The following is a 55,464-nucleotide window of genomic DNA, read 5'->3' as shown; positions in this document are numbered from 1 at the left end:
GACGCTAAATCCTCTTTCAGGTCTCTGAAATAACATCGCGATCTGAGATGGATATCCCCAGGCAGTGTGGTAATGAGTCTCCCGTAACTACACGCGTGCAAGCTGATCACAGAGTGAATCTAAACGCTGTGCGATCTCCCTCCGAGTAAGCCTCGGCAGCAATGTATACATAAGGCGACTATTTAAGAGCATTGTGGCTGCCTATTTTCGGCTATCCAGAATCAGCCCCTGTGGCCCTCTGGCGACCTAAGACGCACCCAAGCCCATCCTTACCCCCAGAAACGCCCTGAGAACGCCGTAGGATGCCTAGAATCGAGTCCAATCAGCACGGCCACTGATCCCTTTTCTGCATAATGCATCTCTTCTCAGCTACAGCACAGGATATGTGCACATAAAGGCACCACCCAATTCATGTAGTCTGAAATCCGACAGGGCTCTGGAAATCACGCTCAACGCCTATCAATTCCCCGTGTCTGATAGATAAAAAATGCCCAGGTGATTGAGAGTATGCACATCTCAATATGCCCTGCCTGCCCTCACTTGGATCAAACCATAATGAGGACAGCACAGGGCTGCACGCGTTAACGCTTGGGGCGATGGTCTGGTATCCGGATCTCACCGGTCAATAGCGATGAACCGACCAGCAAAATACTCATCACGAGGAACACCACCCAGCTTCCGGTCAGCAGACCTAACAGTGTGGAAACACCCACGCTGCCTGTTAAGTGGAACGCGTTCAATTTGTCTTTACTATTGTAGGTCATGAAATCTCCCACGGGGTTTTATTAACCAGCCTGTCCCTGACAGGGACGTCGTTTCTCAGAAGCTCCCTTAATGCAAATTTCAGGTGCTGACGCTCTGATCGGAAGTCAGACCGCGGCTCCAGCCTTGGCTCTGTTCGCTGAGCTGGGACATCAGGTCCCGGATATGCGACACGGTTTCAGTCAGGCCACCACACAGAGACTTCATTTGCGTCAGAACCTGCTCTGCTTCGACAGATGGCTTCTGTTTTGACTGAACCTGCTCAGCCACACGTTTCCGCTTCATCCGAGACTGGGCAGCTTCAGGAGAAACTGAAGTAGACTCAATCCGGACGGCATCAGGCTGGGACTGCAAGGTTTCTGCCTGAGTCAGCAGTGCCCAAACGTAGATTCTGTGCTCATCTTTGCAGGAAGCCGGCGTATCCGATCCGCTCAGACTGATCTCCCGAAATCCCAACTGCAAAGCGCGCCTGAAATAATCCCGACTCGTATTGGCACGCAGACTTTCTCCGAATCGCTCCGAGCGACACAGGACATAATCCCGCTGCAGTCCCTGTCCTGCTTCACGGGTACGCACCGTAACCTCCCCGTTCAAGTCCAAGGTCACCTTTCCGGCATCATCCTGGTGAAACGGCTTAGGCTTCATAGCCGCACAGATAAACTCGGCATCTTCATCCGGGATTTGCAGCAACGCGACTGCTTCGGGACGATTATCGACCAGTTCCAGCACATTGGGAAACCGTGCCTTCTCGTTGATCCGCAGCCAAATTGTCCACGGTCCCGATCGGAGTGCCATCCATTCCGACGTCCTGCCGACTTCGACTGACTTCCCACGTCTCATTTCCCGACTGCACAGCAGGCGATTAGCGGGTACCAGGATCTCACCCTCCCAGGGGAACTGGAACCCATCCTGAACCAACAGCTGCCTGCCGTCAGTACTGATTACCTGACCTAATTGGCCTCGCAGCTGCAGATGATCCAAAGCGTAACGCGCGGAATCATCTGTTGCCGTTTCGCAGGCATCACTTAAGGCATCCATCAGCCGGGATTCGTTGCGGTCCAGCTTGTCAGGCAGTGCCGGGAATTCTTCGCATTCCGCTGCCGGGTATTCCATCGACTGGGGAATACCGGCTTCCTGCCACTCTACTTGAATGGCTTTCTCCTGCTGCTGAATCTGGACCAGATCGGCCCTGGGACCATGGCAACAACGCAGCAGCCCGAAGGGAGCGACCAGGTGCTGGGACTCCAGCCCCTCTGCTGGAATTCGGTATTCCAGTGCCACCTGCTGATTGCGGGTCCGAATCCGCAAGTGATGCTGGTCGACCAGAAACTCGACTGGCGGACCTGTCTGGCGGCTGGTAATTCCCAGTCCGCGACTGAAGACATTTTTCAACTCACGTATTAAAGAGCGAGATACTTGTATCATTGTTTCTCCTGTGCGATCAGAAAAAGCCCACCCGGTAACAGGCACCAGGCAGGCAAGTAAAAACTGCTATGCGAACACGTTCACAGAACAGGCTGTTTGATCAGAGCGACATTCCGCTCCAGATCCACCTGGTCCCAATCCAGGATCTGTGGCGGCAGGTCACAGGGCTCGGGATCAAAACGGACGGTCAGCGGGTCTGCCAGACTGAAACCGCGAAACCGGACTTCCCGTAAATCTTCACCCGTTGCCTGAGCGACCTGCTGGTCGAGTTGAGCTTGTATCATTTGCGTTGACTCCTGCTAGAAATGAGAAAACGCTGCCCCCTCGGAGCAGCGTGAATACACACTGCCCCGCAGGGCACATTGAGGATGTTGCTACCGCGAATCGGTCAGCCAGTTCGTTTCCAGCCACTCCCGTTCCGCGTGCAGAGCATCACTTCGGTTCCGGTAGGGTCCCAGTAACGGTCCCCCTACAGGTGACAAATCCGCCGTCCAGTTTCCCTGCTGATCCGGCTCGACATGAGAACCACGTTCAATCTGCAGCTGTCCTATGTCATGTAGATCCAGCGTTTCGTCATACAGGCACCGCACGGCACCATCGGTTTGAATGAGTATTTGCATGGGGCCTCCCGCTTATTTGGGTCGACGCTGGATATTGCGGCGAGGCCGATCCACCAGCAGCTGGTCCAGGTTGTGCTGCACTGTCGACATTTGAGACGCCACTCGTTCGCGCACATCCTGACTGTCACGCAGCTGCTGGGGGTTCACGCCGGTAATGATCTGCTGGGCATTCGCCACCAGTTCATCCAGTTGCTCATTCGAGCGGATGTTGAGCTGACGAAACCGGTCAAAGAAATCGGTCAGGTTGGTGACCGCGGTATCCCGAAAGACCTTGGGCTTCCCATCCTGTCGGCCCGTCAGCCGTTCTGTCAGATGATCCACCATCTGTGTCAGCTCACTTAAAAACGCCTGCTCTGCCAGCTGCACGGCTTCGTCAAACCGGGACTGCACCCGCTGACATTCCTGCTCATACAGCTCCGGGTTGAGCTGCCGGAGGTAATTCGGAGGCTCTACGGACGGATAATCATGCTCGATTTCGAACATGCCGATCAGCGACGGTGGATAGTCATCCGGATTGAATAAGTCCCCCAGACGATCCCGGGCCGCATTGCGCAGTTCTTCATAGTGCCGATCCAGTTCCGCAACCGCCTCATCCAGTTCCCGACGGAAATCCGCGATCGACTGATCGAAGGCCGTAATCTCATCCTGGCGGATCAGCCGAATCCCCGGTTCCGGAAAGGGGAGCGACACGCCTTTCCAGTAGGCGATCGCACGCCCCCGGATCGCCGTGACGGCTTTGAAGGCGGCATGACGCGTATCCAGCAGCTTCTTGCCGGCAGAAAGGTATTTTCCTTCGGCACCGAAGGAATCGGCGGCCTGGTTCTTCTGCTGGGCCGTGAGCGACTTTCTCACTCCCAGCCAGGTAAAGCTCAGCCGGGCTGCCGCCATGGAAGATCGTAGCCGCTCACTGGGGGTAACGTTCGTCTCAGGGGGAGCCTCTTCGAGTAATGTTGACATATCAGTATCTCCAGAAACAAAACAAGCCCGTGAATGACGCTACTTCGTCACACACCGGCTTTCGTGGATTTGAATTTAAAAAGTGGTTTTTAATTCTTGGATGCATCGCGATTCACGCTGCGACGCGAGCGGGCTCGTTGCTGTGGCTTACGGTAAATGCCAGGCAGATTCGCTGAAAGACAGCGACCACCGGCCCAGGTCCGCAACTGACTGACCGATTCCGCTGCAGTCACCGCGACGGGAACCACGTTTTGAGCGGCCTGACGCAGAGGCAGATCAAGCAGGGCTGCCAGACGGCAACAGGACTTAATCTCTGCACCGGTCCAGTCTGTGTCATCGGGAGCGGCCTGGTCCGCGTCGATCTCGAACAGATCCCGGTAGAGTGCCCAGATCGCGTCTTTCTCCTCACGATCAGGGAGATCCAGGAAAAACACGCCGTCAAAACGTTCACTCCGACTGAACTCCGGAGGCAATCTGGAAACGTCATTCGCGGTACACACCACGAATACGTCGGACTGGTGATCGTTGAGCCACGACAAAAACACGCCAAACATTCTCGATGCGACTCCGGAGTCTCCACTACCGTTCATCCCGGCAAAAGCCTTCTCGACTTCATCGATCATGGCAATGCAGGGAGCCATCGCATCAATGACTTTCAGGGCCTCCCGCGTGCGCTCCTCCGACTGCCCTACCAGCGAAGCCATCAGGCTGCCAATGTCGAGATTGAGGACAGGGCGACCGACCTCCCTGCCGAGTGCTTTACAGAACTGGGATTTGCCACAGCCAGGCGGAGACAACAGCAGGACCCCACGCGGGCGTTTCAACGGATTCCCACGCTGTGGATGCAACATGGCCCGTTTACAGAACGCCTTGAGTGCTGCCAGGCCTCCCAGGCTGCTGAAGTCATCGTCGCTGCGGTACAGTGAGAGCAGACCGCTTTTTTTTAGCGTCTGGGTCTTTAATTCCCAGACAGCATCTGCTGTGATTCTCCCGTCCCGAACCAGTGACAGGCTGAACGCATTCTCCGCCTCCATCCGGGTGAGTCCGGCTGCCGCATCGAGAATCACCTGCAACTCAGCTTCTGCAGGCAATTCCCCGTCCTCCGTGGCAATCCCGCGAGCAATTTCTTCCAGTTCCTGCCGGTGGGGCAGATCGTGCTCCATCACGACAAACATGCGTTCCAGCTCGGTGGGGATTTGAACGACGGGCGACAGAATGATCACGATCGCCCGGTTCTGCTTGCCCGTGTTGATCTGCTGTGACAACGCCTGGACAACTTCTGCCGACTGCAGGAACCGGTGAAAGTTCTGCAGCACGAGAATGGCCGTTCCTTCAGGCGTGGCCAGGGCATTGATGGCCTTGATGGCGGTCAGGGGATCATTGCTGCTTCCGCCCTGCTCTGTCTGACCGGGGACGCTGAGCCCCGTGTCAATATCCCAGGTTGCCAGCTGCCACTCAGAATCATGGCAGAGCTGAGCAATCTCCATCAGAGCATCCTGGTGCTCATGGGACTGAATCCACAGTCCTGGGAAACAGGCCGCGACATGTTCGGCCAGTTTTTGAGTCAATGAAGTGGTGGTCGACATTGCGACTCCTTATTAAGTGATTAAATGCAAAAGCCCCAGCCGAAGCCGGGGCATTGACGAAACAATTCGATGGGGGACGTGCGCAGCTAAGCTGTCAGGTAGGATCTTCAAGGTCTGCCAACTGGCGTTCCATACGGGCGATCCGCTCCTGAAGTTTCTCCACCTTGTGGAAGGCACGTTTCAGGCGAGTCATCCAGCGACTGAGGGCCTCCTGCTCTTTGATCAGGTCTGCATGCTTCTTACGAATACGGGCAATGCGACGTGCTTCGACAGCCGGATCTTCGCGTTGCTGCCGTTGGATCTGTCGACGGACCCTGGTCATCAACCACCTCCTTCCTGAAGACGTTGCCGTTCATCAGCGACCTGAAAGAACTCCGGTGTGGTCCGTTCGCTGGTCCGTTTCCCCAGGGCTTCCTCAATAAACCGGCTGGCTTCGCGGCACCCTGCACCGGAAAAGCCTTTGGTCTCCACGCGTGTCTGTCCGTCCGGGGTGACTGTGATCTCGATCGTCTGGTTCATACAGCACCTCCCACCTGGACCGTCAACTTGATCGAGCCGTCAGCCTGAGCCTGCTCGGTCACCGTGTGCCCCTTACGACGTGCCTCGATACGTGTTTTCTCAACGGCATATCCCTGCAGGAAGCGATCAAGCTGATGCTGCTCCCCCCAGCGGCCTTCGAAGTTGTCGTATCGGGCCTGGCCGGACTCTGTATCGAACACAGCCGGATATCGCCAGCCAGGCAGCTTGACGATCGTACCGGTGGCAGAGTCGCTGAAAAGCTTTACAGTCCCCTGCGTTGGTGCCTCCAGCTTGAGACGCTGACAGGCAGCACTGATGGCTGCCTCGTCCCGGACTTCGGTTTTGATTTCCACAATATGACTCATGAATTGGTTCTCTTTCACGTTAAATGACTGGTTAGAATCTAGAAAGTACTTTTTAGATCTGGGTTACCTCAGGACCGCCGCTGGCTGGTTTGCTGCTGGCCTTCCTGTTGATGGTGTTCTGCGGTCAGCTGTTCCCCGGTTCGCTTACCAACAGTCTGAAAACAAAAACGCCCTGAAACAGTCGTCGGGGAGACTATTTCAGGGCGTACGAAACTGTCTGATGTGACTATGTAGTATTCAGGACTAATCCTGAGACTTTTAGGCTGCTCCTGCTCGCGGTGGCTACGCGATCGGCCGAAACATTTGCCCAACTCTCAGGTGTACTCTCACCTCAGATTATGCGAAGCTGTCAAAACAAGGTTCCGAAGGTTCCCACTGAAAAGTGTTATCAGCAACTACAGGCATCAAAGAAGGTCTTTAGTTCCTGCAACCAGGAATAAAATGCCCAGGTAAATCACGATCACGGCACCAATTCTGTAAAAGACAGGACGGTACTTGGGTATGCCCCGGAAATTGTGAGCAATCCCAGTCAAACCGGTATAACAGCCGATTAAAACCATCGCTAAACCACCTATGGTCAACGAGAACGGTAGCACGCCGTGGAACCAGTGGTCTTCCGGCACCCTCTGTGCGATTTTCATTGAGACCAGAGTCAGTGCGACCACTCCCGCCAGAACATTCCAGCCCGGTAACGGAGCGATCGGGTTTTCTTTCTCGTCGGTAGGGGCATTTTTTTCAGGGACAAACCCGGGAAACAAGCCGATCTCAAATGCCTGGAATTTCCGGCCGTCCTCGTGAATGATCTCGGTTTCTGGCTGGATGTAGTCCAGCTCTACATAGTCCATGAGTTCGTTATAAGAGTAAGGGCCTGCAAGCAGGCCCTGGTCATCAAAACGCCACACTGTGGCTTCCCGGTTTTCGGGGACTGGATATTCGGTCATGAAGCTCGATCTCTTTCATAGTCTGGTTAATCAATACGGGACTTAATGCGTTGATGCCTTATGAGAGTGGTAGAAAACGGGCATTGCGCCTCAGCCAGAAAAGTGAAGTGAGCAGAAACGCCCCTTCGCACAGTGCGACGAGGAATACAAAATAATCAATCAACTCGACTGACACGGATTTTGAGGCGAAATTGTTTTGATCGGTCATTGCAATGATCACCATCACCCCGAGAGACAACAGTAAATGGGCCGCAGTTGCGACTACGATACTGAGGATGATGATATTCGGACCTGAACGGCTTAACGCTCTGAGACGAATCCCACCGATGAAGAGTGAAAGTGTTACCCCCAGCGAAACGAGCATGCTGATTATCATCGCCAAGGCCTCCACGCCCATGAGCGGAGCCTTTTCTTTTAGCGCGGTCCCGCTGATGATTTCTGAAAAGGTATAGAGGCACCAGAGCCAGGGGGAGATCTGGAGCGTGTAGATACAAATCCAGTTCGCCATGGCGGGCAGTCTGGGATTGGTGAGCAAGGGCTCGATAGGGTAACTGTCCACAGGGGGAGTCGGCGGGGATTGCAAACCGGATTCCTCAGGTCCAGATTCGAGCTCGCTCCAGGCGGATAGTGGCTTCCACTCCTTCCCACCGGATGAATAGGCATAATCTGCCGAGCTGATGCGTTTTGACTTTAAGCCATCACTGATTTCCTGGTAAGACAGAGGTCCTTCCGCCTCACCATTCTTCGCCAGCCACCACTGGTTCAGAGGACTCTCAATCGTTTGTTTACTTTCTTCGTGCATGGAATATACCGACCTTCTCTATATGGATTGGGGGTTCAATATGGGTTTCTCTGAGGGGCTGAGGTCTCTACCGCGATAAGTTTTGCTGAGCCTCAGTTTCTTCGTGTCTCGGCCCGTCCTGCTTAAAGCTCCCAGAACTGTTGAGTGCCTGTTACCTGAGGTTTAAACACACACCGTTTGGACATATTTACAGACACACAATGATACTTATAGTCCGTGGCTTTATCGTCGTTGTCAAGTGTTTAATGCCTGCATGGCAAAACGAGCAGACATACTGGTGAGATTTGGACAGCGGGTCCGGGAACTGCGCAAAGAGCAAGGTTACTCACAGGAGAATTTTGCCTACGCTTGTGAGCTGGATCGGACCTACGTCGGCGGGATCGAACGGGGAGAGAGGAATCTGTCTCTGCGGAATATCGAGCGGATCGCCGAGACGCTCGACATCAGCCTGGCCGAGCTGATGGAAGGGGTTTGAGAGAACTCAGCCGGCTGGAGCATCAACCAGGACCACGCCCAGTCGATCAGAGCCGTCAGCCATCACCTGATTGGCTGCTGCGGGAGTGTCAAACAGGCGGGGAATCTTGACCCTGGTCGCATCACTTTGACAGACAGCATATCGCAGCCGTGCCGCGATCAACTGCTGCCGCAACCGCTGAATGTCTTCTCCCCGCCAGAACGGCTTGATTCTGGGGCCACCAGAATAGATCGCGAACATGTCTGCATCGTCGAGATCCATTTCTTCATACCAGAACTGCAGGGCAGCTCTGATCAACATGATTTCTTGTCTCTGTAGCATATCGCTCCTTTCTTGTAACCGGGGGCCTGGACTGTACGAGTCAACGGCCTGGTAATAAAAACGCCCTGAAACAGACTTCAGAGAGACTGAATTCCAGAGCGTTCGAATTTATCAGTACCGATCACTGATAGTTAAAGGCGTTGCCTGCATGTATTCTGCCACAATTAACGACAAAATTTAGATGTCTTGGCTCCGGATACGTTCAGGGTTCCCTGAATTAACCCCAGACAGCGGCGTGCTTGCTCACCTCTGTTATTCTGTGTAGTATGGCGAATTGATAAATTGTTTACCTGTCGAGAGTTACTCACGTTTGACACCTCAGAGAAACTATACACCATGAATCAGCAGCAGTTATCCTCGTTCATTTGGTCGGTCGCTGATCTGCTCCGCGGCGATTACAAACAGTCCGAATACGGCAAGGTCATTCTGCCGTTCACCGTTCTGCGGCGGCTGGATTGCGTCCTGGAACCGACGAAAGCAGCCGTCCTCAAGGAAAAAGCCAAACGCGAAAAAGCCAACGTCAACCCGGAAGCCTTTCTCCGCCGGGAGACAGGGCACAATTTCTTTAATGACTCCCCCCTCGATCTCAAAAAGCTGATGGGAGATCAGGACCATATCCACGAAAACCTGTTCTCCTATATTAACGGATTTTCTGAAGAGGTCCGCGATATCTTCGAATGCTTCGAATTTCATACCCAGATTGAACGCCTCCACCGCAACGGGCTGCTCTATCTGATCACTGAAAAGTTCGCCAATATCGACCTGCATCCCCAGTTCGTCACCAACGCCCAGATGGGGCTCGTCTTTGAAGAACTGATCCGCAAATTCGCCGAGCTCTCCAACGAAACCGCCGGGGAACACTTCACCCCCCGCGAAGTCATCCGGCTGATGGTCAATCTGCTGTTTATTGAAGATGACGAGGCCCTTACCAAACCCGGCATCGTCCGTTCCCTTTACGACCCGACCGCCGGGACCGGGGGCATGCTCTCCATTGCCGAAGAACATCTGAGCGGCCAGAACCCAGAAGCCCGGCTCGTTATGCACGGACAGGAGCTCAACGCCGAATCCTACGCGATCTGCAAAGCCGACATGCTCATCAAAGGGCAGGACATCAAAAACATCAAGCATGGCAACACCCTCTCCGACGACCAGCTCCCCGGCCAGCACTTCGACTACATGCTCTCCAATCCCCCCTTCGGCGTCGAATGGAAAAAGATACAGAAAGAGATCAAAAAGGAACATCAGCAGGACGGCTTCAACGGGCGTTTCGGCCCCGGTCTGCCCCGCGTCAGCGACGGGTCACTGCTCTTTCTGATGCACCTGATCTCCAAGATGCGCCCCGCCCAGGAGGGCGGCAGCCGGTTCGGCATCGTCCTCAACGGTTCGCCCCTGTTTACCGGGAATGCAGGCAGTGGGGAAAGCGAAATCCGCCGCTATGTCCTGGAAAACGATCTGCTGGAAGCCATCATCGGCCTGCCGACTGATATGTTCTACAACACTGGCATCAGCACTTATATCTGGATCGTCTCCAACAAGAAACCGAAAAACCGCGCAGGCAAGGTCCAGCTGATCGACGCCAGCGACATGTGGCAGAAGATGCGCAAAAGCCTGGGCAGTAAGCGCAAGGAACTCAGCGAAGAACACATTGATGAGATCACCCAGATCTTTGGAAACGCTATTGAAGTGTATCTCAACCCTAAAGCTCCTGAGCCAGTAACCCGAAAACAAGCGATCCCGATCAGCCGGATTTTCAATACCACCGATTTCGGCTACCAGACCATCACCGTCGAACGTCCTGAGCGGGACGAGAATGGCGAGATCGTCACCGAGAAAAAAGGGAAACGTAAAGGCCAGCCCAAGCCCGACAGCAAACTCCGCGACACCGAAGACGTCCCCCTCAACGAAGAGATCGACGACTACTTCCAGCGAGAAGTTCTCCCCCACGTCCCCGACGCCTGGATCGATCACGACAAAACCAAAGTTGGCTACGAAATCCCCTTCAACCGGCACTTCTATGTCTTCAAACCGCCGCGCGAACTGGATGAAATCGACGCCGAACTGAAAGGGGTCACCGACCGCATCGTCGCCATGATCGGAGAGTTGTCGCAATGAGTTTTCCGAAGTATGCAGGGTACAAAAACAGCGGCATTGAATGGTTGGACGAAATACCAGAGCACTGGGATGTTAAAGAACTGAAATATGCTTGCTCAAACTTTCCCAGCAATGTTGATAAAAAAACAATTGAAGGGCAACAAGTAGTCTCACTCTGCAACTACACCGACGTTTATTACAACGAACAAATTACTACAGGCATGCAACTGATGAAAGCGAGTGCCACAGACGAACAGATTGAGAAATTCACGCTTCGGGCGGGTGATGTCATCATCACCAAAGATTCAGAATCTGCAGATGATATCGCCGTCTCAACTTATATTCCTGCTGATCTGCCAGGAGTTGTATGCGGCTACCATCTCGCAATGATTCGCCCAAAAGAAGGTGTATCAGGTCTATTCATTAAACGACTATTTGACTCTGTGTACATACAATCCAAAGTAGCCACATTAGCAAATGGATTAACCCGCATGGGGCTCAGTCATGCTTCAATCAGTGGATTAGAGCTCCCCATCCCCCCAGCAGAAGAACAAACCGCCATCGCCAATTTCCTCGATGCGGAAACGGCAAAGATCGACGCCTTGGTCTCAGAGCAGCAGCGGTTGATTGAGTTGCTGAAGGAAAAGCGGCAGGCGGTCATCAGTCACGCGGTCACCAAAGGCCTGAACCCCGACGCCCACCTGAAAGACAGCGGCATCGAATGGCTGGGCAAAGTGCCAGAAGATTGGAGTGTAAAGTTACTACGTCGTTTCTCATGTAAAGTTCAGACCGGACCTTTTGGAAGTCAGCTACATGCGGACGAATATGTACCTAATGGTACTCCAGTCATAAACCCAACCCACATGGTCAACGGTAAAATTGTCCCGAGCGACGATATCAGAGTAACGGATGAAGTATTAGAAAGGTTACCACATCAACGACTAGAAGCTGGAGACGTAATTTTTTCACGACGGGGTGAGTTAGGGCGTTGTGCACTTGTAACAGAAAGAGAGGCAGGGTGGCTGTGCGGTACGGGCTCAATGATATTAAGACTCCATAAGTCCGAATACATTGGTGGTTATCTATCTTTATTCCTATCGCTTGACATCTTAAGACAATACTTTGAAAGCTTCTCGATTGGATCGGTTATGAACAGTTTGAGTTCCGAAACGCTTCTTTCGATGCCCTTAATTGTTCCACCAATCAATGAACAACAAAGAATTGTTGATTATGTAGCCGAAAAGGTTGAATTTATAGAGTCTCTTGTGGAAGAAACAGTAGGTACTATCGAACTCCTGCAGGAACGCCGCACCGCTCTGATCTCCGCCGCCGTTACTGGCAAAATCGATGTCCGCGAGTACGCAGCACAGGAGACAGCATGAACCAGACACCGAAAACCATTCAGATCTTTCTGCCAGGGGGCGACCCTCAGGGGATTCGGGTCGCCGAGATCACCACGCGGATTCTGCAGGTCATCGAAGTTCCCCGCAAACTATTATCTGACTTTTTCCAGATGCCGGAAAGCAGTCAGGTCGGCGTTTACTTTCTGTTCGGAGAATCGGAAGAGGAAGAACCGACCGTCTACATCGGCCAGACGGGCGACCTGAAACAGCGGCTGGGTGAGCACAACCGGAAAAAGGATTTCTGGGAAAGCGCACTGGTTGTTATTTCCCGCACGAACAGTCTCACCCAGACACATGCGGTCTTTCTGGAATGGTTCGCCATCGATGCCAGCCGGAAGGCGGGGCGCTATACCGATGAAAACGGCAACAGCGGCAGCAAACCGCACACACCGCCCCCGCTGGAAGCCGACTGTCTCGAGATCTTCGATACTGCCAAAACCTTGCTGGCAATCTTGGGCTATCCGGTCTTCGATCCTGTGGCCTCACACACTCCGACAGATCAGGCTGAAACTCTATACTGCCTGACTTCAGATACAGATGGACGGGGACAATACACCACAGAAGGTTTTGTCGTTCTGAAAGGCTCATCAGGCCTGGTGAGAAAACCGGCTGCCAGTCGCAGATTCTCTGAGAACATCAGAGAGAAACTGGTCAAAAATAACACCTGTAAAATTGATGGTGAGAGAATCGTGTTCCTGAAAGACCATCTATTCAAATCCCCCAGCAGCGCGGGAGCAGCACTGGTCGGTCGAAACGTCAACGGCTGGACGGTCTGGAAAGACAACGACGGTCGCACACTGGATGAACTGAAACGACAGACTGAGGACACATAGAAAACGGTCGAATCATGAGCCTGCACAAAGAAAACAAATTCGAAGACGAAATCTGTGATGAACTGTCCGCGTCAGGCTGGCTCTACGCAGAGAAAGACGCTGCGAACTACGACCGGGAAAGAGCCCTCTACACGTCAGACATCGTCGCCTGGGTACAGGAAACCCAGCCCGACGCCTGGGAGGTCCTCACCAAAAACCACGGCGCAGCGGCGGAACAGATACTGTTGAATCGGTTGCGCGATTCACTCAATAAAAACGGGACCCTCTCCGTCCTGCGGCAGGGGTTCGACGTGCTGGGCGTCCGCCGCAAAATCCAGTTGGCCCAGTTCAAACCCGCGCTGGCCATGAACCCGGATATTATGCAGCGCTACGCCGCTAACCGGCTGCGCGTCGTCAGACAGGTCCGCTATTCGCTCAACAACGAAAACAGTATCGACCTGGTCCTCTTCCTGAACGGTCTTCCCGTCGCGACTGTCGAACTGAAAACCGACAACACTCAGAGCATCGACGACGCCGTCGATCAGTACCGCCATGACCGCGATCCCGCTCCCAAAGGGCAGAACCCCGAACCACTGCTCTCGTTCCCCTCGGGCGCCCTGGTTCATTTCGCCGTCAGCAGCAGTGAAGTCAGGATGACCACACACCTGAAAGGGACCGCGACTCATTTCCTGCCATTCAACCTGGGCGACCATGGGGCCGCGGAAAATCCGGTCAATAAGGACGGCTATATGGTCTCCTATCTCTGGGAGAAGGTCTGGCAGCCGGAAAGCTGGCTCGAAATCCTCGGGCGGTATATGGTCGCCGAACGGAATGAGAAAAAAGACATCACCAAAATCATCTTCCCCCGTTACCACCAGCTCGATGCAACCCGCAAACTGCAGGAAAAAATCCTCTCGGAAGGCCCCGGTCAAAAATACCTGATTCAGCATTCCGCCGGTTCAGGAAAAACGAATTCCATTGCCTGGTCGGCTCATTTTCTGGCCGACCTGCATAATGCGGACAATAAAAAGATTTTCGACACCGTACTGGTCGTCTCTGACCGCAAAGTGATCGACAATCAGTTACAGGACGTGATCCACGGCTTCGAACGGACGGCAGGCGTTGTCGCCACTGTCAAAGGGGGCGGGGGGAGCAAGAGCTCTGAACTGGCGGAAGCCCTCTCCGGTGATAAAAAGATCGTCGTCTGCACAATCCAGACGTTTCCCTTCGCGCTGGAGGCAGTCCACGAGCTGGCGGCCACCGAGGGCAAACAGTTCGCCGTCATCGCCGACGAGGCGCACAGCTCCCAGACGGGGGAAGCCGCTTCCAAACTGAAACAGCTCTTATCGGCGGAAGAGATGGAAGCCCTCTCAGAAGGGGGTGAGATCTCCAGCGAAGACATTCTCGCGGCACAGATGGCATCCCGCGCCAGTGACAAGGGCATCACGTACGTCGCGTTTACCGCCACTCCCAAAGCCAAGACGCTGGAACTGTTTGGACGCCGACCCGATCCCAGTCAGCCCGCTGGCCCCAACAATCTGCCGGAACCGTTCCACGTCTATTCCATGCGACAGGCGATTGAAGAGGGTTTCATCTTGGACGTCCTCAAGAATTACACGTCCTACAAGCTGGCATTTAAATTGGCCAACGAGGGCAAGGAGTTTGACGACAAACAGGTCGAACGCGGTACCGCCATGAAAGGCCTGATGAACTGGGTACGGCTGCATCCCTACAACATTTCGCAGAAGGTCCAGATCGTCGTCGAACATTTCCGGGAAACCGTCGCGCCGTTGCTCGACGGCAAAGCCAAAGCAATGGTCGTCGTCAGCAGTCGCCTGGAAGCGGTCCGCTGGCAGCTGGCGATTGAAAAGTACATCAAGGAAAAAGGTTATCCCCTCAAAACACTGGTCGCCTTTTCCGGGGAAGTCAACGACAAAGAGTCCGGCCCCGAACCCTTCAAGGAAACCAGCAAAGAACTCAACCCTGGTCTGAAAGGGCGCGACATCCGCGAAGCCTTTAAAGGGGACGAATACCAGATCCTGCTGGTGGCCAATAAATTCCAGACCGGCTTTGATCAACCGTTACTCTGCGGAATGTATATCGACAAGCGGCTGGACGGCATCCAGGCAGTACAGACCCTCTCCCGGCTGAACCGCTGCTATCCGGGCAAAGACAATACTTACGTGCTCGATTTCGTGAACGATCCCGAAGAGATCCTTGATTCTTTCAAGGTCTATTTCACAACGGCGAGTCTCTCCGATGTCACCGATCCGAACCTGATCCTGGATCTGCGGAGCAAACTGGACGAAACCGGCTACTATGACGAATTCGAAGTCGAACGGGTTGTGAAAGTCGAACTCAACCCGAAAGCAAAACAGAGCCAGCTGGAAGCCGCCATCAAACCGGTCGCACAGCGGCTGGTGAATCAATATAACACCGCCAAAGCCGACTTCAATCTCGCCCAGCAGAACAACGACGACGAGACCGCGAAGGCGGCCAAAGATACGATGGAAGCCCTACAGCTGTTCAAAGGGGATATGCAGACCTATATCCGGGCTTATACGTTCCTCTCTCAGGTCTTTGATTACGGCAATACCGACTTCGAAAAGCGGGCCATCTTCTACCGGCACCTGCAGCGGCTGCTCAAGTTCGGACGCGAACGCGAAGGCGTCGACCTCTCCCAGGTCAAACTGACGCACCACAATCTGAAGAACCGCGGCAAACAACAGATGCACCTGCACGACAAAGACGGTCTACAGCTCGACCCGATCTCCGAAGCGGGGAGCGGCGCCGTTCAGGAAAAGCAGAAAGCCCGTCTCAGTGAGATCATCGAGAAAGTCAACGACCTGTTCACCGGCGAGCTGACCGACAACGACAAGCTGGTCTACGTCAATAACGTCATTCTGGGCAAGCTGCTTGAGTCAGAAACACTCGTTAAACAGGCAGGCAGCAACACTAAAGAACAGTTCGGCAATTCTCCCGACCTGAATTTCGAACTCACCGAAGCCATCATGAATGCTCTGGACGCACACACGGAAATGAGCTCCCAGGCGCTGAATTCAGACACAATCAAACAGGGGCTGAAAGACATTCTGCTGAATCACACCAACCTGTATGAAGCACTCCGCGAACGGTCAACGAGTGCCTGAAGAGAAGGAATAGAACCATCGCGAATCCAGTCGTAACTTGGCTAATTGTATCGTTTATTGTTTGCGGTTTCCTCGGTTTCATTGTCGGTAGTCAAAAAGATGCAGGCAAAGCGGGTTTCTGGGTTGGTGTGTTATTAGGCCCTGTTACTGCAAATGCTGCGGTACTACTGATGGGCCGCCCGTCCGGTCAACTGGCTGTTTCTCGGACCTTCACGAATCAAGCCGATCGCCATGGGATCGATGTAATGGGTCTGCCGGGACGCCTGCAATGAAGCCGGCTTAGAAAAAGCCGTCACGCCGCACATGCTCCTACACAGATTCGCCCCCCATCTGCTCGAAGCCGGCACGGAACTGCGGGTCATCCAGAAACTCCTGGTCGTATCACTTTGACAAACAGCATATTGCAGCCGTGCCGCGATCAACTGCTATCGCAACCGCTGAATGTCTTCCCTTCGCCAGGGCGGCTTGGTAAGCATAAATAAACTCTCCAACGAAAATCCCATGTTTGGAAGTAGCTCTGGTTCATCGATCAAGTCACTATAATTACTCCTTCATAGAGCAATTTCCTTGCTTTCATACAGTTACTTACTAAGTCGATTTCCATTAACTGAAGACTTTGGTAGGCTATTTAGACGATTGAACCGTACTGGAAACAGGTTCATTCCACTGTAACATATTCCTATGCTGGAACTGCTGAGGTACGGGACGCCGGCCTTAAAAAAACTGGCTGAACCTGTCATAGGTAACAAGTCCACGAAAGCTTAATAGAGATATATGGTTTCATCACAATTCAACTGGATCGCCGCAAACGTCTGGGGTATCGCCGACACCGTCTTTGGCCTGACGTTCGAGGAGAACGCAGCGTGATTATGAGTGTTGGATTGAGAGTTGCAAAGCATTTTGGAATAGAGGACTTGTAAGGATCGGCATAGATGGCGAAATTCACAGTCGACACACATTTGTTTAGAGAACTTGGCGAACTTCTCGTTGGCCGAGATTCGACTGCGCTTGTTGAGTTGATCAAGAACTCCTACGACGCCGATGCCACAGAAGTCACCGTCTATGGTGAAAACCTCGGAAAGCCTAACGGCCGGATTCTGATTACAGATGACGGCATTGGAATGACCGAAAGCACCTTTAGGTCGGGCTTTCTGCGAATCGCGTCACGCATTAAAGAAACTGGTGAACGACGGTCACCTTGCTTTCAGCGCCGGTACACAGGTGCAAAAGGTGTGGGGCGTCTCGCAGCACAGAAACTTGCATGGAAGCTTGACTTATTATCTGTGCCATACGAAGAAGTGTACGGCAGCGATGTAGATGCTGTGGAAGCGTCGATCGACTGGAGGCGTATTGACCAGGGGGAGACACTTGATGACGACTCGATCGACGATGCCATCCGTGTTGATCCAGTCGATACAGACGACGAGCCTGGAACGCAAATAGAGCTTACTGGCCTTCGTGGAAAGTGGACTGCTGCTGAACGGACTCGAGTAATTCACGAGGTGACAACATTCCAGCCGCCTGAAGTATTAGTTTGCCTCCCATCCCGCCTAACGAGCTCAAAACTTCTATTCGACTTGCCATTGGTGCGAGATATCAAAGGAACAAAAGACCCGGGCTTCGAGATTGCTCTTGAGGGAGATTTTGACGTAGGCGAAGAATACTGGAAAGTGGTAGCCGAGGCTGCTGATTGGATTCTTGAAATTGACTCCTCAAACGAAAAAAACATTGTTTCCTATCTTATTACTCCGACGAAATCCTTAGCAAAAAAGTACCCGCATGTAGAGCAGCACGAGTTTCATAAGAAAGATCCAAGCGTAGATTATGTCCCCTCGTTCCATGCTCGGATTCTTATTCGTAGTGGACATGCCACAGGTTCGCAGGAGAATCAGAGACGCTGGATGACTCGTAGCGCAGGTATTCGTGTTTACATGGAGGGATTCCGAGTCTTGCCATATGGAGACTCGGGAGACGATTGGTTAGAAATCGACAGGGACTACGCAAGACGTGATCGCAAGCTATCGTATCTTACCAACGCAGATTTGGACTTATCGCGATTTGGAGATGAGGACACTGATTTCGGTCTAAGTGCCCTGAGAAATTCATCATATTATGGAGCAGTATTTCTGACTAACGAAGGCGCTTCTGAGCTCTCAATGTTGGTCAATCGCGAGGGTTTCATTCCTGATGCAGCCTTCATGAGCATGCGACAAATCGTTCGGGTTGGGATCGACTTGTCAGTTCGCGCACGTGCCTATGAGACACATGAGGATCGACTGAAACGACGTGAGGAACGGAGTATCCCGAAAGCCTCGACCGATATCCCGCCAGAGCGAATGAATCTACGCGAAGCCGCCGATTCGGCAAAAGAAAAAGCAATTGAACTTGCAAGGCAGTCTCGGACTGCAGCAGCAGCAGGAGACCATAAAGCTGCTGAGAAACTGATTCTGAACGCAGGTAGGGAGATCGAGCGTGGAACACGCCTTGCTGGCGAGCTGATTTCAGACCGATCCATTATGCAAGTACTTGCAGGTGTCGGGCTTCAGATGGCGGCTTTCGTACATGAAATGAACGCGTTGCTGGGTATGGTGAGTGCCGTCGAAGCTGCGGTCAAAAAGACCCAAAAAACGTGCCTTCTTGACAACGACTCGCGAACACAGCTTGCCAAACTGTCGCAAAGTGTTGGCGATTTGCGTCGGGTTGTAGAACGTCAAGCGTCTTACCTGAAGGATGTGACATCGCCAGATGCGCGTAGACGTCGCTCACGCCAAATACTTCGGGACAGATTTGATGCCGCAATGAAGCTCGTTCAACGTGCCGCTGATAAGCGAGGCATATCTATTCAAAACCGAATACCTGAGGCGCTGAAATCACCGCCTATGTTTCCTGCAGAACTGGCAGTCGTATTTTCAAACTTGCTTACAAATGCAATCAAGGCAAGTCGGAAGAATGGCTACGTACGGGCTAAGGGACGGCAACGACCGAACGGAACAATCGTGCTGACAATCGAAAACACCGGAGCACGAGTGAGTTTGAAGGATTCTGAGAAGTGGTTTCTCCCTTTCAAATCTACGACCGTCGAATCTGACCCTACTCTCGGACAAGGGATGGGAATGGGCTTGCCGATTGTCCGCAATATTCTTGAAGAATACGGTGCAACAGTTGCATTCGTGAAGCCTAGCAGCGAGTTCACCACTGCGGTCCAGATCGTCTTCACCTAAGGAATTGGTTCAATGACACAGCCCCAAATACCGACCGTCGTATTCATTGACGACCACGAAGAAGAATTGAAGCCGCTCGCAGAGCTTGTTCATAGCGCTGGCATGGCAGGATGCAAGGTAGATTCTCCAGAGGATGTCGATGCCGAACTCCTTGAACATGCAGACTTGGTAATCGTCGACTATACGCTTGACGACTGGATTAAAAACGTAGATGTCAGCCAACTGTCGCTGAAACCGGTCAATGGAGTCGCGCTCGCATCTGTCCTAAGGGAACACTATCGCACAGGACCTTTACGTCACGCACCACCGACGGGGTTTGCCCTAATCACAGGAAAACCAGGTGCGATTTCCACTAGTCCAGGAGAGCGCCGTCCTCATGTTGTCGCGAGGCTTTCAAATCTTGAGTGGTTTTTTGAAAAGCATACCGACGCGCAACAAAATGCGGACCAAATCGTAAGTCTTGCGACAGCGATTCATTCGTTGCCTTCTGGATTCTCTGAAAACATGGTTAAGCTGGACCAACTGGTCGAGTTGTTAGGGGTTACAAATGAGAATCCACTGTTTGAGCGCTACCGCGATGCTGTCGGGCTCTGCCGACCGCCATTACATCATCTCTCCAAAGAGAGTGGGGGCCTAATTCTCATACGATGGCTGCTCCACCGAATTTTACCGCACACGTCCTTTCTCATTGACGAGCGAAACTTGGCGGCCCGCCTCCGAGTGACGATCGATTCGTTACGGCTCCAACTTGCAGACAGTGGTCAGTTTATTGAGGCGTTGTCGACTTACGAGTACACAGGATTACTCAGCACGTTTGACGGGACAAGATGGTGGAGAGGAGGCATTGAGCAATGGTTATGGAATATCACAGACGGACAGTCATCCAAGCCTGAGGCTGTCATAGAGTCCTTGAAAAATATCGGCGCCGAGAAACTTGTTCCAACTGACGCAGTGCGACCAGTTGTGACTCTGAACGAACATTTGAAGCAGGAAGATTCACTCACTTCGCGATCTGATGTTGTTGCGATCCAACTCGATGACTGGCCAAGCTATGCAGAACCAGCGTACGTTCGGAGAGAGATACTCGAGAAGCATGACTTTTTGAAACTATTCGTTACGGACGTGTGAAGCAGGGATAGGCAACATGAGTGAGTACACTGGTATCAAGTTTTCGTACGAGAACATGCTCAATGAGATAAGAAGAATGCAAAGGCTTGCAGGTGTTTTTCTGGCGAGCGAATGCGAAGGCGTACTGGAGGCATGCTCTCAAGGATTAGAGAGCATTCGTAATTCGAGTACCGACAGATCACACCTTTGGCAGATTCAGGAAGAATGGCCAATTCAAACGATTGATAGTCAGGGCGAATATCGAGGAAGTGGCCGTGAGGGAGGGAACTCCGTCTATGGAAAGCTCTGCTTTCGATGGGAAATTCGGAATCCCGATCGAAGTCGCCAACGACAGAGAGAGTTCCATCTATTTGGTGAAGCAACGACGAGCTTAAAGATTATGAGCCGGGATACAAGTGAGCTAATCGCACAGTGGCAGATCGAAGCGGGGGATGCTTCGTCGCCAGGATGCCATTTTCACTCGGCTGTTAATCAATACGGAGACAATGGGTTGTTTCCAGAGTGGCTCAAAGTTCCACGTCTTCCTAGCGTACTATTGACACCAATGGATGGCCTTGAATTTCTATTGGGAGAGCTATTTCAGCACCGCTGGGCACAGGCCGTCAGTGAGGAGTCTGAAGATCGTAATTCATGGGCAAAAAGTCAGCGCGAGCGACTTTGCAATATACTCAGTTGGAAGCTGGATGTCGTTCGCCAGTCGGAAACCACGCCTTGGATGGCTTTGAAGAAAGCCAAGCCAGAGCTAGACGTTCTCATGGAGTAGGCCCCCATGATCGCGCCTGAGCCCCCAGATTCCTGCAAAGTTTATACGCCTCGATCGTTGGCAAGAGCGATAGTTGCAGCGATCGCTGATGGAGTTGATCAACGGTGGCTTGAACCTAGCTGTGGCACTGGAAGCTTCCTTGAAGCTCTCGCACAGCTTGGCGTCGACCGAAAGCGCATTGTTGGTGTCGATCTTGATCGGAAAGCGTCAGGGGCGGATAGTCTGGCTACTGTAACTCGGGGTGTCGACTTCCTGGAGTGGTCGAAAACTCGCAAAGGACGATACGACTGCGTCGTTGGCAATCCCCCCTATTTGCCGATTCGTGCGCTGCTTGATCCACTCAGGAACACCGCCTCAAACGTCGTGGATGTAAATGGTCATCCAATCGGCGACCGCGCAAACACGTGGTATCCATTTATGGTGCGGGCAATGGAGATGCTTCGCGAGGGTGGTAATCTGGCATTCATCTTGCCTGCTGCCAGTGAATATGCTGACTACGCATCGGAAGGTCGGAAGAAACTGACGCGAATGTTTGACCGAGTGGACATTGTCCGAAGCAGACGTCCGCTTTTTAACGATGTGTCCGAAGGAGTTGTCGTAATCATCGCGACAGGTAAAGGAGGTGAAAGCAAGCTATTCCGTCGACATGAGGTAGAGGACTTACAGGCTGCTATTCAACAAATCGGTAGAATCCAGCAGACCAATGCACGCAACTGCCCCAAGTTGAGAAGTCCAAAGAAACCCGAGGTAGTAAAGTTCAGCGACATCGCAAACATTAGGATCGGAGCTGTCACAGGTGACTCCAAATTCTTCGTGTTGAACGAAGAACAACGTAAGCAGCTACGTCTTCCAAAGAAATGCCTCGTGCCAATCGTGTCGAGAAGTAGACACATCCGACTACCTGCTCATGATCTTCAGTCATGGCAGCACGAGTGTGATTCTGGTGAAAAGGTATGGTTGTTTCGACCAGACCCATCATGCGCCAATATGAAAAGTGTGCGGTCGTACTTGGATCTTTCCGAAGGCGAAGGTGGTTGTCATAAGGAGCGTTTCAAGATCAGAAACCGCGAGCCGTGGTACGCAACACCGCTGCCAGAACATCCCGATTTCTTTCTCACTGGGATGAGTGGACTCGGCCTCTGGATGTGTTTGAACGAACACCCCCAGCTGAATGCAACAAACACTCTTTATATGGGTACCTTCCGGGAACCGCTAAACCGCAGAGAGAAGTTTGCATGGGCGTTGGCACTGCTCACCAGCCAAGTTCAAAAACAGATTGTTCGTGCAAAGAGAGTCTATGCGGATGGACTTTCCAAACTTGAGCCGGGACAAGTCAATGCGCTCGTACTGCCTGAACCTCCGGTGATCAGCGACGCAGTCAGTGTGTATCGCCGCGCTGCGAGCGCTTTTCTTTCTGGGGATCGGCGACAGGCGGCCGCGATTGCGGATTCTGCTGTACTTCAGTGATAACCCGGTGATTGGCATGATTCGAGACCTCTCACGTTAGTAAACTGTGACTGCCAACTGGATCTGATCTGCCTGATCGGGAAGCATAGCCCAACCTACTTCCCGGTGACGGACAGGTGATTGACCACATTGTAACTACACCCGACCTGCAGTTTCATGACCTGACCGTATTGGACCGGGAGACCACAGAGGGTATCAGGCTGTCCGATCACTTATGGATCGCAGGCTCCATTAAATAACTAAAAACCTGGAAACCAGAAGCCTTTTGGATGATTCCAAAAGCACTTTTTAAAAGTGTTGTTTAACCGAGTGATCCTAAGCTTTAAAAACGTCTTTTATACGAAGCTCATCCCCGAACCACAGTACTGCCTCATTAAGCAGGTCCTGCGGGACCGTGCTATCGTGTCGATCTGCCATGTTGACTGACGCGTGGTTCATCGGGAGGTATTGTTATTATTATCGAGAAGGTTGCCAGTCTGGATCAGTTCCAGGCTCAATCCATATGGGGAATCTTGGATAAACAATGTCGGCAAGGGCTAACTTTTGATATCATTAACAATGCTTAAAATGATATGGTGAAAATGGCCACTGATTTAGTGTAGAAGCCAAAATTTGACCGGCTTCAAACTCAATCTCTAAGAGAGTACTCCGATATGCAAAATAATAACCTCCCCCCTGAGAATAACAGCAGCAAGCTGACTCGACGTGAGTTCATTGCAACCGCCAGTACTGCTTTTATGGTGCCGACCATCGTTCCCAGTTCGGTCTTTGGTGCGAATGCCCCCAGTAAGACTACCGTCTAGCTGGGTATTCAATGGTTGGACTACTATTTCAGAAAACAGGTTGCCCCGTTGTTTCCAGATCAGAACGGCCTCAACATTGAGTGCCTGGCCTGAAATCAAAGCGTAGCGTCAGCCGGTTGAAAACTATAACGCTGTCTGTGCTGAATAGGTACCTTGAATTTCGCCAACTGTACCCAAACAGTCAAATCTTTTCTGGTGTCAGATGTTCTTATCACTGATGAGCCTCCTGAGAGGCTCTCAGGAGCGATTTAGGAGCAGAATGCGAGAAAATGCCTACGGTTGGGATCGAAGGGCGAGAGAAGCGATCCTGGGCGTTTCAGAGGGTGTAATCTTACACAGAAAATTACAGAATAACGGACTAGTTATACTGCATCCAGAGCTCAGGTGTTTGCACATCAGCCATGCTGCCCGCCCTCTTCGACTCCGGCCACGTCTTCGTGCTGATAAACAAGGCGATAGTTGGCGGGGTGTAAGGTCAGCTGATTCTGCGAACGAAGCCGCAATAGCTCCGTACCGGAATATATGACGGCCTTATCATTCAGACCGCGAAGTACGATCGAAAAGGAATTGGGCTGACGCTCGCAAAGATTCCAGACAACGGCGTCCAGTTGCAGTGGCTCTCGTTCGATGCAACAATCTTTTACCCAGTAGTTTTGGACCAGGCGGCCATCACCAGAATAATGTTCCCACGGGAATGTGCTGCCATTAGCCTTCTGTAGCCAGCTGCCATCGGGATGAAAGTAGCGATCCGTTCCTTCCTTCGAGAAACCCGCTTCTGCGGCCATCAGCTCGATCAAACTCGGCTTGGGGGGCTTTCGTGGTGGCGACGACTTTTGCTGCCGCGTGTCTTGTGCTTTATCTTCGTCGAAGTTGCTATGTTCGCCATTAGATTCATCGGCAACATCGCTAGTGCCATCGTCCATCATGCCGTCGACACTCTCATCACCGTCGTCAGAAGGATCGTCAGCCTCACTTTCGGCACCACCCATATCATCGACGCCGGATTCTAGATCGATGTCCTCCACTGTGTTATGGTAATTTTCCAGATCGGAATCTGTGAGCTGCTCACCGGATGATGCATGATAGGCAGCGTCCTCAGCCTCGGTGGTTTTGTCGGAATCCGGAGGTGATAACCGAAAATTTTCCTCGAGATAGTCCTGGATAAAATCGGGGCTTCGTTCCACGCACGCTCGGATTGCGTCACCGATGTCCCCGCGGTCAAACATGCGGGACAGTTCCTGAGTGATTGCCTTGAATAACTGAGCTAAGGGTCGATCGTCGACATACAGACGGTCATCCTTCCACAGGACTTGAATTGGGCGAGCGGTACCGGCAGGAGTGCCATCAATATATGGCACCGATTCGAGCCCAGATGTGACCTGCCAGAGCGAGCTGGCCAACCGAGATCCAAGCCGGCGGACAGTCTCTTGATATTCGGGCTCGTCAAGTTCGATCCGGGCGATCCCATTTCCCAGAGACAGCATCCACGGTTTTGCGACGGGTACCTCCAGATCAAACAAGCCTTCAAAACACCGGTCTTCGATTCTACTGGATAAGGTAGGCAACTCGCTGAATGGCGGCTGCTGGCACATTTCCGCATCCAGCCGTTGCAGGTCGGCCGTGTTTTGTTTCACTGGTTGAAAAAGATGTCTCCACGCAACGAGCGACTGCATCGTCAGCGAGTATTTCAGGGACTTAACATCTACCCAAATCCCGTCAAGGCTCAACCAGTGCCCGCACTCTTCCCAAATCTTCAGCGGGAATCGCGGTAATAAGTTGCGAACTCGTCGTAGCTCATCCGCACTCAGCTTGTTTCCTGAGGGGAGTTCCTTAAGCCATTCAATGGCGAGATCGGCGGTTGGTCGCTCTGCCACACCGATCTTCTGCCACAGCGTCAAGTGTCGAACTGATGGATGTACCAGCGGCACATCCGGTACATCGTCTTCCGCGGAGTTCAGAAAAACTTCGGCTTTGCTGTACCAGTTCCCGTCCTGTGAAAGAATCAATGAATCGCTGGTAAAAGCATCCCTAACTGTTATCGATTCGGCCGTCGAGCACTTCTGAAAAAGCTGATCGAGCCGGTGATACCACTTTTCGAGTTCGTAGACGGGAACATCATCCTCACCTGCCAGCGCACGCAGTCGGTCCAGAAGCCGATCGGGGCCGGGAGGCGAGTCGCCGACACCCAACAGCTTGAGCAGTGGACGAGTGTGCTCATTGTCATCTTCCGCTCTTACGAACAACTCGACGTCGAGTAACGGTTCCGTATCCGGAGTACGACGCAGTAATTCAGCAGGCTTATGACACTGGCCACGAGTATCAATCAGGCACGGCAGGTCTCTGAAGCGAGTCAGCCAGGTCGAGGGGACAGGCTCGTGGATGATGGATCGCCGTCTGCCTGTGGTTGCAATCTGCTGAACCTTGGCTGAAGTCGCTTTACCCGAGTATAAATCTGGATTCCTGAGAATCCGCAACAACAGTTTTGACCAGTATGTCGAATCCTGGCTGGCTGACTGCTCCCATCCATTCCAGTGGGACTCGTTGAAATCCCAATCTTCAACGATGAAATCGTGCGTTACGTATTGGTACCCAGGCTCGGTTGTGATTCCCCGCTGCCTCAGAAGAGCTTTGAGCTTGCTGCGGCTATAGACTTTCTGCACAAAGTTCTCCAGTGGAACAAAGCCGAGCAGTTTACTTTTGCTGCTTGCAACCCACTGCTCCCATTCAAGCTGGGAGCAAGAGACAAAGTACTGACTATAATCGTCATTTAGGACATGCCACTCATACCACTGTTCATCAACAAACAGATCAAGCTGCCCGTCAAGATCGACTAGGATGGTCTTAGCGACCGTTGTTCGCAGCTCATCCTGAGTGACGAACTGAAACTGATCCGTGACCGTCGCACCGAGCTTCGCAGCAATCTGCGCGATTCGAATGCAATCTTCGATCGGGTATTTGTCGTTTGCGAACGCCTTTTCGGATACAGCCGCGACGACTCGACTCACGTCACTGGAGTCGTCGAGATCGAGAGCTTCTAGAACACGCTGTGCTTTTTCCCAGGCTGATAGCAGGCTTTCGTCTTTCTCTTCATCAGCCTTGCGACGTTGCTCAGCAAGATAACGTGGCCAGTTCTGATTAATAACGAGCAGATATTGTGACAGAAAACCCCAGTCATCTTCCGAATGCAAAAGCCTCTTCTTGCCCAGCCGCACAACTTCATCAGCCGAGTAGAGGACATCTTTACTTTGAACGGGTACTATACGAATACTACGCCAAGACTTCCAATTGTAGTTAGACTTGCAGACGTAATAGGAGACGTATGCCCATAGCAACAGTAATTGCCGCCAAGATTCAGGACGAGGAAGATGCTTGTTTTTGAGCACGTTCAGAATGTGATGCTTGTCTATCTCTTTGACGAGATTCCAATTCATCAACTTTTTGCGGTCATCTTCTGCAATGTGGCGGGAAAGCAACGGCCGTGAAGTCTGGTCAAAGAACGCAGACACCTGCTCCACCGTCCAAATCGAGAGCAACCGGCTAGGGACGTCAACGCAATGATCGGATTGGACAATCGTTTCATTTTCGGTCAACAAGACTTCTCGGTCCTCAATCACATCGCCAAGGGCCTCTTCCACAATTGTCCCACAACAGCCCTCAATCGTGCTATCTTCTCGGTCCACGTCTGAAAGAAGTTTATACGCCTGGCAGCGATCCGACGCTGGAAGATCACTCCGACTCAGCCACTGTAGCATTGACTGAGCGGCGAGTTCGCCGGCACGCTTCAATAGCCATCGGTTCGTCGGCGAAATCTCCGGGTCTTTGATCTTTACACGTGCTGGGTCTTGAATGAAGGGCGCATTGCAAGCGAACGGCAATTCGGTTTTTACACCGGTCGGCAGAATTACGAACAACCGACCTTCCATTCCGAGAACAATCTCGACGCGACAGGGCGGAAACGCTGCATCATCATCCGAGGAAATCATCCTCTCCTGTCGGATTTCCTCGACGGCCTCGGGAGGAAATGGTTCATTCTGGGAGCGAATTAGAAGGTACTTCCTATCCGGCTCCGCCGAACACGTCATCCATATCGAACCCTGTACTGGTCCGTCACCGGCAGAATCCCAGCGAACTTCATGGTCACCAACACGCAGCCGCCTAATGGAATCAAAGAACAGCAGCGACGCCGGACTTGCCAACCAGTCAGCGAGATTTTTTTCTATTTCCTTTTGACGAAATTGATCTTTGATCGTGACACTGACCTGTGTATCAAGGGTTGGGTCATCATTGATCCACACAGGTTCGGAGAACCGTTCACGAAAAAATGATACCGAAAGCGTTGGTGTGCGAAGCTGAACTTCGTCTCCCAGGCTGAATATACTCTTGAAGCCAATTCCCCGAAAACCAATCGTGTGGAGACTCCGCTTATTGGAGTAGCCAAAGCGACAGAGTGAGGCGAATTCGTCGTTTGTGAAGTCGTTACCATTGTGGCAAAAGACAAACTTTCCATCGACGATTTTTACATCGGCTTCCGTTGCCCCGGCATCATCAGCGTTCTGAAGTAATTCTGAGACAATGTGGCGTGGACTCTGCACTTGTTTGAACAGCTGGTGCCAAGGAGCGGCCAGCTCCGGATCGGCTTCCAGCTGTTCCCAACGACCGCGTGCTTTGTCACGGATGCCATAGAAGTAATCCGGCGGTGATCCGCTTTTTGACTCGTGCATCATTTATTGGACTCCACTCATGCGGGTGGGGCTCCCCGCTGAAGCATCTCATTCAGCTTATAGTTAACGCTTGTGATATCAAAGTCAGGTTCGCGTTCAAACGGAGTTCGCACATAGAGAGGGGGTAACGCCTTCTCGCCATCAACCTGGACGATTGCCAGAATGAAACTCGTTGAGGAGTTAATTCCAGTGACAATTTCGTTGCGCGTGATCGTCACTGTGTCGGCCCCAACAACACGCCCCTTCACTTCTATGAACCGCAATCGCCCGGTTTGTCCATCGACGGATTCAATGTCGTAACCGCGGTTATCCTTGCTGATATCATGCGGGGAGTGGCCTAATGCTGCTTCAGCATCCATGACCGCTTTCATAGCGACTCCCTCGACTCGTTTCGTTTCGCGGGTTTGAATCGTTTCCGATATCTCTGGCAAGCCGCTAAGCTTTCGCAGCTTTTCAGCCGAAACGACTAGAGCTCCCCCCACGACTATTGGAGCTTTAGGAGAAAGTTGCTTTTCTTGTTCCAGTTCATCCAGTCGTTTCTTCAGCCGTGCCTGCAAGTCATCGGCTCGTTGCTCGGCCCTTCGAGAATTCAGCCTAGGAGTCTTACCCGCTTCTTCTTGAGCTTTTAGTTGCTGCGCCCGGTTATCCCAGTGCATGTATTCCTTTGTGAGCCGTTCAGTGACGGCCCGCTTTGTTTTGTCGATCAGCGCGTCTTTTTGTCCACGCATTTCCCGGACATGGCGAGGAACAAGTTCGGAGATGGCGTACTCAATCGCCAGCTCTTCCATATCTCGCGTCAGCCATTCCTCGTCGAGAAGCGGCTGGATAGCGTTGCCCTCCTCTTCTGTCGCCGGTCGGTAATCAAGGTATGGCGCATATCCGGCAGAATGGACATTGTCTTGGCGATCGATTGCTACGAACTGTAACTGACGGCTGACGGCACGACGAACACCGTTTCCTGTTATCCGACCATCCTGAATCGTGTGCTCAAGGTAGAACAAGGCGCTAACATCCTCGGATGAATTAGTTTCATCGATGAGAATCGCACCTTGCTTAAGCAGATCGCGGTATCTCTCCAAGATCAGGTCGATGCAGGTGTCGAGTAGCGGATGTCCTGGACAGACGAAGGCGGCCTGCCGCTGACCTTCGACATTGATGAGAGACTTGTCGAACGTGATCCGTTCGTACTTTCGTTGCACTTTATTGCGAGTTCCAATTTGCCGGTCCCGGTTGCGAATATCCGCTGGCACGTGCGAGATTTCAAACCTCTTGTTCTCTCGCTCCTTTAGCTTTCCGCCTAGATGCGCAAACGCGTCGCGGAAGAACGAAGCGATGAAGTAAGGCTGCAATCGCCTCGCGTTCGCGCGTTCCATCTTGGCTCGAATTTCTCGCACTCGCGAAGTGTCCATCGACTCATGTTCCAGTGAGCGGTCCTCGATCAGTTCCCGCAAACGAGCATGATCTAGTGCGCCTTCGACCTTTTCCTTCAGCTTGGCTTTGACATCCGGCTGGTTGCCATACAGAATTGCTTCCTGGAGAAGGTCACGTAGCCGACGACCCTCGATAGCCTTTCCGAGTACATCGAAGACGGCTCCACCTAACGCGTCGCGCTCTACATCGAGCTTTTCGAGTAGTCTACGAAAGACATCACCTTCGCGAGTGTCACCGGCAACAAGATTCCAAAGATGGCAAACCTTAGTTTGTCCTATACGGTGGATTCGTCCGAATCGCTGCTCCAGTCGGTTCGGGTTCCACGGCAGGTCGTAGTTGACCATTAAGTGTGCTTGCTGCAGGTTGATACCTTCCCCAGCAGCATCTGTGGCGATCATGACCAACGTTTCTTTGTCTTGTGTGAATCGATCCTGAGCATCCTTGCGATATTCGCGCAGCATGCCGCCGCTGATCGTTACCACAGCTTCCGGTATTCCCAACAAATTCGTGATTCGATCTTGCAGATAGCCTAGTGTGTCACGATGTTCAGTGAAAATTACTAGCTTACGACGATTCCCATGCTCATCAAACATGTGCTCATTTTCTTGAAGCAGCGAGGATAATTGCTCCCACTTCTTATCTTTCCCGCTGCTGCGAACGGCACCTGCTAAATTTTCCAGCTCTTTGAGTCGTTCAATTTCCAATTCGAGTTCAGAGATGGTTTGCGCTGCGGTCGCCTGATCGAGGATGTTCTCCTCTGCATCCTCGAATTCTTCTCCTGGTCGATCCTCGAAATCTTCAACGTCATCGTCTGATTCGAGTAATGGCAGACTCTTATCAAAATCGATCTGTGCCGCCCCTCCGCGTTTCAGCAACTTAACCTCCTCGCGACGACTTTCGAGACGCTCGCGCCGACGGCGCAGCGACTGGAAGATTGCTTCAGGTGACGATGCGAGACGTCTTTGAAGAATCGTCAACGCAAAGCCGACCGTTCCTTTTCGCCCATCATTTTCAAGAGCCTTCGCACGGTCAAACTCCTTGCGAACATACTCTGTCACTTCCGCATACAGGGTTTCTTCGGTATCGCTCAACTTGTAATCGACAGTATAAGCTTTTCGTTCCGGGAATAGTCGTGTTTCGTCGAACTTCAGCAGATCTTCTTTCACCATCCTCCGCATCATGTCGCTGGCGTCACAACTGTGACGTGCTGGATCGTATGAACCTTCGAAACGATCACTGTCGAGTAGCCGCATAAACAACTGAAAATCTTCTTCCTTGCCGTTGTGAGGAGTGGCGGACATCAGCAGGAAGTGCCTTGTCAATTCTCGTAGGAGTAACCCGAGCTTGTGCCGTTTGGTTTCCTTAACCTCACCACCAAATAGAGAAGCGGACATCTTATGAGCTTCGTCAACGACAATCAGATCCCAGTCCGTAACCTTTAGTTTGTCCTGAATTGACTCATTTCGGCTAAGCTTGTCGAGGCGGCAAATAACCAAGTCGTTTTCCAAAAACCAGTTGCCGCTGTAGGCCGACTCGAACTTGTCGTTAGTCATGATTTCGAAAGGTAGTTGGAACTTGTCGCTGAGTTCGTCTTGCCATTGCTCGACTAGATTCCCCGGTGCAACGATCATACAGCGTTTGAGGTCGCCGCGAACGATCAGCTCTTTGATCAGTAGGCCGGCCATGATCGTCTTTCCTGCTCCAGGATCATCGGCAAGCAAAAAACGCAGAGGCTGCCGCGTTAGCATCTCTTCATAAACCGCGGTAATCTGATGCGGTAACGGTTCGACCAGTGAAGAGTGAACCGCTAGCACCGGGTCAAAAAGATACGCAAGCTGGATACGCAACGCCTCGGAGGCGAGACGAAAGAGATTGCCATCCCCAGTGAAGCTCCACGGTCGACCAGATTCAACAAGTTCCAATGTTGGCTCGCGATCACGGTACAGGATTTCTTGATCAGTCGCCCCATCGGGTGCTTCGTAGACAACCTTCAACGCATTTGAGCCGATCAGCTTCGCGTCGATGATCTTCACAGCCGCATTGGCGAGAATGCCTTTAACGGTCGCGTCCTTCGTGATTTCTTCCAATCGGACCATGTGGCTACTTTGCTTTTCGTTCTTGTGACCTGACTGGTCGAGGATTGGTGACCTGAGTCTCCAGTTTTTCAAAATCTGTCTTATTGAGGAGTCAGTAGTTGTTGACCGGAGGCGATATTCCTGCAGTTTTGCGGAAGCAGCCCACGCCTGTTTGGTATTCGCCGAAACTCCCAGCAGCTCCGCAACCTATTCCACCAACAGATACTCATCTGTTGGTGACATTTACCTAAGTTATTTTGAAATGGTGGGGAACACACGTATGCAGACGTATAACAGTAACAAACATGATATACAGTTACAACTGACCGACCCTTAGCGATTCATCCCATCATTCTCTGAAAATCACGCGCAATTACGATCGCGCAGAGTGCACTAAAAACTGAGTCCAGGGCATTTAAGAATATACGCACTGAACAGACATGTTCAATTTCGCCTACTGTGACCAGACAGTCAAATCTTTTCTGGCGTCAGAGGTGCTCATCACCGATGTGCCTCCTGAGAGGCCTTCAGGAGCGTTTTAGGGGCAGAATGCGAGAGAATGCCTACGGTTGGGATCGAGGAGCTAGAGAAGCGATTCTGGGCGTCTCAGAGGGTGTAATCTTACACAGAAAATCACAGAATAACGGACCACGTACTGGACCACTACCGATCAGTAGGTAGTGGACCATTTTCCGATTCCATAAACCCATTATCAGAAAGGGTTTAAAAGTCGGGGCGACACGATTCGAACGTGCGACCTCTTGCTCCCAAAGCAAGGTGTCTTTTTGCAATCCACTTACATAAATTTGCCCAGATCCTGTAAGCCACGCATCTTAACTGGTGGGGGGATGCCACACCTGCCGGAGTTGGACTGCGCCGCCCATGTGGCAAGTGGTCTGATTCCCTCTTTGCCGGCCCTGCCTCGCTCCCCGAGAAAAACGAGCGAATCAAGCCGATATATCGTGAGGCTGCGGACAGTTTCGTAGCCTCCTTTGGCTCTACCCAACAGATTTCTTCTGCTCATTAAAAATATCTTTTACACCAAGCTCATCACCCAACCATAATACAGCCTCATTCAGCATATCCTGTGGGACCGTGGTATAGTGCCTGTCAGGAAACGCTTCTTATCTCCTTATCATCAAGGGCTCCTCTAGAATTGTCATCCGACAAACCACGTTCCGGATTCCTGTCACCAGTTGGTTGACTGTGTCCCGCCTTGTCTGTGTGCAACAGACCTGATGTACCACGGTGAAAGGGCAGCAGCAACATGCCTGGCAGGCGGTCAACCTGCCGTTCATCGGTGAAAGTCGTCACGCCGACTTCCATCAGTTCATGGCCCTCTTGCGGTTGCGGACGGTAGGTTCCTAAAAGGTAATCCCACCACGGCAGATTAAAACCGAAGTTACTGTTTGTCTCTCGGTGGATGACCGAGTGGTGCACCCGATGCATGTCGGGAGTGACGACGAACCACCTCAATAACCGATCAAACTGTTTCGGTAATTTTATATTACTGTGGTTGAACATGCTGGTTGCGTTCAGCAGAATTTCAAAGGCAACGACCGCAATGACGGGTGGGCCGAGTACCAGCACTACGGACAATTTAATCAGGGATGAGAGCAGAATTTCCAGGGTATGAAATCGCAGTCCGGTGGTCACATCAAAGTCCAGGTCCGCATGATGTGCCATGTGCAGACGCCAGAACAGGGGCACGGCGTGGAACATCACATGCTGAAGATAGATTGCCAGGCCGAAGGCAATCAGGGCCAGCAAGACCTCCAGCCAGAACGGCCAGTCGACGATGTAAAACAGACCGTATTCATGGTCACCAGCATACATTGCTGCCGCGACAGCCGTAACTGGAATGAAGATTCGAACCAGCGTTCCATTCAGTACCACCAGGCTGAGATTACTGGTCCAGCGCCAGGGCTTGCCAGCCACCAACTTTCGTCGAGGTACAAACAGCTCCCAGACCGCCATCCCGATCAGGATCGACAGGAAACAGGCCAGTCTGACGATGACCACTGTTGTAGGCTCTACATTATCCATTAGTTGACTCGCTGAGAAAAAGAATTCCGGTGAGTTGCGAATTTCGGGAGAGAGGCTGTCAAAAATAGATTGTGCTGACTTAGAAAACGAGTACCTTGTCGGCGTCCATGGTCCAGTTCGTAAGTTCGTCCAGACTGCTGCGCTGACAACCTTTGATGAGTTCATCCTCGGTGACGGCCCGTGCATCCATGCAGGATGCACAGACACCTACCTCTCCCCCATGCTTATGAAACTGCTGCAACATGAGTTCCAGATTGTAGTATCCCTGCGGGACTTTCTGACCTGACCTGGCACACGCTGCAGCATCTCCCAGGAGAAAGACTTTCACCTCGTTTCCCGCCTTCCGAACGAGACTGCCGGCAAGCCGGAGACCATTGTAAGAATGCTCGTTGCCATAGGGTGGTCCATTGAGAATGACCAGATAGCTTGCCATGACAGTCTCCTCGAATAGATTTATCAGACCGGTTATTCTTTGGCCTTCTTAAATCCGGCCGCAACCAGATCCTTATAGCCAGGTTTGAGTGGACGCACGTCGTAGCCGTGTTTCAACAGGTAGTCCGCTGCTCTGCAGGAGCGAATCCCGACGGCACAATGCGTATAGATGATCTGATCTTTGGAAATCCTCTTTGCTAATGCAGATTTAGAGATTCCATTACGCAATTCACTAAGTGGAAGAAAGGTCGCACCTGCGATGTGACCATTGTCCCACTCCCCCTTCTCACGCACGTCCACGAGGACCGCTTTGTCCTTCTCTACATTTTTTTTGACTGTCGCCAGCGAATCATCGGTAGGCTCTGCGCCGCTCAATGTGTTCACGAGTAATCCTGCGGTGAACAGAGCCAGCTGTAACGGTTTCATAGCATTCATTGAATTCATTATCCTTTCTTATTCATTATGGTAAATACAGGTCTAAATCTTATTGTTCTGCACTCTTGGCCATGATCTGGATCAGCCCTTCCAGGACTTGATCAATTTCGGCTTGAGTGGTAGTGCGTCCCAGGCTGAATCGGACGGCCCCCAGACCGATCTCTTGTGAGACTCCCATCGCTGCCAGTACCGGGCTGATCTCCACGCTCCCTGCGTGACAGGCTGAACCTGTGGATGCTGCCAGCCAGGGGAGTCGAGCTAATATTTCTCCCCCGATATGACCAGGGAAACTGACGTTGAGTGTGTTCGGCAAATGGAGTTCCGGATGGCCATTCAGCACAACATTATCACCGAATGCGGACTTCAGCTTCTGCCAGAAATCATCGCGGAGTTCCCTGCTCTGTGTTTGCTCCAGGGCCTGCCGGGCGAGATCGCAGGCAGTTCCCAGTCCGACGATCTCCAGAATATTTTCTGTCCCGGCTCGGCGACCGGCTTCATGCCCTGCTCCATGCATGAGTGGCTCCAGCTCTAACCCTTCGCTTACATACAACGCTCCCACTCCCTTGGGCCCATAGAGCTTGTGTCCAGCAACAGTCAGCAAATCGACGCCCAGTGCATCCACGTCGACCGGAATCTTTCCGACTGACTGAGCGGCGTCTGTGTGACAGGGGATTCCATTTTCCCTGGCGATTGCTGCAATCTCTTCAATCGGCTGGATTGTGCCGACTTCATTGTTCGCGTGCATGACTGAAATCAGAACCGTGTTTTTTCGGATCGCCCGTCGTACGTCGACCGGATCGACCAGCCCCTGACCGTCAACGGGTACACAGGTCAGCTCAGCCCCCAATGACTGCAGAAAATGGCAGGGCTCAAGTATCGCTGGATGTTCGATCTGACTGGTTATAAAGTGAGGAGCTGAAATATCAGAATTTCTCGCGAAATAGATTCCTTTCAACGCCTGGTTATTAGCCTCACTTCCGCCGGAAGTAAACACAATTTCCGTCGCATCACAGCTTAACAGCGACGCGACCTGTGAACGGGCTTTTTCAATCGCATCACGAGCCGGGAAACCTGCCCAATGCAGGCTGGATGGATTACCGTGTGCCTCGCGCAGATATGGCTTCATCGCCTCGGCAACCTGATCTGCCAGGGGTGTCGTTGCGTTGAAATCCAGATAGATCTGCTCTTTCATTGTGTCGCCTGCTGACGAGTGTTTCCTGAGGACTTTGCACTTTTTTCCCGCTGGCGGGCTTTTTCCAGTCGCGATTTATGGGCCTGAATTTCTTCAGGTGTCCGTTTTACGATAGGCTCGTCTCGGCCGACTAACGCCAACATGTCTTTGACCAGTCGAGGACGAGACAGATAATAGCAGCGGAGTGCGCCGTCCTGGGCATAATCAACCAGCTTTGCATGCCGCAGCACACCCAGATGCTGTGAGATGTTTGCCTGTCGTGCCGGTAACAGCTCTTCCATGTCCGTTACACATTTAGGACCTGCCAGCAGTTCCTGCAGGATGGACAGTCTTGTGGGATGGGAAAAGGCCTTTAATACTTCTGCTGCTGCCTGTGTTTCCAGCATGGCGTCCCTGTTTAATTAGTCAGTATTCGCATATTCGATATTTCGAATATAATAGACCAACTGCTAAGATGCTGCAACCATACCGCTCTCGATCAGGAGAGATTCTCCGTGAGCATATGACCTGCAAGGGGAACTTTTCCCCTGTGACTTTCTGACTGCAGCCGCAGAGATCGTAGCAACGACATATTCAGACGCTGGCTTTGCTGATGAGATCTATCGCAAACAGCTCGATCAGATTTCTAACGCGATTACCAGTAAAGAGACACCGGATGGAAGCTTTACCAGTCGCAGCAACCACCCCCACTGACAGGAGACCGGAATTCAGTTGGACTGTTTGTTTTCTGCGGGAAGCTGAAGCAGTCGCAGGCCGTTGAAAATGACAAGCAGGGACGCGCCCATGTCGGCGGCGATGGCGGCCCAGAGCGAGGCGTGGTTCAAGACCATCAGAATCACGAACAGGACCTTGATGCTCAGAGCGAAGATGATGTTCTGACGTATAATGCCCAGAGCCTTATGGGAATGACCGATCAGCCACGGGATTTTTGTCAGGTCATCGGTCATCAGGGCGATGTCTGCCGATTCGATGGCGACATCACTGCCTGCGGCTCCCATGGCAATGCCCAGGCTGGAGCGTCCCATCGCCGGGGCATCGTTGACACCGTCTCCCACCATGGCGACATGCTCGTAATCATCGACGAGTGTTTCAATGATGCGGAGCTTGTCTTCCGGCAACAGCTCTGCATATACCTGATCCATGCCGACTTCGTCAGCAACGGCGCGGGCGGTACCCTGGTTGTCTCCAGTGAGCATGACGAGCTCTTCGATTCCGGATGCGTGCAGCTCGCGAATGACTTCAGCTGAAGTCTCCCGCACGCGATCTGCTAAGGCGATGAAGCCGCAGACATGCGATTCATCTCCAACTACCACCACGGTCTGACCGCTATTGGAGAGAACTTCCAGCTGCTCGTGGACTGCGGAAGTATCTTCGATCCGTTCTTCCAGGTAGCGATGTGATCCCAGCCAGAACTCTCGGCCTTTCAAAGTCCCGGTGGCTCCTTTTCCCTGGATGATCTGATAGTTGTCGGCCATTTCATATACGATCTGCTGTTCCTCCGCCGCTTCCAGGATGGCCAGCGCGAGGGGATGATTACTGTGCGATTCCAGGGCGGCTGCCCGTTCCAACAGTTCCGATTCGGCATGGCCATTGAGGGGAACGATTTTCGTGACGACCGGCTTCCCCCGAGTTAGTGTTCCGGTTTTGTCTAATGCGAGTGCCCGCAGACGGGAGGGCGTTTCCACAAACACGCCTCCTTTGATAAGCACACCGTTGCGGGCGGCTGCCGCCAGGGCAGCGACGATACTGACCGGAGTGGATATCACCAAAGCACAGGGGCAGGCGATGACCAGCAGCAGCAGAGCACGATACATGGCATTGTGCCAGCTGACCTGAAGGAGCACTGGGAGGCCGAGGAGAACCAGCAGCGCGAGTGCCATCACGATGGGCGTGTAGACTCTGGCGAATTTCTCCACCCAGAGTTCAGAAGGAGAGCGGCGGGACTGGGCTTCTCCCACCATACGGATAATCTGTGCCAGGACTGTATTTTCCGCCGGCTTGGTACATTCAGCTTCAAGGAGTCCATCTCCATTGATCGTGCCAGCAAACAGTTCGTCTGCTGCCTGTTTATCGACGGGCACCGATTCACCAGTGATCGGTGCCTGATTGACTTCACTAGTGCCTTTGAGCACTGTGCCATCCAGTGGAACTTTTTCACCGGGACGAATCAGAAATGTGGTACCGACCGAGACGGATTCCGCCGGGACTGTATTTTCATTTCCGTCTGCATCACGCACATGGGCAATAGTGGGGGAGAGATCCATGAGTGCGGCGACCGCCCTGCGTGCCCTGCCGACACTCCAGGCTTCGAGCAGTTGAGAAAGAGCGAACAGGAATGCCACCGCAGCAGCTTCAAACCACTCATCAATGAGCAGTGCACCGATCACCGCCACGCACATCAGCAGATTCATGTCGGGGCGTAAACGTTTCAGAGCGAACCAGGCTTTGGGCAGCACGAACCAGATTCCGGTGACGATTGCCACCAGATACTGAATGCGGACCGGTAGTGGAATTATCCCTTTGGCGGCTTCTTCCGCTCCCAGGGCGGCTCCGAAGCTGTCTGCTAGAAATACGTGTGTCAGGAATGCGGTGCCCAGCATGGCACCACTGAGACTGGTAACCACGGTTCTTCCGTGACGCGACCAGAAGGAAGCAGAGTCTGTTTTTTTCTCAGCATCCCAGGGCTCAGCCCGCATGCCGGTCTGCTTAACGGCGACGATGATTTCGTCCCGGGAAACCGTCTGCTCGTTGGAGGTGATCGTCATCCTGCGATTAAGGATATCAAAGAACAGGTGTTCTTCACCTCCCACCAGGGGACCGATTACCTTTTTTAAAATGGTGACTTCCTCGGCACAATCCATATCCTGGATTTTGAAGACAAGTTCGTTTGTTTCCTGACTCATAAACCGAGATTTCCCATCTGGAGCAACCTGAAACCATTCCAGGCATAGATTATTTTTGACCGTAACCACTGCGGTGACCCGTGTCTAAAACAAAGTCGTTTTCGACATTTTTATTGTTCCTCAGCTGTTGTGATCCGGGAATTGCTGCCAGGTGAATCATTTTTCAGTAGTCGAGGCAGTTTCTGCGCAGACTTTCTCTATGAGTCTCGTCAGTTGTGCTTGTGTTTGTTTCCCGAGTCGGCGATTGAAGACCTTCCCCTCGTTAAAGAGAAGGAACGCGGGGGGCGCGTCGATTTCATATTTGGCAGCAGTAGCCGGGTTCTCGTCGATGCGCATTCTGAGAATCTTCACGCGTCCCGCAAATTGTTCTGACACCTCTTCCAGGAGGGGGATCATCTCGATACAGGGGCGGCACCAGGGAGCCCAGAATTCCACCAGCACTGGCTGATCCTCCTCCAGGACCGACTGTTGAAAATTCGAATCAGTAACCTCAGGCAAACTGGAGTAAGACGGATCTGAAGCGGCATTCTGGCAGCCAGTCATCAAGGAACAGATCAGCAGTGCGACAGCGTAAAACAGAACAGGCAACCCGCTTGAATTCGGGCGGGTTACCTGGCTGCTAATCGACTGTGATTCCGCTTTTCTCTGCTCGCGGATCTTATTTATCCTTACGTGCGGGCGGTTTTTCACCGAACTTGGCCTCGTACTGGGCAATGAATTTTTCTTCCAGTTCGGGATGATGGATGAAGCACTGCGAATCGGGGCGTTTATGCTCCTCGCACCAGTCCCCTTTCTTCTGGTAATCCGCGGCGAGTTTGGTATTACACTGGGCACAGATTTCCTCGGGAACGCCATGCTCAGCACACCAGAATCCGTGCAGATTATGCCCCTCTTCTCCGTGTTCGTGTCCATGATCGTGCCCTTCTTCGCCATGCTCATGATGTTCTTCTTCGGCCTTGGCCACGGGAGCGGCTTCCTCTCCACTTTTCGCACACCCCGTGATCACCAGAAGTCCACACACAATCGCTGGGATTGCCAGGCACCGAGTCCATGATACGTCAGTCATTTTTTCTCCTTTGATGGTACATTGACCAGTAAAATTAAACCGAAGCCGTTTCCGGCACATGCCTGGAATCCGGATTATTCGGTTGCGTTGGTTCTGTAGTATTGTCATCGTCTCCCTCATCCTCGTTGCGACTGCCGGGCAGATTGAAGACCACGTACAGCACACGTAAGACGAGCAGACTCATAATCGTGGCACTGCAGACGCCACCTATCACAACTGTGGCCAGGGGCCGTTGCACTTCCGCTCCCATGCCGGTATTGAAAGCCATGGGAAAGAAGCCGAGGCTGGCCACCAGCGTGGTCATCAGGATCGGACGCAGACGGGTCATGGCTGCCTCCTCGACAGCTTCATTGAGCGAACTGCCCCTGCGACGCAGTCGACGGATGGTTGAGACCAGAAGCATGTCATCCAGTACCGCGACACCGGAGAGGGCAATGAAACCCACGGCCGCGGAAATCGAAAACGGCATGTCTCTGATCCAGAGCGCAAAGATCCCCCCGATCCAGGCGAAGGGGACGCCGGTAAAGACGCGAATCGAATCGATCAGGTTATTGTAAGTCATGTACAGCAGGCCGAAAATCAGCAGCATCGCGACCGGCACCACAATCATCAGGCGGGCCTGGGCACGCTGCAGGTTCTCGAACTGTCCACCCCATTCGATGTGGTAACGTCCGGCTGGCAGGGTAATCTGCTCATCGACTTTCCGCTGTGCTTCCGCGACAAAGCTCCCCATGTCGCGACCGCGGACATTCGCCTCGATCGTGATTCGCCTCTGATACCATTCCCGCTTGATGGTATTCGGGCCTTCCACGATCTCAATGTCAGCAAGTCGCGACAGGGGAATCTGCTCTCCTTGAGGAGTGGCGACAAGAATCGAGCCGATTGCCTCCGGGTCCGTCCGTGCCTGCTCGGGAAGACGGATAATCAACGGAAATCGAAGTTGTCCTTCATAGACCTCTCCCACATGCTTGCTGCCCAATGATTCCACCAGGTCGAGCACGGTCCGTGCCGGAATGCCGTAACGGGCGATTTCATCCTGGTCGATGTTGATTTCCAGCACCGGCTGACCGGTGACCTGCTCCACTTTCACGTCGGCAGCCCCTTTAATTGATTTGAGCACCTGCTCAATTTCAGAGGCTTTGGAGACCATCAGGTCCAGGTCGTCCCCGTAGAGAATCGCAGCCACGTCTGAACGGACCCCGGAGATCATTTCGTTCATCCGCATCTCGATGGGCTGAGTCATCGCCAGACGCGGGCCAGGCAGATCGCGGAGTTCTTCCTGAATCAGAATCGTCAGTTCTTCCTGCGTGTCGGCACGCGTCCACCCACTTCGGGGACGCAGCGTGACGAACAGGTCGGTCAATTCTGTCCCCATGGGGTCTGTAGCGACTTCCGCCATTCCGACGCGGCTCCAGACATGCACGATCTCGTCCGGGAACTTCTCCAGCAGCACTTTCTCCATCCGGGTGTTGTAGCGGATTGTTTCTTCCAGATCGGTGCCTGCCAGGCGTACCACATTGATCACGACGGCCCCTTCCGAGAGACGCGGCACAAATTCCGTTCCCAGGTTGGGGGCAATCAAGCCAAAGGCCACAAACAGGATTGTGAATGCAAAACCGATCACTGCTGCTTTGTGGTGCATGGTGAACCGCAGCACCGGTGCATACAGCCATTTCAGCACGCGGATCAGCAGCGGTTCTTTGTCCTTGAGATTTTTCGGGAGGAACAGGCTGGCTAGCACAGGCATCAGTGTCAGTGAGAGCACCATAGAACCAGCAAGGGCCATAATGACTGTCAATGCCATGGGGCGAAACAGTTTGCCCTCGACGCCTTCCAGCGTCAGGATCGGCAGGTAGACGATCATGATAATCAGCTCGCCGAACATGGTCGGTTTGCGGACTTCGATGGCAGCATCGCGGATGATCTCCAGTCGACTGCGACCGTCGGTGCCGTGTGACAGGCAGCGAACACAGTTTTCAATCATCACCACGGAACTGTCTACCACCAGACCGAAGTCAATCGCCCCCAGGCTGAGCAGGCTCGCTGCGATACCGAACTTCAACATACCCGAAAAGGCAAACAGCATCGAAAGAGGAATCGCCAGGGCCACTATCAGACCGGCACGCAGATTCCCCAGGAATATAAACAGCACCGCCACCACGAGCAGACCGCCTTCGAACAGGTTCTTCTGCACGGTTTCAATCACGTGGTCCACCAGTTCGGTACGATCGTAGACCGTCTGGATTTCCACGCCCGCGGGCAGAGTCTCCCGGATTTCCTGCAGGCGGGTTTTCAGAGCGTGAGTCACCTCGTGGCTGTTTTCCCCCATCAACATGAAGCCCAGTCCCAGTACCGCCTCTCCGTGACCATTGGCGGTTACTGTACCGCGACGGATTTCATGCCCGATCTGTACCTCCGCCACATCTTTGACGCGGATCGGCACTCCATCGCGAGACGTGATGACGACATTATCGATCTGTTCCAGATTGACGGTCCGCCCCACCCCATGGACCAGCAGCATCTGGCTGCGATCGGAAATTGTCCCCCCGCCTACGTTCTGGTTATTATCACGCAGTGCCTGTGCCACCTGGTCAAAAGTCAGTTCATGTTTTATGATCTGGTCTGGATCGAGGCGCACCTGGTACTGCTTCTCGTAGCCCCCCCAGCTGTTGACCTCAGCGACGCCGGGTACCGAACGCAACTGCGGTTTGACGACCCAGTCGTGCAATGTTCTCAGTTCCGTCAGTCGTTTGACTCGCTCTTCGTCCGGGAGCCGGGAAAAATCGACTCCTTCATAAGTCAAAACATAATGGAAGACCTCTCCCAGGCCGGTCGAGACCGGTCCCATCTGTGGTCGCTGAATACCTTCCGGCAGTTGTACCGTGCTCAGCCGCTCACTGATCAGCTGCCGCGCAAAGTAAATATCGATACCATCCTCAAAAATCACGACCACCTGGGACAGACCGAACTTGGAAATCGAGCGCAGGTCCTGCAGCCCGGGAAGACCGCTGATCGCCTGTTCCACCGGGAATGTGATCTGTCGCTCCACCTCATCGGGTGAAAGCGCCGGCGCTACCGTATTGATCTGAATCAATACCGGCGTCGTGTCGGGAAACGCATCAATGTCGAGGTGTTTCAGTGAAATCACCCCGACGCCTGCAAATACCACGGTACACAAAATGACCAGGGCACGGTGCCGCAGTGAAAAATCAATCAGCCAGTTGAGCATAAGAATTCGATTCCCTTCTATTCAGCGCAACAGCCTTCTCCGAGGCTGTTCTTGAGAAGTTGTGCCCGCAAAACGTCACTCCCCTGGGTCACGACCACCTCTCCGGGAAGTAAGCCGGCGATGATTTCCACGCGATCACCGTTCACAAAACCAGTTCGAACATTTCGCAGCTGAAAGACCTTAGGGCTCTCCGGGCTGTCGAAGTAGTGTTTATTACGAACAAAGACCACCTGACAGCAGCCCTCCCAGTGCACAGCACTCCGGGGAATCACAACCGCCTGTTTTTCCTGTCTGAGAATGATGCGTCCCGCGCCAAAGGTCTCATCACGCAGCTGCCCGTCAGCGTTATCGATTTCCGCCCTGACCTTTACCATCCGCGTCTGTTTATCAGCAGCTGTGCTGATCCAGCTGAGGTTTCCGGTAATTTCCTTACGGCTTCCATTGGGTTGAAACCGGACCTGTTGCCCGACCTGGATCAATGAGGCCTCTTCCAGGGGGACATTAAGGATCAGCCACATCCAGCTGGGGTCTGCCACTTCAAACAGCGTTCGCTCTGGAGTGACGACCTCACTGGAAACCACATTCCGCTCCGTAACCACGCCGTTCATCGAGCTGCGAACCGGGATCAGGTTGGCCGAAGCGGTCTGGGATCGATACTGTTCTGCCAGTTTTTCGGGAAAACCCAGGAAACGTAAGCGATCGATCATGGCCTGCTTGTTGAGATTTGCAATCGAAGCCACATCCACTGACAGACCCAGATTAGCCAGAGACTGTTCAACACTCAGAACTTCAGCCTCCTCTTTAGCCAGAATGGCTTCTGCAGCCAGAATATCTTTCCCGGGGACCGATCCGCGCAGTCCATTCAGTCGTTCAAAGTTTTTACGTGCCAGGTTCTCGGCGACAATCGCTTTCACCAGATCGCTTTTGAGACGTCCCACCTCTGCTGCATCAACGACCGCGAGAATATCTCCTTCCTGAACCCGGTCTCCCACATTCTTGAGCACGCGCCAGGCTGTGCCGGGAACACGTGCAGACAGGTTTGCCAGACGTGTCGGGTCGTAGCGGATTTCGCCTGTCCCTGATACCCACTCGGTCACCGGCTCCCGGTCGACCAGTTCAACATCGACGCCAGCCTGCTGAACCGCCTCATTGGAAGCAAACTGGATTCGTTTCTGATACACCTTACAGGCGGCATTGTTATCTGGTCGTTCTCGCAGTGCGAGAGCACGATCCGCCTGTTGCATTGTTGCCGCAGAAATCACTGGTGTCTTCTTCAGTTCAGCAACATCGGGATGGTGCAACGGGCAGTTGTTGACACCATGCTCAGTGCACCAGCCATAATCGGGTCCGGCAGGCATCAAGTCAGGGTTACAGATTACACACTTGGATTCAGGAACCCCGTGCTCCTCACACCAGTCCTTGACTACAGGCTTCGCCTGCCCCGTGAATTCTGCAAACGTCGGGATTTTCCAATGGTGGGTATGCCCGTAGTAACCGATGGCGACTAATACAGACATGACGATGATGGTGGGTAACCCATCCAGGAACCAGCGGCCAAGCTTCCAGACCAGTCCGTGGGGACGTTGATCAGTTGGAGCTGGAGAGTCAGGCGCAGACGTATCTGGATTTACGGAGGGTCGACCTATGACAGATTGACTCATGAGATGTCCTTTCTTGCTCAATAGTTGAGAAGCAGGAGCCTAGTAATAAGGTAATTAAGCGGTTGGAAACAGACACGGAAGTCAAGAAATGACCGCAAACTCATCCGGAATTACGGATAATCTACGATGCTCGTGTCGGACGCTTTAGAGCAGATAGGAGGCTGATAAATGACAGATTTCCCGCCCGGAAGAGTACGGCGGGAAGTGGCAGCCTCGATGGGGATTGTCCCTCAGACAGACGGACCTGGTTGACATGTGCGCGGCGTCGTTGAGGTCGACAAGGAGAAATTCAGCCAGAGAATCAGCTTCGATCAGACTGGGACAGTCGACCATCGTCGTGATTACGGCCCCCCCACAAAAACAATTTGGCAGTTTGCCATCCTGGGGGCACTGGGGTTGGACTGGACTCTGTTCCTGATTCCCAGAATGCTGTTTCTGATCTTCACAATCTCTGTGATGGCAACAGTTTGCACTTGCAGACTTCTGAGCGGGTGCCGACTCAGACTGCGCAGCGGCACACGATCCCAGACACGTATCCCTACATGGAAGATAGGGGCATACGATCACCAGGACGGTCATTACGATATTGATCATGTGCTGCATGTACATATTAAACCCTGTTTGCCTAACTTATTCTAAGTATAGACCGGGTTGAACAGGAGATCAATGCCATCCCTGACGAATCGCATTGAGACAAGAATCCCCCCTGTTTCACCGCTCACGATGAATACTCCTCTGATTTGCGTTTCCAGTTGACTGATCGGAACTTATTCTGTGCTTGAATCTCACCGGAGATTTCAGGAGCTGCTGAACTGCAATGATGACTTCAAAGAATTCGAGTGGACCTAGAGTGCTGCGGGAGCAAAGTTACTCAGATTCGCGTTGCTTTGTTTCTGTAGTTGCTGCTGGACCGCTCGCAATCTTCCGCCGCCGCCAGCCTCCTGAATCGCCGTTCCGATCGTCGCCGGGTTCAAGCCTCCGGTCATCTGCAAACCGGAAATTTCGACCGACAATCGATGTGCCCGGTTCAAAGCATCAATGTACTCCAGATTCGACTGGAAGTTGTTCTGCTGTGCATTGAGCACGGCCAGAAAACTGAATTGGCCACTCTCATAGCCTTTGATCATCAGTTCCAGTGCTTCCCTGAGATCGGGCAGCACTTCCTCACGCATCTGTTCCGCCTGGTTGCGTGCCAGCATGTAATCACGGTAAGAGGAGATCAACTGATCGCGCAATACCAGTCGCACCCGTTCCAGCTCGCGCTCGGAGCGGTTCACTTCGGAAACGGCATTATAGATGCCTCCCTGATTGCGATTGAAGAGTGGGAGCGGCAGTGCCATCAGGGTATTAAAGGTTGCATAGTCTCCGACTGAATTGTAGTCAGTTACAAATTGCAAAGTTAGATCGGGAACCGGGGCTGCCTCTGCACTGGCCAGTTGACCGCGGGCAACGCCGATCTGGCTTTCCGCCGTGAGTAACTGGGGGCTTTCAGACAAGAGACGCTGCCATTCCGCCTCCAGATCAAATTCCGGCAAATCATCTTCCGGTTTCATGAGCTTACTGGGCGGTAATTCCGGACAGCCCACAATCACAGCGAGTTTTTGCCAGGCTGTTTCGAAGTCGGTATGTGCGTTAGTGAGTGCAGCCCTGACTGTAGCATACTGTGCTTTGGCCTGTAATAAATCTGTTCGTGGAACCTGCTCGGCCTTATTAAGCCTCTCAGCCGCATCGAGGGTCTGTTTTGAAAGCTGCGCAATCTCCTCCACGAGTTTTAACTGTTCCTGCGCTCCGAGCACATCATAATAACGCAGTCTGACATCATTAATGACACGCATCTGCTGGGCATCCAGCTGGAGTTCCGATGTCTGGATACCGTAGGTTTCAGTTGCCCGGGCTTTGTCCAGTTTGCCAGCGGTAATAAATGTCTGCTGCACGAGGATACCGTTTGATTGCGTATCACCATTACTGCTGGTTGTGGAGTTGACGTACCCCACGGTTGGGTTGGGATAGAGACCAACCTGAGTCCAGTTCCCCCGTTCTTTCTCGACCTCTGCCCGTTGCAGAGCCAGGGTGGGATTATTCGACAGTGCGATCTGCTCCAGTTCGCCCAGGCTCATTGTCCGGCTGGCTGGCGTCAAAGCATTTTCCTCAGGATCTGTTTCTGGGACATCCGGTCCTCCAGCCGGTGGGACAGGCGGTGGTGGAATTTTTCCCTCAAAAGCTTCGTGATAGGATGTCAAAGTCAACTTTTCCCGCGATTCGCCGGGTATGGTTTCTGCAGGTTCTCTGGCGTCGACTTCAGAAGCTGAGATAGCGACTTGTGCGGCCTGAGACTCACTCTGCTCGTTGTCTGCCAACGGCCTCTCTGGCTGAATGGAACCTCGCTGGTTTGCAGCCATCTGCCCGCGATCTGAGGCACAGGAAGTTAAAAGCAGAGCGGGAATCAGGATCAGTTGAAACATCCTGGCCGAATGCGATCCGAGGGTACTGAATTTCATTAACATTTTCGGCAATCCATGCATCTCAGTTCTCCTGAACCTGATATGTACGTCCCTGTCCCGCTTTGTCGTCGGTCAGAGTTAATAATATTTCATATCCAGCGCTCGAGCCCTCTCGCGAACGGAGAGGACTCGAGCCTGGCGACCAAGGAACAAACTTTCATTAAGCCGTTTTCAACAGATCCTGTTCGGAACCTGCCTGGATACGACCTTCAGAAAGACGTAGGGTTCTGCGGGCACACTCCGCAGCGGATAAATCATGCGTCACCATGATGATCGTGCGACCTTCCTCATTAAACTGACGCAGGAAAGCGAGAACCTGATCACGAGTCTCCGGATCTAGATTTCCTGTCGGTTCATCGGCGAGAATGATCGTAGGATCATTGGCCAGCATGCGTGCCAGCGCGACACGCTGCTGCTGTCCGATACTGAGTTCACTCGGCTTATGGTGCAGGCGATCCTGCAGCCCCACCTGAGCAAGCAATTCTTCCGCCCGCTCTTGCCGCTCAGTTTTGAACTTTTGCGACAACATCATCGGGACCTGAACATTTTCGATTGCCGTCAGATACGGGACCAGGTTGAATGTCTGGAAGACAAACCCGATCTTGTTCTGCCTGACTTCGGCACGCTGTTCAATCGGCAAATCATAAATTGACTCGTCGTCGAGCAGAATGCGTCCCTCGGAAGGAGCTGACATTGCCCCCAGCATGGAAAGCAGTGTTGTCTTACCACTCCCGCTGGGGCCGATGATCGCAGCAAACTCACCTTGTGCGATCTCGATATCGGTCGTGTCCAGGGCAATCACTTCGTCCTGTTTTTTGCGGTATACTTTTTTGACAGATTCCAACTTTAACATCTGGTTAGACCTCCTTGAAACAGAGACAGGGGTCGAGGCGGGATGCCTGACGCGCCGGGAAATAACTGGCGGCCAGTGTCACCAGTACCGCAACCGCAGCGGCAATGATTGCCAGACTGGGGACAGGAAATACCGAGACATCTGCAAATGCCGGTCCGAGGAAGACCGCAATCAGACTCCCCAGAACATATCCGCTGATCCCACCGGCCAGACCGAGCAGTGCCGCCTTGGCCAGGAACAGTCGGGTCACAAATCGGGGTGTGGCCCCCAGGGCCATCAGGGTTCCGATCTCACGGCGACGTTCCATGACATTCGCGAAGCTCGCGCTGGCCATGCTGACACCGCCAACGGCAACCAGAATCGCCAGGAACAGGTACGACAGATTGGTCATCATCCGGTTAATCGAAACCTGAGTTTCAACGACGTTGGCAATCGTAACTACCTTGGTGTCGGGCAACAGCGACTGCAACTCCCCTACCAGGCCGTTGGCAACATCTTCACAGCAGCCCATGACCTCAATGATATTCACAACCGGGCCCGCCCCTGACAACCGCTGCACGGTGTGCAGGTGCGCAAACACCCGGCTGTCATCGACTGTCCCCGTTGCAGGAAGCACGCTGAGCACGTCAAACGTTTCCCCCAGAAGCTGGAGCTGATCGCCTTCTTTCAGCCCCTGACGGGCAGCAAAATCAGCGCCAAGCAGTACTTCCGATTGATTAAGATGCTGTAATGCCCGGCGTTCTGCCAGAGATTCAGGGGCATCCAGATTTTCATCGGCCACGTTAATCTTGGCTTTACAGCCTTCATGTTTCTTAAAAAGCATCCCTCCCCCCGACCAGGCATTCATCTTCTGAATTTCAGACTGTGGCAGGATACCTGTCAGAATCACGTTGCGATCATCCAGCCTGGTGGGAACACAAAGTTTGGGCGTCATTGCCTCCACTCCGGTCAGTCCCGCCAGTGCCAGCTCAGCCACGTGTTCTTCGGGGATGGTTTCCTTGTGCATGTCTGCTGCATAGTAGTCCTGCAGCGTGACTCCTTCAGGGAGAATCAGTACGTTTGCTCCCAGTTCGTCGAGTTTACCGGCGACCTCCTGCTCTGAGAAAATCGTGACGTTACGGATCGCGACCAGCGCCGTCACACTCAGAATGATCGCCAGCAGACTGGCAATCAGCGCCGTAGGACGCTCTTTCATTTCTTTCCAGACAATTGTTCTCATTTTCATGAGAGACCTCCTTTTGAATGTGTGATTGTGATGTGCTGGTTTATTTACAGTGCTTGCAGCCTTCCACGCCGCAGCTTTTACCTGCTTTTTTCAGTTCGGCAATCAGCTGCTGGCTGGATACACTGCTGTTATACTTTCCAACCATCACCCCGGGAGGTGCCATGAAAACAACGGCAGAGTTCTGTGATGCGGGCACTCTCAGCTCTTTCAGAAAGTCGCGTTCGGCCGGTTCAGATTGTGAAACGTTGATCACTTCCACCGCGTTCTTGTAACAGGGAATTGATTTGAAATTTTGAACCCCCTTGGGGACGCCAGCCTGACCGGAGGGACTTACACACAACAGCACCATTTTCCGGCTCTGCAGATTCAGCATGCACCGGGATTTGGCGGGGGACACGAAAGCCTGCTGAATATAGTCAGCGTTGATCTGTTTCACATAGGAACCGGTGACCGCCCCATTGGGAGCAACTGCCAGCGTAAGCGGCATGGGCGCGCGTGAGACTCCATACTGTTCAATAATCTTGCGTTCCTGGGGATCGCCTGTGTTAACCGCCACAACGGACGCTGTGTTTTTGTCGGACAGATTCTGCTGCAGTGTGCTCCACATGCTTTTGGTGGTTGTATCCTGGTCTTTCCAGAACATGATAAACGTGTATTTATTTTGTTTCGCTGCGGAAGCACGTGATGCTTCTGCCTTGCTCAATGCTGCTGCCTGTGGCGCATTTTGAGCCAGGGAGACGTTCGACAGGGAAACCAGCAGAGTGCCTGCGGCCAGCAGACGGATACCATTGTTTTTAAACAGTCCTACAAGAGTGTGAGTCTTCATATTATAAATTTCCTTACCTGTTTTTGATTTTGAATACGATTTTGATCTGCAAAAGAGGTAATGGACTCGACCTGAAATGCATGCAAAGACAGCGGAGTGCGGCTTAATTTAAACAGATACAGGCGCAGCAGGTATCATTTGAATCAGCATTGAATCCAAAGAGACGGCCAGGCGATAATAACGCCTTGGACAATCAGTGACCGTCACTGCCAGCAGGCAAGCGAGCCCGAGAGAAATTTATAAGCGCAGCGGGAGTATCACAGCGGCCTGTGAAGTATCATTTGCTACGTTATTCAGATGAGTTATGAAGTGGCAGGATTGATCCAGACTAACGACCAGCGTCACAGGATGAGTGCAACTTTCGAGATGTACCGCTGGTCCGGTAAAGGCGAATACTTCGTCTGAAACATGACACGTGCAGGGACAATCATGTTCGTCATCCTGTGGTAACTGTTGCTGAACTCCCTGTTTTTGTTTCCACTGAGCACAACAGGGACAGCTTGAAGAAACCGCTTTGCAGTCGCCGGAGTCGTGTTGAGATGCTTCTCCGTGTGCGGTCAATCCATGCCCCCAGCAGACCGGGCAAGGTTGCAGCAGTAGAACGATCATGAACAAGCGAAGCAGTTTCATCACAACTCTAAACGTAAAAGGGATTTCCAGAATTCTACCGGGGCCGTGCCTGTCACTCAGATATCAAGGGGCACTGGATAGGATTCTCGTACCACTCGAAAAATCACGGCAAACACTTCTGACATCGACATGCAGAGTTCCGCCACTTGATTCAATCTGGACAGTGATGATGATTCTGCTGATTAGCCTGAGAGCTTTCAACAAAGATTTTGAGGGCTGTGCAACCAAGGCATACCCCCCAGACTACCGCGACAAAATTCAAAGGAACGTATCCTAGAGGATTCACTGCGATCTGCCAAGATCAAAACCAACTGGGAAAATGGTGGCAATCCCTATCGCTTAAATTTATCGAAAGGCCCCGCCTTTTCATTTAGCTCTTTGCCAGGTTTCTGATTGCTACACATTTCTCTGCAACTTTATGTTTTTAGCCTAGCGAGTAAAACATTTACAAACCGCGATCCAGACTGCATGTGCAGTCGTTCTGCAGCAGGTGAGATTTATTCTGCCTGACGTAGTCTATATTCAGGCTTGACTGTTGTAAGTCTGATACCTAAAACAAACGAGTCATTCCTTTAAAATCGGTGCAGCAGTGTTTAAGACCAGTACACAAACTCTGATTTCCTGGATTCTAGTGGCAGCCACCATCTTCGGAGGAGTTGCCTCTTCGGTGCAGTCAAGTAATGGTTGTACTACAGAGGCATGTTGCTGTTCCACTTCGCTTGAAGTAAGACAGATTTGCTGCGCTGCTATCTGCCAGCAGTTGCATTGTCGGTGTTCTGTCAAAAAAGAACTCCCTGTTACGCCAGATAAAACTCGCACGCCATCAAAAACCGTGTTTTCCCGGTTATCAACCACTCAGTTGATAACGCAAGTCGCCTGCATTCAACATTCGCAGGTTCGCACTGTAATAAAGACCTCCCAGACCTCATTTCTGCCTAATCTACACCAGCAGGAAGTTCTTTGTAGCTGGTTGACCTGATCTCTCCTCATTGCATTCTCTATGCGCGCTGTATGATCTGCTTGATCATTAATTGATGGCTCCTGGAATTTAACACCCCTGGAACTTCATTTTCAGATCCAGCGTAAATTAAAAAGTCAGCATCTCTTTTCTCTTAAATAAGCATTCTTGAGATGTTTACTGCTTATTTCCAATTCTATGAGACAGAAACGACTGAAGGCACATCATGTCAGATTTATTGGCCAGATTCAGAGGTTTGTGGAAACAACCGCGTACGATCCGGTTTCAGCTGCTGCTGTCTGTAAACCTGACTCTCAGCATTGCATTGGCAGTTCTGTTGATTTTTCAATATTTTCGGGAAATCGAGAATGCGACAGCACAGATGCGAACCGGTTTGAATGATGAAGCCATTGCTATCCAGTCTGCTGTTTCACATTTAATACAGGACCATCAAGATCATGACGTTCAAAGTTATATCAACAACGTCTGTGATAAAATGAGAAAATCGGCATCTCCTGGCCATCGCATCATTGTCAACTTACAGGGGGAATATATACAGGCTGGCGGTGATCCTCTTGGGGCTGAGTCTATCTTGACGGAGTTTGATTTTTCCAATCCGGCTTCTTTTAAACTAGATGATTTCCAGCAACACCAGCTTGTCATCGGATATCAACCAGGCAGAGAGGCCAGCGTCTTTGTCATTGAAACATTAAATAATGTACGTCGATCAATACGATCCAAAGTTCTGGTTCAGCTTGCTGTGCTCGGGGCTTTAGGAATGATCGCTGCTGGAATTGTTAATCTCGTGTTGCTGAAAATCGTAGGTAGACCACTGGATCAGCTGTTAATTACAGTCGAGAATATTAGATCAGGGAATTTTGATGCTGTCGCTCCCACTTTCAGTAGTTGTGAGATGAACTTACTCTCTTCGTCTATTAATTCCATGAGCGTGGCATTAAAGGAAAATGATCGTGATCGACGCAGCCAGATGGAAAAAGCAAGAAAGATCCAGCAGTATCTTTTGCCACATGGCGTACAGATCCCACAGCTCGAAACAGCCCACATATTTGAACCGGCTGACAGTGTCGCCGGAGATTACTACGATTTCCTGCCTCTACCGGATGGATCATGGTTCATCTGTATTGCTGATGTGAGCGGACACGGCGTTCCGGCTGCGATGGGGGCAGCGATGCTGAAATCGCTCCTGCTGGCCGCTTCTGAGAACCCTCCTTTTGATCCAGTTGCTATTATGAAAGAAGTAAACCGGCAATTTACTGCTGCGATACTGCCCGGCAATTTTGCATCAGTAATCCTGGCACGTTGGGAACCGGAGTCACGTGAATTGACCTGGGTCAGCGCAGGCCATTTACCGGCAATTTTGAAAAGAGTATCTGGAAATGTTGAACTGTTGAAAAGCACAGGCTTGCTGATTGGAATCGATCTGAAAGCCGACTGGGAACAGAGGCATACCATACTTTCTTCAGGAGATCGTATCTTACTCTTCAGTGATGGAGTCACAGAAACAGCAAACTCTGATGGCACGCTTTTCGGAGTGCATCGACTGACTGAGCTCTTCTCTCCTGGAACAAAAAATTCTCCACTGGCAGATACAATGCGGATCAACGACGCAATAGCCGCCTACCGTAATAACGCTTCACCAAACGACGATCTGACACTCGTGATGCTGGAATGTAAGTAGTTGCTCAGATTGAGAATGACAATGTAGAAAAGAGTACATTAATGGTAACCGTAGCGAAGGATTGCTACGGGCGGCTTGCCTTCGTTGCGAGCAAGTCGATCGTAGCGGTTTTGCAGAGCCGTCTTCCCATCCTTTACGCTACCCATCAGGACTAGGCATTGGCCGTCCTACTCACCACTGAGGAAGAATTCCTCGCATATGGAGTCGATGTCATCTTGAGGTGTATACTGGGCTTCAATCCATTGATTCACAACCTCGCCTCCACTCTCAATGAGGGCATCTCCCCTCAGTTGAAGGCGCCGGAGGACGCTGCCTAGGTCTGTAGTCGCATGTGATATATCTGATGCCTGCCAGCCAAACCAGCAGTCTAGAGCCGCGTCAAAACGCTCCAGCGGAGATGGACTACTCCTGTGCCTTTATCACGAGATCTCAGGAACTGAATTCCTATCTGCTTACCTGCTGTCTCAAGGATTGCGAGCGGGTGCAGCAAGTGGTCCGATCGCCCCTTTGACGATCCTGCCCCGCTCACTGAGTAAAATGAGCGAATGAAGCAGATATACCGAGAGGTTGCGGACAGCTTCTTAGCTTCCTGTAGCTCTATCCAAGACCTACACATGCATCAGAATACGGGTTTGAGGCAACTCACCTCCACTAATATCACTCCATGCACATCTCCCCCATGTCTGATGTGTCTGATTTCGTATCTGATTTTTACGAATTTCGAGAAAAAACAAAAAAACATGATTCATACAAACAATTACCATCATGACACTTAGAGCGACGCCACATCTCCCAAAACTCTTTCCCGCCGCCTCCACTTAAAGGCCACTTACCGAAACTGGTAAGTGGCCATTTTTATTGTGCTTACGAATTCCCGCCGTCCCAATACCGCTGTCCCAACACCCCCTATTTGGGTAAAAGTCCGATAAATAGTCCTATTAAATGTCCGATAAGGGGCTTTTCGGGGTCCGATTTTGCCCTGCTGTTTGTCATGACATTCCCGACATTTTCGCGCGAGTTCTCGCACTTGGGAAAAACCCAGTCCATTCGGCAACGAAACGCTGGAACCATCATCGCCGCACCAAATAGCACTTACACGGTGAGCCAACGATCGCAGGGTGAAATCCCCGGTGGAGATCATCAACGGTGAACGACTAACCTGTTAAATCTATCCTGCCACTCTCACACTCAATTACTGACCGCGAGAAGTTCCTCACACATCCGACAGCTCTGAGATCGATTTGACTCCATCCGTGATTTTCTCGCTGCGATACGCGCTTCCTGCAGTTGCCCCGGTATCTCTTGCCCCGTCCCATAGTACATCTCGTCAGGAGTCTGCCCCTGGAACGCGGAATGTGGTAAATACGTGTTGTATTGCTCGACGTAGAAAGCCACCAGGTTTTCAACCGCTTGCGCGGAATCCAGTTCATGGAAATAAAGCCATTGATGCTTAAGCACACGCCACCACGATTCGATAAGCGAGTTGGAATATTGGATTTTGGTCTGTGCCAGAACTCTTTTCAATAGACCGGACTCGATGACCTCATCGATGGCCGCATTATAGTTCTCACGACCACCGTCGACGAACACGGTTGGCTTTCCCACAGTCGTGGCCTGCGATACGTCCAGGAATAACCGGGCGGTGATGCCCGGCTCGAAGCGATCAAGTACACGCCAGGCAAGAATGCGCCGTGAGTAATTGTCGATCACCGCGTGAATATAAGCCCGGCCCCCGTTAACCAGCCGGACTAATGACGTATCAACATGCCAGATTTCATTGGCCCGTATCGCACGGATCCCCACTTTCGGCTTTGCAGGATAAACGCGTGACCGCACTCTCCGCCATTTGTGGATTCGGACCAGACGGTACCAGGTCGACGGAGAAGCGAACATCTTACCCATTCGTTCCGCCAGGCGTGCCAGTGTCCCGGTTGCTACATGACGGTATTTTTCAGATGTGACCATTTCCTG

General features: G+C 52.3%; 41 protein-coding genes and 1 tRNA gene (1 of these 42 cut by a window edge). 12 read left to right on the top strand and 30 right to left on the bottom strand.

From position 1 onward, the window contains the following. Positions 1 to 581: 581 nt before the first annotated feature. The 11 genes from RID21_RS15095 to RID21_RS15045 form a co-directional block, all read right to left on the bottom strand. Complete coding sequence (locus tag RID21_RS15095; RefSeq protein ID WP_350190197.1) at positions 582 to 764, bottom strand: hypothetical protein; 183 nt, start codon at positions 762 to 764, stop codon at positions 582 to 584. A 79-nt stretch (positions 765 to 843) separates the two neighbouring features. Beyond that, positions 844 to 2,187, bottom strand: a complete 1,344-nt coding sequence (locus RID21_RS15090; RefSeq protein ID WP_350190195.1) for a hypothetical protein — start codon at positions 2,185 to 2,187, stop codon at positions 844 to 846. Between the two features lie 80 nt (positions 2,188 to 2,267). Further along, on the bottom strand, positions 2,268 to 2,471 hold the full coding sequence (locus RID21_RS15085) for a hypothetical protein (protein WP_350190193.1): 204 nt from the start codon (positions 2,469 to 2,471) through the stop codon (positions 2,268 to 2,270). A gap of 90 nt (positions 2,472 to 2,561) precedes the next feature. Next, positions 2,562 to 2,807: a hypothetical protein gene (locus RID21_RS15080; RefSeq protein ID WP_350190191.1), complete on the bottom strand. Its 246-nt coding sequence runs from the start codon at positions 2,805 to 2,807 to the stop codon at positions 2,562 to 2,564. Between the two features lie 12 nt (positions 2,808 to 2,819). After that, positions 2,820 to 3,764 carry a hypothetical protein gene (locus RID21_RS15075; RefSeq protein ID WP_350190189.1) on the bottom strand — a complete coding sequence of 315 codons (945 nt, stop codon included), beginning with the start codon at positions 3,762 to 3,764 and terminating at the stop codon, positions 2,820 to 2,822. 89 nt (positions 3,765 to 3,853) lie between these two features. Beyond that, positions 3,854 to 5,350: a Ycf46 family AAA ATPase gene (locus RID21_RS15070; RefSeq protein ID WP_350190187.1), complete on the bottom strand. Its 1,497-nt coding sequence runs from the start codon at positions 5,348 to 5,350 to the stop codon at positions 3,854 to 3,856. A gap of 94 nt (positions 5,351 to 5,444) precedes the next feature. Further along, complete coding sequence (locus tag RID21_RS15065) at positions 5,445 to 5,672, bottom strand: hypothetical protein (protein WP_350190185.1); 228 nt, start codon at positions 5,670 to 5,672, stop codon at positions 5,445 to 5,447. Beyond that, entirely contained in the window at positions 5,672 to 5,869 is a 198-nt protein-coding gene (locus RID21_RS15060) for a DUF2997 domain-containing protein (RefSeq protein WP_145451913.1), read from the bottom strand. Before RID21_RS15060 ends, RID21_RS15065 begins: the two co-directional genes overlap by 1 nt. Next, the gene (locus RID21_RS15055) at positions 5,866 to 6,234 is read right to left on the bottom strand and encodes a DUF1257 domain-containing protein (RefSeq protein WP_350190183.1); all 369 of its coding nucleotides are present in this window, start codon (positions 6,232 to 6,234) and stop codon (positions 5,866 to 5,868) included. The genes RID21_RS15060 and RID21_RS15055 overlap by 4 nt, the downstream gene beginning before the upstream one ends. Positions 6,235 to 6,638: 404 nt before the next feature. After that, positions 6,639 to 7,175 (bottom strand): hypothetical protein, encoded by a 537-nt coding sequence (locus tag RID21_RS15050; protein WP_350190181.1) that lies wholly within the window; start codon positions 7,173 to 7,175, stop codon positions 6,639 to 6,641. Positions 7,176 to 7,233: 58 nt separating this feature from the next. Further along, entirely contained in the window at positions 7,234 to 7,977 is a 744-nt protein-coding gene (locus RID21_RS15045) for a DUF4339 domain-containing protein (RefSeq protein ID WP_350190179.1), read from the bottom strand. A 253-nt stretch (positions 7,978 to 8,230) separates the two neighbouring features. Between RID21_RS15045 and RID21_RS15040 the strand changes: the two genes are divergently transcribed. Continuing rightward, the gene (locus tag RID21_RS15040; protein ID WP_145451921.1) at positions 8,231 to 8,452 is read left to right on the top strand and encodes a helix-turn-helix domain-containing protein; all 222 of its coding nucleotides are present in this window, start codon (positions 8,231 to 8,233) and stop codon (positions 8,450 to 8,452) included. 6 nt (positions 8,453 to 8,458) lie between these two features. Here the strand turns inward: RID21_RS15040 and RID21_RS15035 are convergent, their stop codons facing one another. Further along, on the bottom strand, positions 8,459 to 8,773 hold the full coding sequence (locus tag RID21_RS15035; protein ID WP_350190177.1) for a hypothetical protein: 315 nt from the start codon (positions 8,771 to 8,773) through the stop codon (positions 8,459 to 8,461). A gap of 336 nt (positions 8,774 to 9,109) precedes the next feature. On the opposite strand from RID21_RS15035, the gene RID21_RS15030 reads away from it, so the two are divergent. From RID21_RS15030 to RID21_RS14985, 10 genes are all read left to right on the top strand, one after another. Beyond that, positions 9,110 to 10,885, top strand: a complete 1,776-nt coding sequence (locus RID21_RS15030) for a type I restriction-modification system subunit M (protein ID WP_350190175.1) — start codon at positions 9,110 to 9,112, stop codon at positions 10,883 to 10,885. Continuing rightward, complete coding sequence (locus tag RID21_RS15025; protein ID WP_350190173.1) at positions 10,882 to 12,246, top strand: restriction endonuclease subunit S; 1,365 nt, start codon at positions 10,882 to 10,884, stop codon at positions 12,244 to 12,246. Before RID21_RS15030 ends, RID21_RS15025 begins: the two co-directional genes overlap by 4 nt. Further along, on the top strand, positions 12,243 to 13,100 hold the full coding sequence (locus RID21_RS15020; protein ID WP_350190171.1) for a GIY-YIG nuclease family protein: 858 nt from the start codon (positions 12,243 to 12,245) through the stop codon (positions 13,098 to 13,100). The genes RID21_RS15025 and RID21_RS15020 overlap by 4 nt, the downstream gene beginning before the upstream one ends. Positions 13,101 to 13,114: 14 nt before the next feature. Then, entirely contained in the window at positions 13,115 to 16,228 is a 3,114-nt protein-coding gene (locus tag RID21_RS15015) for a type I restriction endonuclease subunit R (protein WP_350190169.1), read from the top strand. 303 nt (positions 16,229 to 16,531) lie between these two features. Beyond that, a complete protein-coding gene (locus RID21_RS15010) occupies positions 16,532 to 16,618 on the top strand; it encodes a hypothetical protein (protein WP_350190199.1) in 87 nt (28 codons plus the stop codon). Positions 16,619 to 17,160: 542 nt separating this feature from the next. Next, positions 17,161 to 19,449: a sensor histidine kinase gene (locus RID21_RS15005; RefSeq protein ID WP_350190167.1), complete on the top strand. Its 2,289-nt coding sequence runs from the start codon at positions 17,161 to 17,163 to the stop codon at positions 19,447 to 19,449. Positions 19,450 to 19,461: 12 nt separating this feature from the next. After that, on the top strand, positions 19,462 to 20,577 hold the full coding sequence (locus RID21_RS15000; RefSeq protein WP_350190165.1) for a response regulator: 1,116 nt from the start codon (positions 19,462 to 19,464) through the stop codon (positions 20,575 to 20,577). A gap of 16 nt (positions 20,578 to 20,593) precedes the next feature. Continuing rightward, on the top strand, positions 20,594 to 21,340 hold the full coding sequence (locus RID21_RS14995; protein ID WP_350190163.1) for a hypothetical protein: 747 nt from the start codon (positions 20,594 to 20,596) through the stop codon (positions 21,338 to 21,340). A 6-nt stretch (positions 21,341 to 21,346) separates the two neighbouring features. Then, entirely contained in the window at positions 21,347 to 22,807 is a 1,461-nt protein-coding gene (locus tag RID21_RS14990) for an Eco57I restriction-modification methylase domain-containing protein (protein WP_350190161.1), read from the top strand. 653 nt (positions 22,808 to 23,460) lie between these two features. Next, positions 23,461 to 23,610 carry a hypothetical protein gene (locus RID21_RS14985; RefSeq protein WP_350190159.1) on the top strand — a complete coding sequence of 50 codons (150 nt, stop codon included), beginning with the start codon at positions 23,461 to 23,463 and terminating at the stop codon, positions 23,608 to 23,610. A gap of 395 nt (positions 23,611 to 24,005) precedes the next feature. Here RID21_RS14985 and RID21_RS14980 read toward each other — a convergent pair whose 3' ends face one another. The 17 genes from RID21_RS14980 to RID21_RS14900 form a co-directional block, all read right to left on the bottom strand. After that, positions 24,006 to 28,334, bottom strand: a complete 4,329-nt coding sequence (locus RID21_RS14980; RefSeq protein WP_350190157.1) for a sacsin N-terminal ATP-binding-like domain-containing protein — start codon at positions 28,332 to 28,334, stop codon at positions 24,006 to 24,008. A gap of 14 nt (positions 28,335 to 28,348) precedes the next feature. After that, positions 28,349 to 31,858 (bottom strand): helicase-related protein, encoded by a 3,510-nt coding sequence (locus RID21_RS14975; protein WP_350190155.1) that lies wholly within the window; start codon positions 31,856 to 31,858, stop codon positions 28,349 to 28,351. A 709-nt stretch (positions 31,859 to 32,567) separates the two neighbouring features. Continuing rightward, positions 32,568 to 32,651 (bottom strand) — tRNA-Pro (locus RID21_RS14970). A 296-nt stretch (positions 32,652 to 32,947) separates the two neighbouring features. Further along, complete coding sequence (locus tag RID21_RS14965; protein ID WP_350190153.1) at positions 32,948 to 33,883, bottom strand: sterol desaturase family protein; 936 nt, start codon at positions 33,881 to 33,883, stop codon at positions 32,948 to 32,950. Between the two features lie 79 nt (positions 33,884 to 33,962). Then, the gene (locus RID21_RS14960) at positions 33,963 to 34,316 is read right to left on the bottom strand and encodes a DsrE/DsrF/TusD sulfur relay family protein (RefSeq protein ID WP_350190151.1); all 354 of its coding nucleotides are present in this window, start codon (positions 34,314 to 34,316) and stop codon (positions 33,963 to 33,965) included. Between the two features lie 32 nt (positions 34,317 to 34,348). Continuing rightward, entirely contained in the window at positions 34,349 to 34,750 is a 402-nt protein-coding gene (locus tag RID21_RS14955) for a rhodanese-like domain-containing protein (RefSeq protein ID WP_350190149.1), read from the bottom strand. A 49-nt stretch (positions 34,751 to 34,799) separates the two neighbouring features. Then, the gene (locus tag RID21_RS14950) at positions 34,800 to 35,942 is read right to left on the bottom strand and encodes a cysteine desulfurase family protein (RefSeq protein ID WP_350190147.1); all 1,143 of its coding nucleotides are present in this window, start codon (positions 35,940 to 35,942) and stop codon (positions 34,800 to 34,802) included. Beyond that, the gene (locus RID21_RS14945; protein WP_350190145.1) at positions 35,939 to 36,328 is read right to left on the bottom strand and encodes an ArsR/SmtB family transcription factor; all 390 of its coding nucleotides are present in this window, start codon (positions 36,326 to 36,328) and stop codon (positions 35,939 to 35,941) included. The genes RID21_RS14950 and RID21_RS14945 overlap by 4 nt, the downstream gene beginning before the upstream one ends. Positions 36,329 to 36,649: 321 nt before the next feature. Continuing rightward, positions 36,650 to 38,845 (bottom strand): heavy metal translocating P-type ATPase, encoded by a 2,196-nt coding sequence (locus RID21_RS14940; protein ID WP_350190143.1) that lies wholly within the window; start codon positions 38,843 to 38,845, stop codon positions 36,650 to 36,652. A 156-nt stretch (positions 38,846 to 39,001) separates the two neighbouring features. Next, a complete protein-coding gene (locus tag RID21_RS14935) occupies positions 39,002 to 39,388 on the bottom strand; it encodes a thioredoxin family protein (protein ID WP_350190141.1) in 387 nt (128 codons plus the stop codon). 115 nt (positions 39,389 to 39,503) lie between these two features. Next, on the bottom strand, positions 39,504 to 39,911 hold the full coding sequence (locus RID21_RS14930) for an RND transporter (protein ID WP_350190139.1): 408 nt from the start codon (positions 39,909 to 39,911) through the stop codon (positions 39,504 to 39,506). Positions 39,912 to 39,945: 34 nt separating this feature from the next. Further along, a complete protein-coding gene (locus RID21_RS14925) occupies positions 39,946 to 43,140 on the bottom strand; it encodes an efflux RND transporter permease subunit (protein ID WP_350190137.1) in 3,195 nt (1,064 codons plus the stop codon). Between the two features lie 17 nt (positions 43,141 to 43,157). Next, complete coding sequence (locus RID21_RS14920; protein WP_350190135.1) at positions 43,158 to 44,801, bottom strand: efflux RND transporter periplasmic adaptor subunit; 1,644 nt, start codon at positions 44,799 to 44,801, stop codon at positions 43,158 to 43,160. An 845-nt stretch (positions 44,802 to 45,646) separates the two neighbouring features. Beyond that, on the bottom strand, positions 45,647 to 47,299 hold the full coding sequence (locus RID21_RS14915; RefSeq protein WP_350190133.1) for a TolC family protein: 1,653 nt from the start codon (positions 47,297 to 47,299) through the stop codon (positions 45,647 to 45,649). Positions 47,300 to 47,462: 163 nt separating this feature from the next. Continuing rightward, positions 47,463 to 48,155, bottom strand: coding sequence for an ABC transporter ATP-binding protein (locus RID21_RS14910; RefSeq protein WP_350190131.1), 693 nt, complete (start codon positions 48,153 to 48,155; stop codon positions 47,463 to 47,465). A 4-nt stretch (positions 48,156 to 48,159) separates the two neighbouring features. After that, entirely contained in the window at positions 48,160 to 49,380 is a 1,221-nt protein-coding gene (locus RID21_RS14905) for an ABC transporter permease (protein WP_350190129.1), read from the bottom strand. Positions 49,381 to 49,420: 40 nt separating this feature from the next. Then, complete coding sequence (locus tag RID21_RS14900; RefSeq protein WP_350190127.1) at positions 49,421 to 50,206, bottom strand: hypothetical protein; 786 nt, start codon at positions 50,204 to 50,206, stop codon at positions 49,421 to 49,423. Positions 50,207 to 52,020: 1,814 nt separating this feature from the next. Between RID21_RS14900 and RID21_RS14895 the strand changes: the two genes are divergently transcribed. Then, positions 52,021 to 53,493 carry a SpoIIE family protein phosphatase gene (locus RID21_RS14895; RefSeq protein ID WP_350190125.1) on the top strand — a complete coding sequence of 491 codons (1,473 nt, stop codon included), beginning with the start codon at positions 52,021 to 52,023 and terminating at the stop codon, positions 53,491 to 53,493. 1,188 nt (positions 53,494 to 54,681) lie between these two features. Here the strand turns inward: RID21_RS14895 and RID21_RS14890 are convergent. After that, positions 54,682 to 55,464: the 3' portion of a DDE-type integrase/transposase/recombinase gene (locus RID21_RS14890; RefSeq protein ID WP_350190123.1), read on the bottom strand. It continues 501 nt past the right edge of the window; the window shows 783 of its 1,284 coding nt (coding positions 502–1,284); its start codon lies off the right edge, out of view — the gene reads right to left on this strand; the stop codon is at positions 54,682 to 54,684.

The organism is Gimesia sp. (assembly GCF_040219335.1).
Taxonomy (GTDB): domain Bacteria; phylum Planctomycetota; class Planctomycetia; order Planctomycetales; family Planctomycetaceae; genus Gimesia.
The sequence above is the reverse complement of the archived record's forward strand: the minus strand, read 5'-3'. Positions and strand labels throughout refer to the sequence as shown.

Coding starts and splice junctions, on each gene's coding strand:
- RID21_RS15095 (WP_350190197.1), bottom strand. CDS start 764: ATGACCTACAATAGTAAAGACAAATTGAACGCGTTCCACTTAACAGGC.
- RID21_RS15090 (WP_350190195.1), bottom strand. CDS start 2,187: ATGATACAAGTATCTCGCTCTTTAATACGTGAGTTGAAAAATGTCTTC.
- RID21_RS15085 (WP_350190193.1), bottom strand. CDS start 2,471: ATGATACAAGCTCAACTCGACCAGCAGGTCGCTCAGGCAACGGGTGAA.
- RID21_RS15080 (WP_350190191.1), bottom strand. CDS start 2,807: ATGCAAATACTCATTCAAACCGATGGTGCCGTGCGGTGCCTGTATGAC.
- RID21_RS15075 (WP_350190189.1), bottom strand. CDS start 3,764: ATGTCAACATTACTCGAAGAGGCTCCCCCTGAGACGAACGTTACCCCC.
- RID21_RS15070 (WP_350190187.1), bottom strand. CDS start 5,350: ATGTCGACCACCACTTCATTGACTCAAAAACTGGCCGAACATGTCGCG.
- RID21_RS15065 (WP_350190185.1), bottom strand. CDS start 5,672: ATGACCAGGGTCCGTCGACAGATCCAACGGCAGCAACGCGAAGATCCG.
- RID21_RS15060 (WP_145451913.1), bottom strand. CDS start 5,869: ATGAACCAGACGATCGAGATCACAGTCACCCCGGACGGACAGACACGC.
- RID21_RS15055 (WP_350190183.1), bottom strand. CDS start 6,234: ATGAGTCATATTGTGGAAATCAAAACCGAAGTCCGGGACGAGGCAGCC.
- RID21_RS15050 (WP_350190181.1), bottom strand. CDS start 7,175: ATGACCGAATATCCAGTCCCCGAAAACCGGGAAGCCACAGTGTGGCGT.
- RID21_RS15045 (WP_350190179.1), bottom strand. CDS start 7,977: ATGCACGAAGAAAGTAAACAAACGATTGAGAGTCCTCTGAACCAGTGG.
- RID21_RS15040 (WP_145451921.1), top strand. CDS start 8,231: ATGGCAAAACGAGCAGACATACTGGTGAGATTTGGACAGCGGGTCCGG.
- RID21_RS15035 (WP_350190177.1), bottom strand. CDS start 8,773: ATGCTACAGAGACAAGAAATCATGTTGATCAGAGCTGCCCTGCAGTTC.
- RID21_RS15030 (WP_350190175.1), top strand. CDS start 9,110: ATGAATCAGCAGCAGTTATCCTCGTTCATTTGGTCGGTCGCTGATCTG.
- RID21_RS15025 (WP_350190173.1), top strand. CDS start 10,882: ATGAGTTTTCCGAAGTATGCAGGGTACAAAAACAGCGGCATTGAATGG.
- RID21_RS15020 (WP_350190171.1), top strand. CDS start 12,243: ATGAACCAGACACCGAAAACCATTCAGATCTTTCTGCCAGGGGGCGAC.
- RID21_RS15015 (WP_350190169.1), top strand. CDS start 13,115: ATGAGCCTGCACAAAGAAAACAAATTCGAAGACGAAATCTGTGATGAA.
- RID21_RS15010 (WP_350190199.1), top strand. CDS start 16,532: ATGCTCCTACACAGATTCGCCCCCCATCTGCTCGAAGCCGGCACGGAA.
- RID21_RS15005 (WP_350190167.1), top strand. CDS start 17,161: ATGGCGAAATTCACAGTCGACACACATTTGTTTAGAGAACTTGGCGAA.
- RID21_RS15000 (WP_350190165.1), top strand. CDS start 19,462: ATGACACAGCCCCAAATACCGACCGTCGTATTCATTGACGACCACGAA.
- RID21_RS14995 (WP_350190163.1), top strand. CDS start 20,594: ATGAGTGAGTACACTGGTATCAAGTTTTCGTACGAGAACATGCTCAAT.
- RID21_RS14990 (WP_350190161.1), top strand. CDS start 21,347: ATGATCGCGCCTGAGCCCCCAGATTCCTGCAAAGTTTATACGCCTCGA.
- RID21_RS14985 (WP_350190159.1), top strand. CDS start 23,461: ATGCAAAATAATAACCTCCCCCCTGAGAATAACAGCAGCAAGCTGACT.
- RID21_RS14980 (WP_350190157.1), bottom strand. CDS start 28,334: ATGATGCACGAGTCAAAAAGCGGATCACCGCCGGATTACTTCTATGGC.
- RID21_RS14975 (WP_350190155.1), bottom strand. CDS start 31,858: ATGGTCCGATTGGAAGAAATCACGAAGGACGCGACCGTTAAAGGCATT.
- RID21_RS14965 (WP_350190153.1), bottom strand. CDS start 33,883: ATGGATAATGTAGAGCCTACAACAGTGGTCATCGTCAGACTGGCCTGT.
- RID21_RS14960 (WP_350190151.1), bottom strand. CDS start 34,316: ATGGCAAGCTATCTGGTCATTCTCAATGGACCACCCTATGGCAACGAG.
- RID21_RS14955 (WP_350190149.1), bottom strand. CDS start 34,750: ATGAATGCTATGAAACCGTTACAGCTGGCTCTGTTCACCGCAGGATTA.
- RID21_RS14950 (WP_350190147.1), bottom strand. CDS start 35,942: ATGAAAGAGCAGATCTATCTGGATTTCAACGCAACGACACCCCTGGCA.
- RID21_RS14945 (WP_350190145.1), bottom strand. CDS start 36,328: ATGCTGGAAACACAGGCAGCAGCAGAAGTATTAAAGGCCTTTTCCCAT.
- RID21_RS14940 (WP_350190143.1), bottom strand. CDS start 38,845: ATGAGTCAGGAAACAAACGAACTTGTCTTCAAAATCCAGGATATGGAT.
- RID21_RS14935 (WP_350190141.1), bottom strand. CDS start 39,388: ATGACTGGCTGCCAGAATGCCGCTTCAGATCCGTCTTACTCCAGTTTG.
- RID21_RS14930 (WP_350190139.1), bottom strand. CDS start 39,911: ATGACTGACGTATCATGGACTCGGTGCCTGGCAATCCCAGCGATTGTG.
- RID21_RS14925 (WP_350190137.1), bottom strand. CDS start 43,140: ATGCTCAACTGGCTGATTGATTTTTCACTGCGGCACCGTGCCCTGGTC.
- RID21_RS14920 (WP_350190135.1), bottom strand. CDS start 44,801: ATGAGTCAATCTGTCATAGGTCGACCCTCCGTAAATCCAGATACGTCT.
- RID21_RS14915 (WP_350190133.1), bottom strand. CDS start 47,299: ATGAAATTCAGTACCCTCGGATCGCATTCGGCCAGGATGTTTCAACTG.
- RID21_RS14910 (WP_350190131.1), bottom strand. CDS start 48,155: ATGTTAAAGTTGGAATCTGTCAAAAAAGTATACCGCAAAAAACAGGAC.
- RID21_RS14905 (WP_350190129.1), bottom strand. CDS start 49,380: ATGAAAATGAGAACAATTGTCTGGAAAGAAATGAAAGAGCGTCCTACG.
- RID21_RS14900 (WP_350190127.1), bottom strand. CDS start 50,206: ATGAAGACTCACACTCTTGTAGGACTGTTTAAAAACAATGGTATCCGT.
- RID21_RS14895 (WP_350190125.1), top strand. CDS start 52,021: ATGTCAGATTTATTGGCCAGATTCAGAGGTTTGTGGAAACAACCGCGT.